Source organism: Nocardia sp. NPDC004573 (assembly GCF_053602135.1).
On sequence record NZ_JBSGDA010000014.1, the window covers coordinates 113225 to 168865 of the forward strand.

General features: G+C 69.2%; 55 protein-coding genes and 2 pseudogenes (2 of these 57 only partly in view). 24 read left to right on the top strand and 33 right to left on the bottom strand.

What is annotated here, in order from left to right:
- From ACWEKR_RS22045 to ACWEKR_RS22055, 3 genes are all read right to left on the bottom strand, one after another.
- Positions 1–558, bottom strand: partial view of an enoyl-CoA hydratase/isomerase family protein gene (locus tag ACWEKR_RS22045; RefSeq protein ID WP_452356054.1) — the 5' portion only. The gene continues 249 nt to the left of window position 1, outside the view; the window shows 558 of its 807 coding nt (coding positions 1–558); its start codon is at positions 556–558; the stop codon falls past the left edge of the window.
- Between the two features lie 55 nt (positions 559–613).
- A complete protein-coding gene (locus ACWEKR_RS22050; protein WP_452356055.1) occupies positions 614–1786 on the bottom strand; it encodes an acyl-CoA dehydrogenase family protein in 1173 nt (390 codons plus the stop codon).
- Between the two features lie 274 nt (positions 1787–2060).
- Complete coding sequence (locus tag ACWEKR_RS22055; RefSeq protein ID WP_452356056.1) at positions 2061–3035, bottom strand: helix-turn-helix transcriptional regulator; 975 nt, start codon at positions 3033–3035, stop codon at positions 2061–2063.
- Between the two features lie 78 nt (positions 3036–3113).
- Here ACWEKR_RS22055 and ACWEKR_RS22060 point away from each other — a divergent pair, with 78 nt between their 5' ends.
- Positions 3114–3527 (top strand): RidA family protein, encoded by a 414-nt coding sequence (locus tag ACWEKR_RS22060; protein ID WP_452356057.1) that lies wholly within the window; start codon positions 3114–3116, stop codon positions 3525–3527.
- A 162-nt stretch (positions 3528–3689) separates the two neighbouring features.
- Here the strand turns inward: ACWEKR_RS22060 and ACWEKR_RS22065 are convergent, their stop codons facing one another.
- The 5 genes and pseudogenes from ACWEKR_RS22065 to kstR form a co-directional block, all read right to left on the bottom strand.
- Positions 3690–4559, bottom strand: coding sequence for a metal ABC transporter permease (locus tag ACWEKR_RS22065; RefSeq protein WP_452356058.1), 870 nt, complete (start codon positions 4557–4559; stop codon positions 3690–3692).
- Between the two features lie 647 nt (positions 4560–5206).
- Positions 5207–6070 (bottom strand): annotated as a pseudogene (locus ACWEKR_RS22070) (metal ABC transporter ATP-binding protein); the annotation flags it as partial.
- A gap of 4 nt (positions 6071–6074) precedes the next feature.
- On the bottom strand, positions 6075–6953 hold the full coding sequence (locus ACWEKR_RS22075; RefSeq protein WP_452356059.1) for a metal ABC transporter solute-binding protein, Zn/Mn family: 879 nt from the start codon (positions 6951–6953) through the stop codon (positions 6075–6077).
- A 163-nt stretch (positions 6954–7116) separates the two neighbouring features.
- Positions 7117–9690: a trehalose-phosphatase gene (gene otsB / locus ACWEKR_RS22080; protein ID WP_195088570.1), complete on the bottom strand. Its 2574-nt coding sequence runs from the start codon at positions 9688–9690 to the stop codon at positions 7117–7119.
- 256 nt (positions 9691–9946) lie between these two features.
- A complete protein-coding gene (kstR, locus tag ACWEKR_RS22085; RefSeq protein ID WP_043686038.1) occupies positions 9947–10597 on the bottom strand; it encodes a cholesterol catabolism transcriptional regulator KstR in 651 nt (216 codons plus the stop codon).
- 145 nt (positions 10598–10742) lie between these two features.
- Between kstR and ACWEKR_RS22090 the strand changes: the two genes are divergently transcribed.
- The 7 genes from ACWEKR_RS22090 to ACWEKR_RS22120 all read left to right on the top strand — a co-directional run bounded on the left by ACWEKR_RS22090 (position 10743) and on the right by ACWEKR_RS22120 (position 18251).
- Positions 10743–12896, top strand: coding sequence for an acyl-CoA dehydrogenase family protein (locus tag ACWEKR_RS22090; protein WP_452356060.1), 2154 nt, complete (start codon positions 10743–10745; stop codon positions 12894–12896).
- Positions 12897–12921: 25 nt separating this feature from the next.
- Positions 12922–13986 carry an acyl-CoA dehydrogenase family protein gene (locus tag ACWEKR_RS22095; RefSeq protein ID WP_452356061.1) on the top strand — a complete coding sequence of 355 codons (1065 nt, stop codon included), beginning with the start codon at positions 12922–12924 and terminating at the stop codon, positions 13984–13986.
- Positions 13971–15209, top strand: a complete 1239-nt coding sequence (locus ACWEKR_RS22100; RefSeq protein WP_452356062.1) for an acyl-CoA dehydrogenase family protein — start codon at positions 13971–13973, stop codon at positions 15207–15209. Before ACWEKR_RS22095 ends, ACWEKR_RS22100 begins: the two co-directional genes overlap by 16 nt.
- Before the next feature lie 3 nt (positions 15210–15212).
- Positions 15213–16163, top strand: coding sequence for a bifunctional MaoC family dehydratase N-terminal/OB-fold nucleic acid binding domain-containing protein (locus ACWEKR_RS22105; RefSeq protein WP_452356063.1), 951 nt, complete (start codon positions 15213–15215; stop codon positions 16161–16163).
- Positions 16160–16579: a MaoC family dehydratase gene (locus ACWEKR_RS22110; protein WP_195088546.1), complete on the top strand. Its 420-nt coding sequence runs from the start codon at positions 16160–16162 to the stop codon at positions 16577–16579. The genes ACWEKR_RS22105 and ACWEKR_RS22110 overlap by 4 nt, the downstream gene beginning before the upstream one ends.
- Entirely contained in the window at positions 16572–17750 is a 1179-nt protein-coding gene (locus ACWEKR_RS22115; protein WP_452356064.1) for a lipid-transfer protein, read from the top strand. Before ACWEKR_RS22110 ends, ACWEKR_RS22115 begins: the two co-directional genes overlap by 8 nt.
- Positions 17751–17813: 63 nt before the next feature.
- Positions 17814–18251 (top strand): NUDIX hydrolase, encoded by a 438-nt coding sequence (locus ACWEKR_RS22120; protein ID WP_195088542.1) that lies wholly within the window; start codon positions 17814–17816, stop codon positions 18249–18251.
- A gap of 9 nt (positions 18252–18260) precedes the next feature.
- Here ACWEKR_RS22120 and ACWEKR_RS22125 read toward each other — a convergent pair whose 3' ends face one another.
- Complete coding sequence (locus ACWEKR_RS22125) at positions 18261–18839, bottom strand: TetR/AcrR family transcriptional regulator (RefSeq protein ID WP_452356065.1); 579 nt, start codon at positions 18837–18839, stop codon at positions 18261–18263.
- Positions 18840–18902: 63 nt separating this feature from the next.
- Here ACWEKR_RS22125 and zapE point away from each other — a divergent pair, with 63 nt between their 5' ends.
- From zapE to ACWEKR_RS22155, 6 genes are all read left to right on the top strand, one after another.
- Positions 18903–19901, top strand: coding sequence for a cell division protein ZapE (gene zapE / locus ACWEKR_RS22130; RefSeq protein ID WP_452356066.1), 999 nt, complete (start codon positions 18903–18905; stop codon positions 19899–19901).
- A gap of 178 nt (positions 19902–20079) precedes the next feature.
- Positions 20080–20997, top strand: a complete 918-nt coding sequence (locus ACWEKR_RS22135; RefSeq protein WP_452356067.1) for a DUF4129 domain-containing protein — start codon at positions 20080–20082, stop codon at positions 20995–20997.
- Between the two features lie 34 nt (positions 20998–21031).
- On the top strand, positions 21032–21517 hold the full coding sequence (locus tag ACWEKR_RS22140; protein WP_452356125.1) for a hypothetical protein: 486 nt from the start codon (positions 21032–21034) through the stop codon (positions 21515–21517).
- Positions 21518–21546: 29 nt separating this feature from the next.
- A complete protein-coding gene (locus ACWEKR_RS22145; RefSeq protein ID WP_195088527.1) occupies positions 21547–22509 on the top strand; it encodes an AAA family ATPase in 963 nt (320 codons plus the stop codon).
- Positions 22506–23780 (top strand): DUF58 domain-containing protein, encoded by a 1275-nt coding sequence (locus ACWEKR_RS22150; protein WP_452356068.1) that lies wholly within the window; start codon positions 22506–22508, stop codon positions 23778–23780. Before ACWEKR_RS22145 ends, ACWEKR_RS22150 begins: the two co-directional genes overlap by 4 nt.
- Positions 23777–24247, top strand: a complete 471-nt coding sequence (locus ACWEKR_RS22155; RefSeq protein WP_452356069.1) for a hypothetical protein — start codon at positions 23777–23779, stop codon at positions 24245–24247. Before ACWEKR_RS22150 ends, ACWEKR_RS22155 begins: the two co-directional genes overlap by 4 nt.
- A 156-nt stretch (positions 24248–24403) precedes the next feature.
- On the opposite strand, the gene ACWEKR_RS22160 is transcribed toward ACWEKR_RS22155, so the two are convergent.
- The 4 genes from ACWEKR_RS22160 to kstD all read right to left on the bottom strand — a co-directional run bounded on the left by ACWEKR_RS22160 (position 24404) and on the right by kstD (position 29049).
- Entirely contained in the window at positions 24404–24877 is a 474-nt protein-coding gene (locus ACWEKR_RS22160) for an NUDIX domain-containing protein (RefSeq protein WP_452356070.1), read from the bottom strand.
- Positions 24861–25628 (bottom strand): hypothetical protein, encoded by a 768-nt coding sequence (locus ACWEKR_RS22165; protein ID WP_452356071.1) that lies wholly within the window; start codon positions 25626–25628, stop codon positions 24861–24863. The genes ACWEKR_RS22160 and ACWEKR_RS22165 overlap by 17 nt, the downstream gene beginning before the upstream one ends.
- A gap of 625 nt (positions 25629–26253) precedes the next feature.
- Positions 26254–27120: a MaoC/PaaZ C-terminal domain-containing protein gene (locus tag ACWEKR_RS22170; RefSeq protein ID WP_452356072.1), complete on the bottom strand. Its 867-nt coding sequence runs from the start codon at positions 27118–27120 to the stop codon at positions 26254–26256.
- 219 nt (positions 27121–27339) lie between these two features.
- Entirely contained in the window at positions 27340–29049 is a 1710-nt protein-coding gene (kstD, locus tag ACWEKR_RS22175; protein ID WP_452356073.1) for a 3-oxosteroid 1-dehydrogenase, read from the bottom strand.
- 105 nt (positions 29050–29154) lie between these two features.
- Between kstD and ACWEKR_RS22180 the strand changes: the two genes are divergently transcribed.
- From ACWEKR_RS22180 to dmpG, 4 genes are read left to right on the top strand one after another with little or no spacing between them, the layout of a single operon-like run.
- A complete protein-coding gene (locus tag ACWEKR_RS22180) occupies positions 29155–30780 on the top strand; it encodes an FAD-binding protein (RefSeq protein ID WP_452356074.1) in 1626 nt (541 codons plus the stop codon).
- Position 30781: 1 nt separating this feature from the next.
- A complete protein-coding gene (locus ACWEKR_RS22185; protein ID WP_452356075.1) occupies positions 30782–31567 on the top strand; it encodes a 2-keto-4-pentenoate hydratase in 786 nt (261 codons plus the stop codon).
- A gap of 10 nt (positions 31568–31577) precedes the next feature.
- Positions 31578–32486 (top strand): acetaldehyde dehydrogenase (acetylating), encoded by a 909-nt coding sequence (locus tag ACWEKR_RS22190; protein WP_063022250.1) that lies wholly within the window; start codon positions 31578–31580, stop codon positions 32484–32486.
- A 12-nt stretch (positions 32487–32498) separates the two neighbouring features.
- The gene (gene dmpG / locus ACWEKR_RS22195) at positions 32499–33536 is read left to right on the top strand and encodes a 4-hydroxy-2-oxovalerate aldolase (protein WP_195088505.1); all 1038 of its coding nucleotides are present in this window, start codon (positions 32499–32501) and stop codon (positions 33534–33536) included.
- A 202-nt stretch (positions 33537–33738) separates the two neighbouring features.
- Here the strand turns inward: dmpG and ACWEKR_RS22200 are convergent, their stop codons facing one another.
- From ACWEKR_RS22200 to ACWEKR_RS22210, 3 genes are all read right to left on the bottom strand, one after another.
- Positions 33739–34878: a baeRF10 domain-containing protein gene (locus ACWEKR_RS22200; RefSeq protein WP_452356076.1), complete on the bottom strand. Its 1140-nt coding sequence runs from the start codon at positions 34876–34878 to the stop codon at positions 33739–33741.
- 272 nt (positions 34879–35150) lie between these two features.
- The gene (locus ACWEKR_RS22205; RefSeq protein ID WP_452356077.1) at positions 35151–35996 is read right to left on the bottom strand and encodes an ATP-grasp domain-containing protein; all 846 of its coding nucleotides are present in this window, start codon (positions 35994–35996) and stop codon (positions 35151–35153) included.
- 111 nt (positions 35997–36107) lie between these two features.
- Positions 36108–36665 carry a YdeI/OmpD-associated family protein gene (locus ACWEKR_RS22210; RefSeq protein WP_452356078.1) on the bottom strand — a complete coding sequence of 186 codons (558 nt, stop codon included), beginning with the start codon at positions 36663–36665 and terminating at the stop codon, positions 36108–36110.
- Between the two features lie 100 nt (positions 36666–36765).
- On the opposite strand from ACWEKR_RS22210, the pseudogene ACWEKR_RS22215 reads away from it, so the two are divergent.
- A pseudogene (locus ACWEKR_RS22215) lies at positions 36766–36864 on the top strand (3-hydroxyacyl-CoA dehydrogenase); the annotation flags it as partial.
- Between the two features lie 88 nt (positions 36865–36952).
- Here ACWEKR_RS22215 and ACWEKR_RS22220 read toward each other — a convergent pair.
- The 6 genes from ACWEKR_RS22220 to hsaA are packed head-to-tail and all read right to left on the bottom strand — an operon-like array spanning position 36953 to position 41231.
- Positions 36953–37372 (bottom strand): hypothetical protein, encoded by a 420-nt coding sequence (locus ACWEKR_RS22220; RefSeq protein ID WP_452356079.1) that lies wholly within the window; start codon positions 37370–37372, stop codon positions 36953–36955.
- A complete protein-coding gene (locus tag ACWEKR_RS22225; protein WP_195088497.1) occupies positions 37354–37629 on the bottom strand; it encodes a type II toxin-antitoxin system Phd/YefM family antitoxin in 276 nt (91 codons plus the stop codon). The genes ACWEKR_RS22220 and ACWEKR_RS22225 overlap by 19 nt, the downstream gene beginning before the upstream one ends.
- Before the next feature lie 51 nt (positions 37630–37680).
- Positions 37681–38253, bottom strand: coding sequence for a 3-hydroxy-9,10-secoandrosta-1,3,5(10)-triene-9,17-dione monooxygenase reductase subunit (gene hsaB, locus ACWEKR_RS22230; RefSeq protein ID WP_195088495.1), 573 nt, complete (start codon positions 38251–38253; stop codon positions 37681–37683).
- A gap of 20 nt (positions 38254–38273) precedes the next feature.
- Positions 38274–39179, bottom strand: coding sequence for an iron-dependent extradiol dioxygenase HsaC (gene hsaC / locus ACWEKR_RS22235; RefSeq protein ID WP_452356080.1), 906 nt, complete (start codon positions 39177–39179; stop codon positions 38274–38276).
- A complete protein-coding gene (hsaD, locus tag ACWEKR_RS22240) occupies positions 39179–40057 on the bottom strand; it encodes a 4,5:9,10-diseco-3-hydroxy-5,9,17-trioxoandrosta-1(10),2-diene-4-oate hydrolase (protein WP_452356081.1) in 879 nt (292 codons plus the stop codon). The genes hsaC and hsaD overlap by 1 nt, the downstream gene beginning before the upstream one ends.
- 10 nt (positions 40058–40067) lie before the next feature.
- Positions 40068–41231 carry a 3-hydroxy-9,10-secoandrosta-1,3,5(10)-triene-9,17-dione monooxygenase oxygenase subunit gene (gene hsaA, locus ACWEKR_RS22245; RefSeq protein ID WP_452356082.1) on the bottom strand — a complete coding sequence of 388 codons (1164 nt, stop codon included), beginning with the start codon at positions 41229–41231 and terminating at the stop codon, positions 40068–40070.
- 198 nt (positions 41232–41429) lie between these two features.
- On the opposite strand from hsaA, the gene ACWEKR_RS22250 reads away from it, so the two are divergent.
- The 3 genes from ACWEKR_RS22250 (at position 41430) to ACWEKR_RS22260 (ending at position 43946) form a co-directional block, all read left to right on the top strand.
- The gene (locus tag ACWEKR_RS22250; protein ID WP_452356083.1) at positions 41430–42626 is read left to right on the top strand and encodes a Rieske 2Fe-2S domain-containing protein; all 1197 of its coding nucleotides are present in this window, start codon (positions 41430–41432) and stop codon (positions 42624–42626) included.
- Positions 42626–42958 (top strand): hypothetical protein, encoded by a 333-nt coding sequence (locus ACWEKR_RS22255; RefSeq protein ID WP_452356084.1) that lies wholly within the window; start codon positions 42626–42628, stop codon positions 42956–42958. The genes ACWEKR_RS22250 and ACWEKR_RS22255 overlap by 1 nt, the downstream gene beginning before the upstream one ends.
- Positions 42959–43076: 118 nt before the next feature.
- Complete coding sequence (locus ACWEKR_RS22260; protein ID WP_452356085.1) at positions 43077–43946, top strand: MBL fold metallo-hydrolase; 870 nt, start codon at positions 43077–43079, stop codon at positions 43944–43946.
- 6 nt (positions 43947–43952) lie between these two features.
- Here the strand turns inward: ACWEKR_RS22260 and ACWEKR_RS22265 are convergent, their stop codons facing one another.
- Entirely contained in the window at positions 43953–44363 is a 411-nt protein-coding gene (locus tag ACWEKR_RS22265) for a cupin domain-containing protein (protein WP_452356086.1), read from the bottom strand.
- Between the two features lie 30 nt (positions 44364–44393).
- The gene (locus tag ACWEKR_RS22270; protein WP_452356087.1) at positions 44394–45443 is read right to left on the bottom strand and encodes a saccharopine dehydrogenase NADP-binding domain-containing protein; all 1050 of its coding nucleotides are present in this window, start codon (positions 45441–45443) and stop codon (positions 44394–44396) included.
- A gap of 96 nt (positions 45444–45539) precedes the next feature.
- On the opposite strand from ACWEKR_RS22270, the gene ACWEKR_RS22275 reads away from it, so the two are divergent.
- Entirely contained in the window at positions 45540–46457 is a 918-nt protein-coding gene (locus tag ACWEKR_RS22275; RefSeq protein WP_452356088.1) for an AraC family transcriptional regulator, read from the top strand.
- An 11-nt stretch (positions 46458–46468) separates the two neighbouring features.
- Here the strand turns inward: ACWEKR_RS22275 and ACWEKR_RS22280 are convergent, their stop codons facing one another.
- The 4 genes from ACWEKR_RS22280 to ACWEKR_RS22295 all read right to left on the bottom strand — a co-directional run bounded on the left by ACWEKR_RS22280 (position 46469) and on the right by ACWEKR_RS22295 (position 49601).
- On the bottom strand, positions 46469–47221 hold the full coding sequence (locus ACWEKR_RS22280; protein ID WP_452356089.1) for a DUF427 domain-containing protein: 753 nt from the start codon (positions 47219–47221) through the stop codon (positions 46469–46471).
- Positions 47222–47279: 58 nt separating this feature from the next.
- The gene (locus ACWEKR_RS22285; RefSeq protein WP_452356090.1) at positions 47280–48518 is read right to left on the bottom strand and encodes an MFS transporter; all 1239 of its coding nucleotides are present in this window, start codon (positions 48516–48518) and stop codon (positions 47280–47282) included.
- The gene (locus ACWEKR_RS22290) at positions 48518–48988 is read right to left on the bottom strand and encodes a MarR family winged helix-turn-helix transcriptional regulator (RefSeq protein WP_195088477.1); all 471 of its coding nucleotides are present in this window, start codon (positions 48986–48988) and stop codon (positions 48518–48520) included. Before ACWEKR_RS22290 ends, ACWEKR_RS22285 begins: the two co-directional genes overlap by 1 nt.
- 115 nt (positions 48989–49103) lie before the next feature.
- Complete coding sequence (locus tag ACWEKR_RS22295) at positions 49104–49601, bottom strand: cupin domain-containing protein (RefSeq protein ID WP_452356091.1); 498 nt, start codon at positions 49599–49601, stop codon at positions 49104–49106.
- Positions 49602–49678: 77 nt separating this feature from the next.
- Here ACWEKR_RS22295 and ACWEKR_RS22300 point away from each other — a divergent pair, with 77 nt between their 5' ends.
- A complete protein-coding gene (locus ACWEKR_RS22300) occupies positions 49679–50257 on the top strand; it encodes a TetR/AcrR family transcriptional regulator (RefSeq protein WP_452356092.1) in 579 nt (192 codons plus the stop codon).
- A 1-nt stretch (position 50258) separates the two neighbouring features.
- Here ACWEKR_RS22300 and ACWEKR_RS22305 read toward each other — a convergent pair whose 3' ends face one another.
- The 5 genes from ACWEKR_RS22305 to ACWEKR_RS22325 all read right to left on the bottom strand — a co-directional run.
- Positions 50259–51656: an FAD-binding oxidoreductase gene (locus ACWEKR_RS22305; protein ID WP_452356093.1), complete on the bottom strand. Its 1398-nt coding sequence runs from the start codon at positions 51654–51656 to the stop codon at positions 50259–50261.
- Between the two features lie 217 nt (positions 51657–51873).
- Complete coding sequence (locus ACWEKR_RS22310; protein WP_452356094.1) at positions 51874–52929, bottom strand: acyl-CoA dehydrogenase family protein; 1056 nt, start codon at positions 52927–52929, stop codon at positions 51874–51876.
- Between the two features lie 124 nt (positions 52930–53053).
- Positions 53054–54085 carry an acyl-CoA dehydrogenase family protein gene (locus ACWEKR_RS22315; RefSeq protein ID WP_452356095.1) on the bottom strand — a complete coding sequence of 344 codons (1032 nt, stop codon included), beginning with the start codon at positions 54083–54085 and terminating at the stop codon, positions 53054–53056.
- Positions 54082–55224: an acyl-CoA dehydrogenase family protein gene (locus ACWEKR_RS22320; protein ID WP_452356096.1), complete on the bottom strand. Its 1143-nt coding sequence runs from the start codon at positions 55222–55224 to the stop codon at positions 54082–54084. The genes ACWEKR_RS22315 and ACWEKR_RS22320 overlap by 4 nt, the downstream gene beginning before the upstream one ends.
- On the bottom strand, positions 55224–55641 hold the 3' end of the coding sequence (locus ACWEKR_RS22325; RefSeq protein WP_452356097.1) for an enoyl-CoA hydratase. 488 nt of this gene lie beyond the right edge of the window; only the last 418 of its 906 coding nucleotides appear in the window; the start codon falls outside the window, past its right edge — the gene reads right to left on this strand; the stop codon is at positions 55224–55226. Before ACWEKR_RS22325 ends, ACWEKR_RS22320 begins: the two co-directional genes overlap by 1 nt.

The following is a 55641-nucleotide window of genomic DNA, read 5'->3' on the forward strand; positions in this document are numbered from 1 at the left end:
GTCGTGCGCCACGGCCAGCGCGGTGGGTAGCACCTCGCCCGCGGGTAGCGAGCTGTTGGCCAGGCCCATCGCCTTCGCCTCGTCACCGTCGAACGTGCGGCCGGTGAGCATGATGTCGGCGGCGTTGGCCATGCCGACGAGCCTGGGTAGCGTCCAGTGCGCGTAGCCGTCGGCGAGGACGCCGCGACGCACCTGGTTCAGCCCGTACACCGCGTCGCGGGCGAGGTACCGCAGGTCGCACTGCAGGGCCAGGGCGAGGCCGATGCCGACCGCATGGCCGTTCACGGCCGCGATCACCGGCTTGCGCACCCGCCACGGCGGCGGATCGATGGTGGCGCTGACCTCGCCCACCCGGTTGGACAGATCCGCGCCCGCGCAGAACGCGGGCGGGGTTCCGGTGACGACCACGGCACGAATGGCGTCTTCCGCATCGCAGCGCTGCAACGCAGCGCCCAATTCGGCGGCCATCGTGGGGGTGAAGGCGTTCTGCTGGGCGGGCCGGTTGAGCGTGAGCACGGCGACGCCTCGCGAGACGTCGACGTGCAGTTCCGAACTCATGCCACAGGATGTTAGCCGACGGACGCGCAGCTGACCCGGGGCCGAAAGTCCTCCGCTATCCGCGCAGCACCTTCCGCCCGATGGCGTACTTGTGCACCTCGGTCGGCCCGTCGTAGAGCCGGAAGGCGCGCATGTCCCGGAAGATCATCTCGACCACCGTCTCGTCGCTGATCCCGATCCCGCCGAGCACCTGCACGCAGCGGTCGGCGACCTTGAACAGTTCCTCGGAGACGAACGACTTGGCGATCGAACTCTCGTGCCGCGCTTTCTGGCCGTTGTCCATCAGCCAGCACGCGTGCCAGATGGTCAGCCTGCACTGGTGCAGCGCGATCTCGTTGTCGGCGAGCATGAACGACACGCCCTCGTGTTCTCCGATCGGTTTGCCGAACGCGGTGCGGGTGCGGGCGTGCTCGATCGCGATGCTCTGGGCGCGTTCCGCGGCGCCGAGCCAGCGCATGCAGTGGGTCAGGCGAGCCGGGGCGAGCCGGAGTTGGGCGTAGCGCAGCGCCTGGCCCGCCTCGCCGAGCAGTGCCTCGCGCGGCAGCACCAGATCGTCGAAGCGGACCACACCGTGCCCGGCGACGTAGTTGCGGTCCATCGTGTTCATCGTGCGCTCGATGACGATGCCGGGCCGGTCGCCGTCGGCCAGGAACAGCGTGGGGCCCTCGGGCAGGTGCGGGTTGGCGGCCAGGCGCGCCATGATGATCCAGGTCTTCGCGCCGTTCGCGCCGGTGATCAGCCATTTACGGCCGTTGATGGTGAAGTTCTCGCCGTCGAAGGTCGCGGTGGTGGCCAGCTGGGCCGGGTCGGAGCCGGCGCCGTCGGGCTCGGTCATGGCGAAGACCGAGCGCTGGTGCCCCGCGACCACGGGGGCCAGGTAGCGCTGGACCTGGTCGGGGTCGGCCACCTTGGACAGCAGGAACATGTTGCCCTCGTCGGGCGCCGCGCAGTTCATCGCGACCGGGCCGAGCGTGGACCAGCCCGCGGCCTCGTAGATCACCGCCTGCTCGATGTGGGTCAGGCCGCGCCCGCCGAGCGACTCCGGCGCCTGCACGGTGAGCAGTTTCTCGGCGCGGGCGAGCTCGACGAGTTCCTGCCGCAGTTCGTCGGTGGGGCCGTGCGCGGTCAGGCGCGGATCCCGCTCGTAGGGGACGATCTTGTCGACGACGAATCGGCGTACTCGGTCGCGTTCGGTGGCGAGGTCGGCGGGAATCGCGAAGTCGATCATCGTTGGTCACCATTCGTTCGGGGGCGCGACGTGTCGAGCATACGAAAGCATCCGGCAATGACTGAAGGCGGCTGCCATCAATGGTGTCCTGCTTTCTCTGGACACGTCCTGAGCTGCGCCGACAATGGCTGAATCGCGGCCTCGCGTCGCCGAAAAGCTACCCCGATCGCGCGGGCCTCCCTCGAGCAGCCGAGCTCGAACTCGGTGCGCGGCTGCCGGAGTCGGTACGGCGATCAGCCTGCGGCGACGTGTGGCCGACGGCGAGCGACGACCCTCAGGGCGACGCTCCATAGCAGGCGGCGATCGCGGCGGCGCGGTCGCGCAGGGAAGTGCGCAACCACTCCGGGGCCAAGGCTTCCGCGTCCGTGGCGAGCTGCCACAGCGCCCATTCGGCATGCCGGGAATCCTGGAAGGTCACCTCCAGCCGCAACCGGCCGTCGGTCTCGGCTTCTTCGGCGCGGACGGTGAGTGCGGTGCTCACCAGGTCCTCCCGCCGGCCCGGGGCCACGCGAACCAGGACGGTGACGCGGTCGCCGCCCATCCGGAACCGTGTGCTGCGTTCCTGCCAGGCCCGGTCCAGATCGACCCGGTCCGGTCGCTGTGCCGGTTCGGGAAGTTCCTCGGCGGCCAGCACTCGCGACAACCGGTAGGTGCGGTCCGCGCCGGACCTCGTGGCCAGCAAGTAGCCCTGGCCGCGGGCGGTGACCAAGCCGATCGGGTCCACCGTGCGCCACGTCGGGGTCTGGTCCACGGCCGCGTAATGGATGCGCAACTTGTGTCCGGCGAATACCGCGCGGCGGATCTCGGTCACTATGCCGTCGGGCACCTCTTCGGCGACCAGCCGCCGGGAGAGGAGGTCGGTCTCCGGGTCGATGAGCAATCGCTGGGCCGCGTCACCGGCGGTGGCCCGATAACTTTCGGGCAGCGCGTCGACCACCTTGAGCATGGCCGAAGCGAGCGCCGAGCCCAGGCCGAATGCTTGCGCGCCGCGCCGGGTTCCGGCGACCAGCAGGGCGAGCGCCTCGTCGTGGTTCAGACCGGTGAGTTCGGTCTGGAACCCCGGTAACAACGCGAAACCGCCGTGCCGCCCGCGTTCTGCGTAGACCGGGACGCCGGCCGCGGACAGGGCTTCGATGTCGCGCAGCACCGTGCGGGTGGATACCTCCAGCTCGCGGGCGAGCGCGTCCGCGGTCAACCGACCGCGCTGACGCAGCAGCAGCACCAGCGAGACCAATCGGTCGGCGCGCATCCGAAAAACCTACCGGAATACACGACGGAGGATGTCGTGATTTGTTGGGAGGCTGTTGCGTGTACGGATTCTCGATGGATGGGAGCTGATGTGGGAGCGCAACGAACGGCGGTCAACCCGGTGACGTGGGCGGCGGAAATGGGTTTCAACCAGGGCGAGCTGGTGTCCGGGCACACCCGGACCCTGTACTGCTCCGGACAGACCGCGATGAGCGGCGACGGCAAGCCCCAGCATGACGGTGATATGGCGGCGCAGTTGGCGCTGAGCCTCGACAACCTGGAGGCCGTGCTCGGCGAGGCCGGCATGTCTCTCGCCAACCTCGTTCGGCTGAACGTCTACACCACCGACGTCGATCTGCTGTTCCCGCACTACGGTGTGCTGGCGTCGCGGTTGGGCGCCGCCGGGGTGGCGCCGGCCACCACGATGCTCGGGGTCACACGGCTGGCTGTCCCCGGCCAGATGGTCGAGCTCGAGGGCACCGCCGTCGCGTGATGCGGCGCCGCTCCTCGTGCCGGTCGAACCTGCACGAGGAGCGGGAAGGTGGTGGTTTCCCACTCCTCAGCGGCTCTGGAGCGCGTGCCGAACATCCGGGCGAACGTCGAGCCGCGCGACCGGCGCGACGCCGGCAGCGGTAGGCCGGACCGGTGCGGTGGCTCAGCGGGCGCGGGCGAGTCGGCGGTTACGGCCGCCGAGCACGCGGCAGGCGAGATAGATCAGGAACGAGATGGTGGTGACGAATGTCGAGACGGGAACGCCCGGCGCGAGCGACAGCAGGATGCCGCCGACGGCGGCGACTTCCGCGAACACCACGGCGAGCAGCGTCGCGCGGATCGGGTCCGCGGTGAGCTGGGCGGCCGCGGCGGCCGGGGTGATCAGCAAGGCGAGGACCAGCAGCGCGCCGACGATCTGCACGCCGAACGCCGCGGTGATGCCGAGCAGCACGGCGAACACGATGGACAGCGCGCGCACCGGAACACCGCGCGCCACCGCCACCTCCGGGTCGGAGCTGGCGAACAGCAGCGGCCGGTAGACGAACGCGAGCACCGCGATCACCCCGGCGGTGCAGACGGCGAGCAGGCCGAGACCGTTGTTGCCGACGCTGACCACCTGGCCGGTCAGCAGCGAGAATTTCGATCCCGCGCGGTCGGGCCCCAGCCACAGGAACAGCACCGACAGACCCAGACCGAACGAGAGCACCACCGCGATCACCGAATCGCGTTCGCGCGCACGGGTGCCGAGCAGGCCGAACAACACCGCCGCGACCACCGATCCCGCGATGGCCCCTAGCCCGACGCCGACTCCCGCCAGCAGCGCGGCGGCGGCGCCGGTCAGGGACAGCTCGCTGGTGCCGTGCACGGCGAACGACATCTGCCTGCTGATGATGAGCGGGCCGATTACTCCCGACAGCAGCCCGAGCAGCGCCGCGGCGAGCAGTGCCTGCTGGACGAAGCCGTAGGACAGCAGATTCGCCGTGGTGCCGAAGTCGAGCATCTTGCCGAGGACGCCGGAGAGCTTGTCGGTCACGACTGTGCTCCGCTCTGTTCCGGATCCGTGGGCCGGGCGGGACGGTCGCCGTTGCCATCCGGAGAGTCCGCCGAAGCCTGAGATGCCGACGGCGCGCCGTTGCCGTGTAACGAGCCGATCGCCCCGTCAGCCGCACGGTCATCCGGGAATTCGGGCGCTGTCGCCACCGCGGTGACCAGGCTCGGCGGCGACGCGTCGTCTGCCGCTCCGGTGCTCGCCGACCAGTTCGAGTTCGCGCGGTCGGCGGTGGGTGGAACCGCCGATGTTCGGGCGCCGTTGGTTGCCGGGCGGGTCGCTTGGTCGGTTCGTGCGCTGGTCTGGAAATCTGCCGAAGTTGCGGTGGCGGTTGTTTCGTTGTCGGTCGACGGTGCTCGTGGAATCGGGCGGGCGGACGCCCGGGCCGTAGCCGTTTGGTCGCCCGCGGCGGCGGCGCTGGTTACCGAGTGGGTTGTGGACAGGCCGCCCCGCGCGCTGGTTCCGGAGTCGGCCGGTATCGCGGGGGCAGCCTCGGCGTCGGTGATCGCCGGGGTCTGTGTGGTGGGTATCGGCTCTGCTGCGGACGCCCCCGTCGCGGCATCGTCCGCCGGTGCCCAGGCGGAGGCCGAGTCGCCGTGCGGGAATTCGTCACCGGCCGGGCCGTGACAGTGACCGCCCGCGGTGCCGAGCGCGTCCATGGTGTCGCCGGTGCCGACGACCACCAGACGCCCGCGTACCCGCAGGACGTCCACCTGGGTGCGGTACAGCTCCGACAGCACCGCCGAAGTCATCACCTGCTCCGGCGTCCCGATCCGGAACCTGCCGTCGACCAGGTAGAGCACCCGATCCACCAGCGGCAGAATCGGATTGATCTCGTGCGTCACGAACAGCACCGCGGTGTCGTGGGTGCGCCTTCGGCGATCGATCAGTTCGGCGACCAATCGCTGATTCGCCAGGTCCAGGCTGAGCAACGGTTCGTCGCACAGCAGCACCTTCGGATCGCCGACCAGCGCCTGCGCCACCCGCAGGCGCTGCTGCTCGCCGCCGGACATCGATTCCAGCGGCGCGTGGGCGAAGTGTTCCGCTCCGACGTCGGCGATGGCCGCGGCCACCTTGCGCTTGCGCTCGGCGCGCGAGCGCAGGCCCAGCCCCCAGCGATGCCCGTCGACGCCGAGCCCGACGAGGTCGACGCCGCGCAACTGCACCCCGGCGTCGATCGTCTTCTGCTGCGGCACATAACCGATGTCGTGATTGCCCGCGCGCGCGGGCGATCCCGCGATCCGCGCCGTGCCGGAACTCAAGCCGACTTGGCCGAGCAGCACCTTCAGCAGCGAGGTCTTGCCCGACCCGTTCGGGCCGAGTACGGCGACGAATTCGCCCGGCGCGACGGTGAGATCCAGCCCGTCCCACAATGTTCGGTCCCCGAACGAGAGGCGGGCCGCCTCCAGCCGCACTGCGGCCGAGTCGCCGCCGCTGTTCGATTGCCGCCGGTCCACCCCGTCGGTGTGCTCGGTCAGCGCGGCTCCCTCGGTCATCTGCTCAGCCCAGCGCGGCGGCCAGCGCCTGCGCGTTCTTCGTCTGCCACTGAATGTAATCCACGCCTTCGGGCAGGGTCTCGGTCACCTCGACGATGGTGACGCCCGTGTTCTGCGCGGTGCCGCGCAGGTCCTTGGTGATCTTGTCCTCGGTCTGCACGTTGTAGATCAGCGCGCGGACCCGTTTGCCCGTGAGCAGATCCTGGGTCGCCGCGACGGCCGCGGGCGCCGGGTCGGTCTCCTGCTCGACGGCTTCCTGGAACTCGTGGGGAGTCAGGTCCTCGGCGCCGGTGGCGGCCACCAGGTAGTGCGCGAGCGGTTCGGTCTGCAGCACCGGCGTCTTCGGGTGTTCGGCGGCGAGCTTGCCGGTGATGGCGGCGACCGCGGCGAGCCGGTGTTTGAAGGTCGCGGCGCGCTCGGCGTAGGCCGCGGCCTTGTCCGGGTCCAGTTCGCCGAGCTGGGCGGCGATCCGGTCGGCGACCACGTCGACGGTGCGCACGTCGTACCAGACGTGCTCGTTGTCGTCGCTCTGGTCGACGCGCACGGAGAACGCGTCCACGGTGCGCTTGTTCGTGCCCGCCACCGCTTTCTCCGCGAACTCGTCGTAGCCGCCGCCGTTGTAGACCACGAGGTCGGCATCGCTGAGCGCGGCCGACTCGACGGCGGAGGTCTCGTGGGAGTGCGGGTCGGCGGACGGATCGGTGATCAGCGACCGGACGGCGGCGTCGGGGCCTGCGACGGCGGCGGCGATGTCGCCCCATACGTCGGTGGAGGCTACGACGGTGGGCCGTCCGTCGTCGTTCGATCCGCCGCAGGCGGTCAGCGTCAGGGCGGAGGCGACCCCCACAGCGATGCCTGCGCAGATGGCAAATCCGGTTCTCACGTGGGGGTACTCCTGGCAGTGCTCTAGATCATAATGGAAATCGTTCCCGTTTAACTCTAGCAGGGGACGTCGAGGCGCGAGCCGCGAAGCCCCGCGAAAGAACGGAATGCGAAGGGCCCGGGAACGATTCCTCGTTCGCGGGCCCTCGGCTCGATACGCGCTGTCAGACCAGCGCGGCCTCCACCGGTTGTCCGAGCAACTGCGCGCAGCGCAACAGACCCAGATGGCTGTAGGCCTGCGGGTGGTTGCCCAGCGAGCGCTCGGCCACCGGGTCGTACTCCTCGCTGAGCAGCCCGGTCGGGCCGGCCACGTCGACCAGCTGCGCGAACAGCGCTTCGGCGTCGGAGCGCTTCCCGATCAGCAGGTACGCCTCGACCAGCCAGGCGGCGCACAGATGGAATCCGCCTTCGCCGCCGGGCAGACCGTCGTCGTGGTGGTAGCGGTACACCGTCGACCCGCTGCGCAGCTCGGCCTCGGTCGCCACGACAGTCGCCGCGAAGCGCGGGTCGGACGGGTCGATCAGGCCGCTCAACCCGATGTGCAGCGTCGCCGCGTCCAGGTCGGTGCCGTCGTAGGCCGCGGTGTAGGACTGGACCTCGTCGTTCCAGCCCTTCGCCTTCACCTCGTCGGCGATGGTGTCGCGCAGCACCGACCAGGCCGGATCGACCTCACGGTCGAACTTCTGCGCCAGGGTCAGCGCCCGGTCGACGGTCAGCCAGCCCATCACCTTCGAGTACACGTGGTGGCGCGGGTTGCCGCGGATCTCCCAGATGCCGTGGTCGGGCTCCTGCCAGCGCCGCTGCACGGCCGCGACCATGGCGCAGACCAGCTCCCAGTCGGCGTCGGGGAGCACGCCCGCCGGATCGGTGACGCCGCGCAGCTCCCTGGCGTGCGCCAGGGTGGCGATGAGGTCGACGATCGGACCGAAGACGTCCAGCTGCACCTGCATGTTCGCCGCGTTGCCGACGCGCACCGGGCGCGAGCCCGCGTAGCCGGGCAGCTGGTCGATCGAGGCCTCCGGCGGCAGCGTCTCGCCGTACAGCGTGTACAGCGGGTGCAGGCGCTCGGGGCCGGGCAACGTCTCCAGCACCCGGTGCACCCAGCCGAGGTAGTCCTCGGCCTCGGCGAGCGAGCCCAGCGAGACCAGCGCCTGCGCGGTCAGCGCCGCGTCGCGCAGCCAGCAGTAGCGGTAGTCCCAGTTGCGCACGCCGCCGATGTCCTCCGGCAGCGAGGTGGTCGCGGCCGCGAGGATCGAACCGGACGGCGCGTGCACCAGGCCGCGCAGGGTGAGCGCGGAGCGCTTCATCAGGTCGGGCTTGAGCGGGGGCAGCGTGAGCGTCGCGGCCCACTCCGACCAGTACCGCTCCGCCGCCCGCCGCCGCTCCGTCTCACCGGTCGCGGCGGGATCGAGATCGGCCGTGCCGCAGCGTAGTTCGAGCACGACGGGGCCCTTGGACGGGTCCACCACGGCCCGGGCCGATTCGTGGGTGCCGTCCGAGACGATCTCCCAATGCACGCCGGGGGAGCGCAGCACGATCGGGTCGTTGGTGCCGTACACGCGCAGCCCGCCCTCCTGCGCTTCGAGGTTCACCGGCACCTGGCCGAACTCCGGCCGGGGAGCGAAGGTGATCACGGCCTTCGCGTCACCGGTGATCACCCTGGTGAGATCGGTGCGGGTGGGCGCCACGTCGTGCGGCAGGTAATCGGTGACCTGCAACTTGGCCCAGCGGGTCTCCACGGTCATCGTGCCGTCGACGTAGCGTTGCGAGAGCGGCAGGCCCGGCCGTTCGGGCTCGATGGTGAAGTGACCGCCCTGCGGGCCGCCGAGCAGGTGCGCGAACACCGCGGCGGAGTCCGGTTCGGGGTGGCAGAACCACGTCACCGTGGCGTCCGGGGTGAGCAGCGCGACCGAGCGCGGGCTGGCCAGCATGGTCAGCCGCTCGATGCGCGGCGCGCTCGCGCCTGCCAGCCAGGTCCGGCGCTCCTCCAGCAGGTAGGCCAGCGCGCGGGCCACGGCCTCGGTGCTGTCCACCCGGAACTTGGCCAGGCTCTCGCCGTCGCCGACCTTGATGCCGACATCGGGCCCCGACAGCACGCGGAACGCCTTCTCGTCGGTGACGTCGTCACCGAAGAACACCGCGGCCGACGCCCCCGCCTGATGCCGGACGGTGTCCAGAGCCGTGCCCTTGTCGGTCTGCACCACGGCCAGTTCGATGACCGCCTTGCCCTCGGTGACCTGCACGCCGAACCAGCAGGCCGGGCCGAGCCGGACCTGCGACAGCGCGCGATGACCGATCTCCGGGCTGGCGTTGCGCACGTGCAGCGCGACGCTGGCCGGCTTGATCTCGACGGTGACGCCCGGATTGTCCGAGGCGATCTGGTTCAGGGCGGTCTGCACCTCTTGGAGCAGATGCTTGGCGTCGTTGTCGATCGCGTGCACGAAGCCGACGTCGAATTCCGAGCCGTGGCTGCCGATGAGTTGCACCTCGACGGGCAGGCGCGACAGCGCCGCGAGATCTCGCAGCGCGCGGCCGGAGATCACGGCGGCGGTGGTCCCGGTCAGGCCGGCAAGGGCTCGTAACGCGCTCACCGATTCCCGATGGGGGAAGGCTTTGGCCGGGTCGGACACGATGGGCGCGAGTGTCCCGTCGTAGTCCGATGCGACCAGCAGCCGTGGCACGCGCGCGACCGTCGACAGTGCACGGCGAAGTTCCAGTGGCAGATCCTGTGCGCTCACGCATCCAACCTAGTGATCGGAGGAGTTTTTTCAGGGGCGGGCAAAACAATACTGGGTTGAATTTGCCGCACAGCAACACACCGGTCCGCGTGCGCACCATAACGCACGAGCTGAACCGGTGTCCGCTGGATCTGCCCAGCTGACGCCAACGGGATCCGGGTAGGTGAGCTTCGTCGCAGCACGCGAGCCCTTCGGGCCCGGCGCGGTGACCGGGCGCCGAAATCACTCGATGTGCGCTGAGAGATCCGCCTAGAGCTTACTGGTTGCGCTCGCCCAGTAGCAGGTCGACGGTCAGTTCCAGGCGTTCGGTGACATCGGTGGCCGAGGCGCGCCGGGTGAGCCAGGCGACCAGATTCGACAGCCACACGTCGCTGATCACCCGGGCGATGGCCAGTTGGCGCTCGGTCGGCTCGCCGTCGTTCATGGCGCGGGCGAAGACGCGGTCCATGACCTTGCCGACGCGGTCCACCTCGGCGGCGGCCGAGGCGTCGGCGAACATGAACGCCCTGGTCATGGCCTCGGTGAGCAGCGGATCGCGCTGCATCATCCGGGTGATCTGGGTGAGCAGCAGGTGCATGCGCTCCTGCGGAGACTGTCCGGCAAGCGGCTTGCGTTTGCCCTCGATCTGCTCGAACTCGCGCGACAGCGCCGAGACCAGCAGGTGCACCTTCGACGGAAAGTAGCGGTACAGCGTGCCGACGGCGACGTCGGCGCGTTCGGCCACCGCGCGCATCTGGACCGCGTCGTAGCCGCCCTTGGACGCGAGCGCCAAGGTCGCGTCCAGGATCCGCTTGCGCCGTTCGCGCTGCGCCGCCGAGCTCAGCTCGTCCTCGCTGAGCGTGGTGACCGTGGCCGCGGGCCGGGCCGCGCTCGGGTCGGCTGGCTGCGATCGGGACGGACTGGCCATTGATGAAAGTCCTTTCCGGAAACGTCGTTTCGTCGGCTGCGTGCGCGGTGTGGCCGCGGCGGCGATGGTCTCTTGACTTCCGCCCGGCTAGGATATTAGAACATGTTCTAGGTGTGGGAGTCACGCCGGAAAGGCGGTATGGAGTGTGACCATCGCCACCACTGACGAGCATAAAGCCGTCCAGGAGTCGATGCGCGGATGGGCTGCGTCGGTCCGTCCAATTGCAACAATGCGGACCGGTGCGGCCGACTTCTGGCGCGCCTACTGGCCCGCGCTGGCCGAGATCGGGATCTTCCGGGTCGCGGTCGCCGAGGACGCGGGCGGTGCGGGCGGGTCGGTCGCCGATCTGGCCGTGCTGGTGGAGCAGGCGGCGCACGACTTGGTCGGCGGCCCGGTGCTCGCAACGGCTTTGGCCAATCTGATCACCGCCGGGCAACTCGACGAGGACCTGCCGTGCGGTGTCGCACTCGACTTCGTCGTCGGTTCGACGGTGAGCGTACCCGCCGCAAGCGATGGGGTGTTGCTCGCGGGTACCTGGGATTCCGTGCTTGGCGCCGCGCCGGGGACCGCCGTGCTGCTGCCGATCGACCAACCTCAGGGGCAGCGCTGGTGCCTGGTGCCGCCAGACGCCGCAGGCCTACGGGTGGAGGCGCTCTCGCCGCTGGACCAGAGCACGCCGCTGGCGCGGGTGCACTGCGCCGACCTGCGCGTGCCCGCCGAACGCGTGTTCGTCGCGCCGCACGCCGCCGGGGATCTGCTCATCGCGCTGGTCGCCGCCGAACTGTCCGGTCTCGCGGGCTGGTGCCTGGAGACCGCGGTCGAGTACGCCAAGGTGCGCGAGCAGTTCGGCCGCAAGATCGGTTCGTTCCAGGCGGTCAAACACATCTGCGCCTGGATGCTGTGCCGCACCGAGCTCATCCGCGCCGTGGCGGCCGACACCGCGGCCGCCGTGGACGACGGCGGCGCCGAGCTGCCGATCGCCGCCGCCATCGCGGCAGCGATCGCTCTGGACGCCGCGGTCGAGACCGCCAAGGACTGCATCCAGGTGCTCGGCGGTATCGGCTTCACCTGGGAACACGACGCGCACCTGTATCTGCGCCGGGCGGCGGCGCTGCGCCAGCTGCTCGGCGGTTCGGCGCGCTGGCGAGCCCGGGTCACCGAGCTGACCCGCCGGGGGCTGCGGCGCACCACCGGCGCCGACCGGGTCTTCGCCGAAGAAGGCGTGGCCGCCGTGGACGGCGATCGCGCGCACGAACTGGCGGCCGACGTCGCACGGATCGCGGCGCTGCCCGCCGACCGGCAGCGCGCCGCGCTGGTCGAAGCCGGCCTGGTCATGCCGCATTGGCCGCGCCCGTACGGGCGCGCCGCGGACCCGATGACCGGCCTGGTGATCTCCGAGGAACTGCGCCGCGCCGGGCTCACCGCGCCCGACCTGGCCATCGGAGGCTGGGCGATTCCGACGTTGTTGCAGCACGGGACGCCGGCGCAGATCGAGCGCTTCGCTTGGCCGACCTTGCGCGGCGAGGTGGTCTGGTGCCAGCTGTTCAGCGAGCCGGAAGCGGGCTCCGACCTGGCGGCGTTGCGCACCACCGCGAAGAAAGTGGACGGCGGCTGGGTGCTGCGCGGTCAGAAGGTGTGGACTTCGCTGGGCGACAAGGCGAATTGGGCGATCTGCCTGGCGCGCACCGACCCGGACGCGGCCAAGCACCGGGGCATCACGTACTTCTTGGTCGACATGCACAGCGCCGGGCTCGAAGTGCGCCCGCTGGTGCAGATCACCGGGGAAGCGCGTTTCAGCGAGGTCTTCCTCGACGACGTGTTCGTGCCGGACGACTGCGTGGTCGGCGCGCTCAACAACGGATGGAAGATCGCCCGCTCCACCCTCTCCACGGAGCGGGTGGCCATGGGCGGCAACGGAATCGGGCCCGTGCTCGAAGAGCTGATCGCGAAGTCGCCCGCCACCGGCCCCGGCGCGGAGCTGGTGAACGACCGGCTGGGCGGTTTCGTCGCGGAGGCGATCGCGGGCCTGCTGCTCGAACAGCGCGCCGCGGTGAAGATGCTGGCGGGCGGGGACCCCGGCGCGCAGAGCAGCGTTCGCAAGCTGGTCGGCGTGCGCCACCGCCAAGCGGTCGCCGAATTCGCCGCGGAGGCGGCGGGCCCGCTGGGCGCGCAGGACTCCGAGGTGACCAAGGAGTTCCTGCTCACGCGCTGTCTGTCGATCGCGGGCGGAACCGAGCAGATCCTGCTCACCGTGGCCGGTGAGCGGATTCTGGGGCTGCCCCGTGACGCGGACAGCTAGCCCTACAGTCGATCGGGAGACAAGCGTGGACTTCACCAGGGACGAGGGCCAGGACGCCGTGGCCGAGGTCGTCGTGAGCTTGCTGGAACGTGAACCGGCGCGCGACATGCGGTTGTGGCCGAAGCTGGCCGACTCCGGCTTGCTCGTGGTCGCGCTGCCGGAGCGGTACGGCGGGGACGGCATGGGGCTGCTGGAGGTGTCGGCGCTGCTCACCGAGCTGGCCACCGACGCGGTGGCGGTGCCCGCGTTGCCGACGCTGGGCTTCGGCGTGTTGCCCGTGGTGGCCTGCGCGCCGGAGCGCGTGCAGGAGCTCGTGTTGCCCGGGGTCGCCGAAGGCGCCGTGCTCACCGCGGCGCTGAGCGAACCGGCGGCACCTTTCACCGTCAAGCCGGAGACGACCGCGATCGTCGACGGCGGCACGGTGCGCGTCACGGGCCACAAGGTCGCCGTGCCGTACGCCGAGGAGGCGAGCTGGTTGCTCGTGCCGACCAACGCGGGCATCGCCGTCGTGGACGCTCAGGCCGACGGGCTCACCCGGACGCCGACGCCGGTCTCCGGCGGCATCCCCGAGTGCACGGTGCGCCTGGAGGAGGTGGAGATCCCTGCCGACCAGCTGTGGCCGGTCGGGCTCGCCGACCTGCACCGGCTGGCGGTCGCCTCGATCGGCTCGGTTGCCGATGGCTTGCTCAAGGGGGCGATAACGCTCACCGCCGAGCATCTGCGCACCCGTCATCAGTTCGGCAGGCCGCTGGCGGAGTTCCAGGCGGTAGCCCAGCAGATCGCGGATCTGTACGTCGTGTCGCGCACCCTGCACGTCGCCGCCATCTCCGCCAATTGGGCTCTGGCGCAGGAGGATGCGAGCCAGGAGCATCGCGAGCGCACCGACGACGACCTGGAGATCCTGGCCTACACGGTCGCCGGGGAATTGCCCGCGGCCATGCAGAAGTGTCACCACCTGCACGGCGGCCTCGGCGTCGACGTGACCCACCCGATGCACCGCTACTACTCACAAGCCAAGGACATCGCTCGCTGGCTCGGCGGCGCGTCGTTCCGGCTCGACCGATTGGGGGCCAGATGTTCATCGACCTGACCATCGAGCAACGCCGGCTGCGCGACGAACTGCGCTCCTACTTCGCCGATCTCGTGACTCCCGACGAGGAGGCGGAGATGGCGGTGAACCGGCACGGCGACGCCTACCGCGCCGTGGTGCGCCGGATGGGCCGCGACGGCTGGCTCGGCGTCGGCTGGCCCAAGGAATACGGCGGCCAGGGCTTCGGGCCGGTCGAGCAGCAGATCTTCTTCAACGAGGCGGTCCGCGCCGACGTTCCGCTGCCGCTGGTGACGCTGTTGACTGTCGGACCCACGTTGCAGCAGTTCGGCACGGACGAGCAGAAGCAGCGGTTCCTGCCCGGAATCCTCGCCGGAGACATCCATTTCGCGATCGGCTATTCCGAACCGGAGGCGGGCACCGACCTGGCCGCGCTGCGCACCTCGGCGGTGCGCGACGAGTCAGGGGACTGGATCGTCAACGGCCAGAAGATCTTCACCACGGGCGCGCACGAAGCCGACTTCATCTGGCTGGCCTGCCGCACCGGCTCCACCGAGTCGCGCCACCGCGGCATCACGATCCTGATCGTGGACACCACCGATCCCGGTTACTCCTGGACGCCGATCATCACCTGCGACGGGGCCCACCACACCAACGCCACCTATTTCGACGACGTGCGCGTCCCGGCGAGCATGCTGGTCGGCGAGGAGAACCGGGGCTGGAAGCTGATCACGACGCAGCTCAACCACGAGCGGGTGAGCCTCGGTCCGTCGGGCAAGATCGAACAGCTCTACGACCGGGTGCGCGACTGGGCGCAACCGCGCGGCGTGCTCGCCGAACTGGACGTGCGGCGCGCGCTGGGCCGCATCCACGCCATGGTCCGGTTGAACGAACTGCTGAACTGGCAGGTCGCGGCGTCTGATGGGCGGCGGTCGCAGGGCCCTGCGTGGTCACGCTCCGCTACCGCCTCCGGGCCCGGCGCTCCCGCCGCCGGGACGGTGGACGGCGACCAGGCCCAGGTGATCGCCGACGCGTCCGCCACCAAGGTCTACTCCACCGAATCGCTCCAGGAGGCGGGCAGACTCGCCGAGGAGATCGTCGGCCGCTACGGCGACCCGGCCGACCCGGCCACCGGCGAGCTGCTGACCTGGCTGGACCGCAGGACCAAGCAGAACCTCGTGGTCACCTTCGGCGGTGGCGTCAACGAAGTGATGCGCGAGCTGGTCGCCTCGTCCGGACTGCGGCTGCCGCGAGTACCCCGATAACCGATGAAGGAGCCGCGCGTGCCGGAAACCACTACTCCGGAAGCGATTCTCGACGCAGCCCGGGCGATCCAGGCGGCGGGTGAGTGCGCGCCCCGTGTCGGGCGCGATCCGGTGAACCAGCCGATGATCAACAACTGGGTCGAGGCGCTGGGCGATGCCAACCCGATCTACGTCGACGAGCAGGCGGCGCGTGCGGCGGGACATCCCGGCATCGTCGCGCCACCCGCCATGGCTCAGGTGTGGACCATGTTCGGGCTCGGGGGCTCCCGGCCCGCCGACGACCCGATGGGGGCGGCCACCGAGCTGCTCGACGCCGCGGGGTACACCTCCGTGGTAGCCACGGACTGTCAGCAGACTTACCACCGCTATCTCAACGTCGGCGAGCAGGTCTCGGTCACCAGCACGCTGTCGGATATCCGCGGCCCGAAGCGCACCGCGCTGGGCGAGGGATGGTTCGTCACCTTCCAGACCAGCTGGCGGGTCGGTGACGAGGTGGTCGCCGAGATGCTGTTCCGGCTGCTGAAATTCGCTCCCGGCACCGCGGCGCCGAAACCCGAAGCAGGCGAGCGGGTCAAGCCGCTGGTCTCCTGGGACACCGAATTCTTCTGGGACGGAACCAAGGCCGGTGAGCTGCGTATCCAGCGGCTGCCGGACGGATCGCTGCGGCATCCGCCGATTCCCGCCATCTGGCAGGACAAGTCGAAACCGACCGACTACATCGTCGCCTCCGGGCGCGGCACCGTGTTCAGTTACGTCGTGCATCACGCGCCGAAGGTGCCGGGACGGCAGCTGCCGTTCGTGGTGGCGCTGGTCGAATTGGAGGAGGGCGTGCGCATGCTCGGTGAACTGCGCGGCATCGACCCCGCCGAGGTGCGGGTCGGCCTGCCGGTGGAGGTGGGCTTCGAGAAGCTCGACGACGAGGCGGTCCTGCCGGTCTGGCAGGTGGTCGCATGACCGCGGCCGTCGAACCGGACGCCGTGCGCGTCGGCACGGTGCTGCCGGAGCTGGTGATCCACGCCGATCCCACTTTCGTGATCAGTACCGCCCTGGCCACCAGGGACTTCCAGGACGTGCATCACGATCGGGACAAGGCCGTCGCCCGCGGCTCGAAGGACATCTTCGTCAACATCCTCACCGACACCGGTTTGGTGCAGCGGTTCGTCACCGATTGGGCGGGCCCGCGCGCGATCGTCAAGTCGATCGCGCTGCGCTTGGGCGTGCCGCTGTACGCAGGCGACACGCTGACGCTCACCGGCACGGTGACCGCGCTGGAGGGCGACGACATCCACATCGCCGTGGTCGGTACGGACAGCCTCGGCGACCACATCACGGCCACGGCCGTCATCGCGTTGCGGAGGGCTGATGTCTGATCAGCGGATCTCCGGCCGGGCCGCCGTCGTCGGCATCGGCGCCACGGACTTCTCCAAGGACTCAGGGCGCAGCGAACTGCGTTTGGCCGCCGAGGCGGTCACGGCCGCGTTGGCCGACGCGGGCCTGACGCCCGCCGACGTGGACGGCCTGACCACCTTCACCATGGACACCAACACCCAGGCCGCGGTCGCCAGGGCGGTCGGCATTCCGCAGTTGAAGTTCTTCAGCCACATCGGGTACGGCGGCGGCGCGGCGTGCGCCACCATCCAGCAGGCCGCCATGGCGGTGGCCACCGGCATCGCCGACGTGGTCGTGGCCTATCGCGCGTTCAACGAGCGGTCGGTGTCGCGGTTCGGGCAGTTCTCCACGGCGCTGGCCACCGCGCCCACGTCGTCGGGCATCGACGCGGGCTGGTCCTACCCCCAGGGGCTGGGGACGCCGGCCGCGCAGGTCGCGATGGTCGCCCGCCGCTACATGCATGTCTACGGCGCCACCAGCGAAGACTTCGGCCGGGTGGCCGTGGCCGACCGCAAACACGCCGCGGTGAACCCGGCCGCCTTCTTCTACGGCAAGCCGATCACTCTGGAGGATCACCAGAACTCCCGCTGGATCGCCGAGCCGCTGCATCTGCTGGACTGCTGCCAGGAGTCCGACGGCGGCGTCGCGATCGTGGTCACCAGCGTGCAGCGGGCCCGCGATCTGCCGCAGCGTCCCGCCGTGATCGCCGCGGCCGCGCAGGGTTCCGGGGCCGACCAGTACGTGATGACCAGCTACTACCGCGACGCCATGACCGGTCTTCCGGAGATGGGGCTGGTCGGCGAGCAGCTGTGGGCGCAGAGCGGATTGCGTCCGCAGGACATGCAGGCCGCCATCCTCTACGACCACTTCACCCCGTTCGTCCTCATGCAACTGGAGGAACTCGGGTTCTGTGGCCGGGGCGAGGCGAAGGACTTCATCGCCGGGGGCGCCATCGAGGTCGGCGGCCGGCTGCCGCTCAACACCCACGGCGGCCAACTCGGTGAGGCGTACATCCACGGGATGAACGGCATCGCCGAGGCTGTGCGCCAGATCCGGGGTACCTCGGTCAATCCGGTCTCCGACCTGACCAACATCCTGGTCACGGCGGGCACCGGCGTCCCAACCTCCGGCTTGGTGCTCACCACCGGCTGATCGGTTCGGTGTCGCCCGCGCGCGGACGATGGGTGGGAGTCGCCGAGGCGTAGGTTGGGGTCGGTGGTGGACCGGCATCTGGTGGACGTGCACGTGCTGTTGCTGCGCGGCGCGGAGGTGTTGCTGAGCAGGCGGCGCAGTGCGGACGAGTTCGACGGGCTGTGGCACCTGCCGGCCGGAAAGCTGGAGGCGGGGGAGTCGGCGCTCGCCGCGGCCGCCCGCGAAGCCTGCGAGGAGGTCGGTGTGGTGATCGCCCCGGCGGATCTGCGGCACGTCCACTCCGCGCACGTGGTCGATACCGGGCGGGAGGCGCGGATCGGGTTGTTCTTCGAGACCCGCCGCTGGTCGGGCGAGCCGGTCAACCGCGAGCCCGACAAGTCGTACGAATTGCGCTGGTTCCCCCTGGCGAACCTGCCGGAAACACTCATCCCGTACCCGGCCGCGGGCATCCGCGGCTTTCTCGACGGCGTGACCTACAGCCAGCGCGGCTGGCCGGACTGAGCGCGGCGGTCACGCGTTCAGGTGTGCGGTGAGGATGCGGGCCAATTGCCGCACACTCTCCGGCGTGCCGGGGCGCAAGGCGGTGCGGATGCCCGCGAAGCGGTCGAAGACGGCTCCCTCGACGACGGCGACGAAGTCCTCCGCCCGGGTCCGCGGGTCGGATGCGCCCATGGCGTGGAAGAGCTCCCGGGCGCGGTCGACCGAGAACAGACTGTGCGCCAGCCGGGGATGCAGGTCGCGATCGTCGAGCAGATCGACCAGCAGGGCATGGCGGGCGATCAGATGCGCGCGCCGGTCGGCCAGCAGCCGGTCGAGCCGGGCGGCGATGGCCTCAGCGGCCGATTCCGGCGCGGTGGCGGAGGAGGGCGCGAGCGCGGCGGCGGCGAAATCCGCCCGGGATCGGTCGGTGATCCGGTCCACGACGGCCTCGATGAGCGCGCGTTTGGTGCGGAAGTAGTACGAGGTCGATCCCAGGGGCAGGGCCAGTTCGGTGTCCAGCGCGCGGTGGGTGAGCGCGCGCAGGCCCTTGGTCGCGATCAGTTCGATGGCCGTGTCGATGAGGAGCACGCGCCGGTCGCCTGTGGACATCATCACCCTTCCTGGCGGCCGGGTGGCCGGTCCTCTACAAATGTAGAGGACTCAGGAGGTGTCATGGAACCCGATGTCATCCGGTGGGATTCCGATCAGGCGCGGGCGGCGGCGCGGTTGCGCGAGTTGGTCGATCGGCGCGGTCGCCCGGTCCGGCGTCATCGGGGCGTCTATCTGCACGGCAGACCCGGACGCGGCAAAACGATGCTCATGAACCGGTTCTTCGCCTCGGTGGCGTCCGAACGCAAGCGGCGCTACCACTTCCATCCATTCTTCGCCGAATTACACGCCACGGCACACGCGTCCGGCTCCATCGATGCCGCGGTGGACGCGCTGCTCGGCGATGCCGTGCTGATCTGCTTCGACGAATTCCACGTGCACGACATCGGCGACGCGATGCTGCTCGCACGGCTGCTCGACGCGCTGTTCGCCCGCCGCGTCACGCTCGTGGTGACCTCGAACTACCCGCCGGAAGGCCTGCTGCCGAATCCGCTGTTCCACGACCGGTTCCTGCCGACGATAGACCGGATTCTCGCGCACATGGACGTGGTGCCGGTCGACGGCGCGATCGACTATCGCTCCCTCGGCGCGTGCGCCGTCCGCTCCGGATTCGCCGCCGGACGATACGTCGTGGCGCGCTCGGCGGCCGCTGTCGGCACGGGAAAAATCGCTGCGTCCCAACGCGACAACGAAGCGTCGGCCGAGATTTTCCTCGGTGCCCGTAGATTGCACGCCATTGCCGGAGACGACGGTGCTCTCGTCATCGACTTCGCCGCATTGTGTGGAGTCCCAACTTCCGCACCGGATTATGTTGCGCTGGCCCAACGATTTCCGCGCTGGGAAATCCGGGAAGTGCCACGGCTGTATGAAGTTCCGCCCGACTGGGCGATGCGTTTCGTGAACGTGGTCGATGTTCTCTACGACAGCGATCGGGAGCTCACCGTCGTCGCGTCCGCGCCGCTCGCCGCGCTCGTGCGAGACGTCGCGGAAGTGCCGGATATCTCACGTTTGGCGAGCCGGCTTTGTGAATTGTCCCAGTCCTCGTCCGATATCACCGGCTAGTCGCCGCCATGATGGACGGCCGGTCGACTTCCCGCACAGCTGCGCTTTAAGAGGAGAGACTCCGAAGTATTCCATTCCATCCCGAGCGGACCGCCCGGCATGTAACTATGTGGCTGTTTTGTGCAGTACTCAGATTTGGTGGTAACCAGTGGCCCGGGCGCGAGCGCCGATATCGCGCGTGATCGTCCTGATCACGCTGCTGGCTTTTGCCGCCATCGCCCTGCACGGATACATCCCAGGAATTACCGAAACCGAGTCGCGCAGGCACGCACCGTCCGCCCTGTCGGTCGCGCTCATGCCGGTGCTGCTCACCGTGTCCATCGTGATCCTGCTGGCCGGGGTGATCGCCAGTCAGCACCGTTTGCCACTGGCCATGCCGGAGCCGGAGCGGGAGGAGGAGCGCACGCAGTGGCGTCTCGGGCGTGTCGGCCTCGCGCTGCTGGGCGCGCTCGCGCTGCTCGGCGTGCTGTTCGCGGCCGCGGCGGCGATCTACTTCCTCGGCGCGAGCAGGTCGAGCGAGCCCGCGCGCCCTGCGGCGCCCGCCACCACCACGGGCACGCCGCCAGAGCACGGGACGCCACCGTCCGCCGAATCCGACCCGAGGTCGGCGGAGTTGACCGGGACAGCGCTGGTCCTCGCCGGAATCGCGGCCGCGGGCTTGGTGACGGTGGCGATGAGCGGTCTGGTCGTGGTCGCGGTGTCGACCCGGCGCAAGCCCGCTCCCGTGCCCGCGCAGACGGTCGCGGCGGCGCCCACCGTGGCGGATTCGCTGGCCCGCGCGGCCGAGATGGGTCTGGCCGCGATGAACGCTCCGGGTCAGGACCCGCGCACCGCGATCATCGCCTGCTACGTCGCGATGGAGCGCGGTCTCGCCTCCGACCGCGCCGCCGCACCACTCGTCTCGGACACCCCGATGGAAGTGCTTGCCCGCGCGTTCGAACGCGGCGCGCTGCACGACGCGTCCGCCCGCGAGCTGGTCGCTCTCTTCGAGGAGGCCAGGTTCAGCCCGCACGCCATGCTCGAATGGCAACGGATGCGGGCCGAGCAACTGTTGCGCATCGTGCTCGCCGATCTGCAAGGGGAGGTGCCCGCGTGACCGGACGGGCGAGAGAGGACCTCGCGTGAATCGGATGGGGGTGGTGATCATCGCCGTGATCGTCATCGCGCTGGTCGAGCTGGTCGCCGTCGAGCGCGCCCGCGGATTGCTGCTGGTCGTCGCCGGGATCCCGGTGGCGGTGGCACTGGTCTGGCTGGTCTGGTCGCTGTTCGAGCGCTCGGAGGCCGCGGACGACGAGGTCGAGGACATGGAGAACGGGCCGGCGGAGATGCTGCAACGCTGGCACGCCAGGGCGCAGATGCTCGCGGACCGCGCGGACGGCAGCCGTGCCGATTGGGACCGGCACCTGCGTCCGCTGCTGGCCAAGGAGTTCGAGCTGTCCAGCGGACAGCGGGTGGCGAAGAACCGCAGAGCGGTCGAGGCAGCGGGTATCCACCAGTTCGGGCCCGAGCTGTGGCGCTGGGTGGACCCGGCCAACTCGGCCCTGCGTGATCAGACCGGCAGGGCACCGGGACGTGCGGCGCTGGACGAGATCCTGAGCCGCCTGCAGAGAATGTGAAATGGGTTGAGGCAAGTGCGGGTACACACATGACCATGCCGATGGACGTGACCATCCAGCGCAGTGAGGCCGTGCTCCGGGAGCTGTCCCGGGTCGTGGTCGGCAAGCAGGACGAGTTGCAGTTGATCATGATCGCCGTGCTGTCCGGTGGGCACGTGCTGATCGAGGACTTACCCGGCCTCGGCAAGACGCTGATCGCGAGATCGTTCGCGGCCGCGCTCGGGCTGCAGTTCACCCGGGTGCAGTTCACGCCCGATCTACTGCCCGCCGACCTGCTGGGGTCGACGATCTACGACATGTCCTCCGGCCGGTTCACCTTCCGGCGCGGGCCGGTGTTCACCAACGTGCTGCTGGCCGACGAGGTGAACCGCACCCCGCCGAAGACGCAGGCCGCGCTGCTGGAGGCGATGGCGGAGGGGCAGGTCAGCATCGACGGCGAGACGTTGCTGCTGCCGCAACCGTTCATCGTGCTGGCCACCGACAACCCGATCGAGTACGAGGGCACCTATCCGCTGCCGGAAGCCCAGCTCGACCGGTTCGCCATCCAGCTGCGGCTGGGGTACCTGTCCGAGCGCGACGAGACGCAGATGATCCGCCGCAGGCTGGAACGCGGCGCGCAACAGCCGCAGGTCAACCAGGTCGTGGACGCGAACGGGCTGCTGGAGATGCGGCAATCCGTCGAATACGTGACCGTGCACCCAGACGTGGTGAGCTACGTCGTCGCGCTGGCGTCGGCCACCAGGGGGCACCCCCAGGTCGAGGTCGGCGCGAGCCCGCGCGCGGAACTCGACCTGGTGCAGATGTCCCGGGCTCGGGCGCTGCTGCTCGGCCGCGACTACGTGATCCCCGAGGACGTGAAGGCGCTGGCGATCCCGGCCATGGCGCACCGGATCACGCTGCGGCCGGAGATGTGGGTGCGCCGCATCCGCGGCGAGGACGTCATCACCGAACTGCTGCGCCGTCTGCCGGTCCCGCGCGCCACCATGACATGAGGCACCGCGACGCCAGCTCGGCGGTCGACGCCGAATTGCGGTGGCGGCCCGCCCCGCTGGTCTTCATGCTCGCGGGGTGCGCCGCGGCGGCCCTGGTGCTCGCGGTGGTCCTCGGCAGGTGGCAGCTGCTGGTCTTCGCCGCGCCGCTGCTCGGCGTGCTGGCCACCGCGCCGTGGCAGCAGTCCTCCACCCGGATCCAGGTCGACGGCGGCGGCACGCTGCGCTGTTTCGAGACCGAGGAGGTGACGCTCACCGTCGCCGCCTTCGTCGAGAAGGGGCACGCGCTGCTGCGCCTGAAACCGCAGAGCTCGGCGGGGCTGGGGATGCAGGTCGAAGAGGCCAGCGATTCCGGAGTCGCGCCCGCCGGGTTGCGCCTGGCCCTCTCAGCGGGCCGGTGGGGGCGCTACCCGGTGTCGGTACGGGTTTCCGCGCTGAGCCCCGCCGGGCTCGCGGTCGCCACCGCGATACTGCCCGCGGGCCAGTTGTTCGTGTATCCGATCACCGATCCGCAACGCATGCGCTTGCCGCGCACGGAACTCCCCGAGCGGCTCGGCACCCACCTGACCCGCAGGCACGGCCCCGGCGTCGAATACGCCGACATCCGCGCCTACGCGCCCGGCGATCAGTTGCGCATCGTGAACTGGCCGGTGAGCGCGCGGCGGGGACGGTTGTATGTCACCGAGCGGCTGACCAACCGTTCCGCCGACGTCGTGGTGCTGGTGGACACCTCCCAGCAGGCGCCGGGACCGGCCACCGATTCACTGGAGCTGTCGGTGCGCGGCGCGGCGCAGGTGGTGCAGTCGACCCTGCAGGCGGGCGACCGGACCGCCGTGGTCTGCCTCGGCCAGGCGCCGCGCTGGCTGCGGCCGGACATCGGACGCCGCCAGTTCTACCGCATCGTGGACACCGTGCTCGACGTCGGCGACGAGCACATCCCCACCACCGGCACGCTCGCGCCGCACGCGGCGGTGCCGCTCGGCGCGATCGTGGTGGCGTTCTCCACGCTGCTGGACACGCAATTCGCGCTCGCGTTGATCGACCTGCGCAAGCGCGGGCACGTAGTGGTCGTGGTGGACGTCCTGCGCGGCACGCCGTTCCGGGAGGACCTCGACCCGATTCTGGCCAAGATGTGGCAGCTCGAGCGCGCGGCCATGTACCGGGACATGGGCACCGTCGGCGTCGACATCGTGGCGTGGCCGGAGGACGCGCGCCTGGACCAGATCATGCGGGCGCTGCCCGAGCACCGCAGGGCCGTACGGGTGCGCCGATGACCAGATTCCTCGCCGTTCTCTCCGGGGTGCTGCTGGCGGCGTCGGTGGCGCTGTTGGAGCCGTGGATCGGCATTCCGGCCCTGGTCTTCGTCGCGCTCGGCTGGTGGCTGCGGCCGCTCGCGGTCTGCGCGGTACTGCTCGCGGTGGCCGTGCTGGCGATTGCCGACGCGGGTGTGCTCGCCTCGGCCGCAACGGGATTGGTCGCCACTACCTATCTGCTCAACGCGGCGACGGTGACCGCCCCGCACGGCGTGGTGCCGACCACGATCCCGTCGGTGACCGGTGCGGTCGGCTTCGCGGCGGTCGCCGTCGCCGCCGCTCTGCTCCCACTGCGCTTGGCCTGGGCGCCGCTGGCCGCGCCGGTGCTCGTGCTGGTGCTGTACGCCTTGGTGATCCAGGGCGCCGCCGCCCGGCGCGGGCATCGCGATCGGGAACTGGACCGTCGGGCGGAGCCTGAGACGCCGTAGCCCGGTAGGCGTTCGTCCGTCTAGGGGCTATCCAGCCCGTGTTTCCAAACGTGCTGCGGATCAGACTCCCGGCCGCTTCCCCCGTAGGGGCCGCTTCGCGAGGGCATAGAACGCGCGTCCGCAGAAAGCGATCTCTCTCGGCTGCACGTTTCGCGGTCAACCCAGATACGGACTCGTGCGCTGTTCGGCGTGGTGCTGCAACCGGAGCCGGACAGTCGCGTGCACGGGCAGCGTCTCGAGTTCGTCGAGTCGTAGGAATTCGACAGAGGTCGATTCATTGGACACGGAGATTTCCCCACCGGTCACTCTGCCGTAGTAGACCACTGCGAACTCTTGCCGAACCTCACCGTCCGCGTGTTCGATCACGTGCTCAGGATCGGTGTAGATACCGAGCAAACCGGTGATCTCTATGTCCAGTCCGGTCTCTTCGCGGGTCTCCCGAACCGCGCAATCCTCCAGAGTCTCGCCTACTTCCATGATTCCACCGGGCAGAGACCAGTTACCCGAGTCGCCACGGCGCTGCATCAGTACACGCCCGTGCTCGTCGGTCACCAACGCGGAAGCTCCCGGCTTCAGCGAGTTCGGCCGTGGCGCGTTCGGATCTCGGTAGTAGTCACGCCGTGAGCCCATTGGCGAATCCTTGCGTCGTTGTGTACGGGGTGACAGTGCCCCATATCTGTTCGAACTGGTCGGCGAACGACTCGAATATCCCGTGCTGCGACAACCGGCGCAGATGCAGCGCCGTGTGCTGGTAGCCACGGGCCCGGAACAGGTACGGCGTGACGATCATTTCGGAGTCGAACCGGAACACAGAGTTATACAGATGGGTCGAGTGACGTCCCACGGTGCAGCCAGGGGTATCCGCAAGTGGTCCCAGCATCGACAGCGCGTTACGTATCCGGCCAGGGAGCGTCCCGCCCATCTGCTCTAGCGCGTCACGTTCCAGGACGTGAGCGCAATCCGGATCGGCGAAGCCTAGCCGGACCTCGCATCCTGCGCGGCACTTGGCGGCGATGATCTCGGCTGCCCTCGGCAGCAGTTCGAACACGAACGGGTACGCATACCCGATAATGTCAATTCGCTCGGTTGCCTTGTGTACCAAAGAAATCCATAGATCGCTGGGAATGTCTGCCCGGTGCGCATATGCGCTGATGACCTCTGCGGTGGCCGGTGCGCCGGATTGCAGGTCCGGTCGCGTCGCAGGCCATAGGGTCTGTTCGGTCTCCTGGAGTGCTTCAGCTATCCGAATCCTGGTTCGGCGGTGCGGTACCCGACCGGCAAGCCAGCGGTTGACGGTCTTCACGTCCACGCTGGCGAGTGCTGCCAGCGCTGCTGAGTCGAGTCCGGCCCTCAGCATCGCGGACTCGAGCCGAGATGTCATACGCACATCTTCCCAAAGGTCGCGTACCCGGGTGAGAACCAAGCACCGGGACGAATGTGACTCTGTTATCGGACGATCGGGTCGTTGCCAAACATGTGCCGTTGTCTCGGTGCCGCTGGTGGAAGACGGCCGACGGCCCATCGAACGGATGGGGAACACTGACCGATGTCCGTTGCCCCGATCGGCTGTTCTGTCTCCACCTCGTTCCGGTCGTAGACGGCCGGATCGGACGGCACGAACGCAGCGACGGTCGCCCGTGCCGGTGGTCCGGTTCCCGGATCGAAGACGGCCGGCCGGAGGGTATGCGATGAAGCCGAACCCGTCGCACATCACGACGTCCCCGGATGGCTCAGCATCGGTCGAATGGAAGCTGATTGGACGCGTAGCGCGTATCGCCCACCTGACGACCGAGACCTCCACTGTGTCGTTCAAGCCGTGGCCGGATCTGTCGGAGGCTCGGGAACGCTACCCGCGTCTTGCTGGACTCTGGGACCGGGTTCGACACGACTACTGGGCCGAGATGCTTAACGCTGGAATGCTTCCAGGAGAAGAGCCCACGGCCACACAAGACGCCTTACGGATGCGCTCACCCACATCTGGCGCGCCGTCATGCGAGGGAGACTGCTCAGGCGGGGCGGAACCGTAGCGAGACGTCGCCGAGGACCGATGCGTCGTCGCGTTCGACCACGGTCGCGGCGATGACGAGCTGGTCGTCCTGGCGCCAGATCCGGGTGCGGATCGTCTCGCCCGGGTAGAGCACACCCGCGAAGCGGGCGCGGAAACCGGTGACGCGGCTCGCGTCGGAGTCGAGCACGGTATCGGTCACGGTCTTGCAGACGATGCCGTAGGTGCACAACCCGTGCAGGATGGGCGCGGGAAACCCGGCCGCGCGGGCGAATTCGGGGTCCGAGTGCAGCGGGTTGCGATCACCGGACATCCGGTAGAGCAACGCCTGCTGCGGCAGCGTCGGCGTGGTGACGTCGAAATCCGGTGCGCGATCCGGCAGTTCGGCCTTGGTGCGCGGTCCGCGCTCGCCGCCGAAGCCGCCCTCGCCCTTGGCGAAGATCGAAGAGCGCTCGGTCCACAGCGGCGCTCCGTCGGAGCCGGTGACGGTGTGCTCCTGGACGATGACCGCGGCCGAGCCCTTGTCCCAGATCTCGGCGATCCGGCTGGTCTTGGTCGCCTTGCCCGCCGCCGGGATCGGCCGGTGCACTTCGACCTCCTGGTGACCGTGCACCACCTTCGCCAAGTCGATCTCGACCCCGGGGAAGCTCACCTTCGGCGGCTCGGTCTCGTGCACCGTCGCCGCCACGGTGGCGAAGGTCGGCAGCACCTGCGGTTCGCGGTCGTCGAGGTAGCGCAACTCGGCCGGGTCGGTCCAGCGCGTGCCCGCGCCGAGGCCCAGCTGGTAGAGCTGCACGTCCGAGGGGGTCCAGGCGAACTCCCGGCTCGGCAGTTGCGCGCCGAGCGCGATCTTCGGGTCGATGGGCATCAGTTCTCCTTGTGCATGATTGTGGATCGATCCGGCCCGTGCGCGCCGCGCGTGCGGTCGTGCCGGAACTCGGCAGCGCCCGGGTTCGATCCTGCGCGTCCGGACACCGGCTCGCCAGTGTGTCGTCCGCTCCGCGGGATCGTTCCACGGCTGCTCATCGGCCTGGGGATGGATCGCGGTGTCCCGCCCGCGAGCCGTAGCCCGCACCGCGATCCCTGCTCACGCTTCCGCGGTGGCGGTGGCGGGCTGCTCCTTCTTCCGCTTGACGATGTCCAGCACCGCGAGGTATCCGAAGGTGATCGCGGGGCCGATGGTGGCTCCGGGCCCGGCGTAGGTGTGGCCCATCACCGGTGTGGAGCAGTTGCCGGAGGCGTACAACCCCTCGATGGCGCTGCCGTCCTCGCGCAGCACCCGCCCTGCGGTGTCGGCTACCAGCCCGCCTTTGGTGCCCAGATCGCCCGGCACGATCTTGGCGGCGTAGTACGGGCCCTGCACCAGCGCGGCCAGGCACGGATTGGGCCGCACGGTCGGATCGCCGTAATACCGGTCGTAGTGGCTGTCGCCGCGGCCGAAGTCCTCGTCCTTGCCGGTCTCGGCGAAGCCGTTGAACCGGGCCACGGTCGCGGCCAGCTCGCCGGCGGGCACGCCGATCTTGCTTGCCAATTCCGCGATGCTGTCGGCCTTGACGATGAAGTCGTTTTCCATCCACCGGGACGGAAACCGCTGACCGGGCTGTAGTCCGGCGAAGATGTAGCGGTTCCGGTAGCGCTGGTCGAACACCAGCCACGCGGGGATGTTCTCGCCCGGCCCCTCACCCTGCCCGTACTCGCCGCCGTACATGGTGTGCACTGCCTCGACGTAAGGAGCGGACTCATTTCCGAATCGCTTCCCGTCGGCGTTCACCATGATGCTGCCGGGCAGGTTCCGTTCGGCCAGCGCGAACCATGGTCTGCCGCCTTTGAAGATGGTCGGCCCCCACCAAGCGTCCTCCATGAAACCGATGGCCGCGCCCGCCGCCATGCCCGCTTGGATGCCGTCGCCGGTATTGGCGGCCGCGCCGGTGGTCCACTCGGTGGTGATGGGCTGGCGCTGGTATTTGGTGCGCATCTCCGCGTTGTGCTCGAAACCGCCGCTGCCGAGGACGACGCCGTAGCGGGCGGTGAACGTGACCGGCTCGCCCTCGTGCAGCGCACGGACGCCGGTGACGACGCCGTCGGTCACGACGAGGTCGGTCATCGGGGTGTTCAGCAACAGCGGCACGTTCGCGTCCATGAGCCCCTTGCGCATGCCCGCGATGATGGCCTGCCCCATGCCGACGATGTGTTTGCGGGTGAACTTGGCCCAGTAGGTGCGCGCGCCCACGCGCATCGCCCGGAGCATGCCCTTCGGATGACGCCGGATCAGATTGAGCCGGACGAAGTCGGCCTGCATGACCACGACGTTCAGCGGAGCCTTCGCGTACGGCGGCTCCAGGTGGAACCGCTCCTCGCCCAGGATCTTCGTGTCGAACGGCTTGGGCTCGCACGAGCGGCCCTCGGGCCGACCGCCCGGCGCCTCCGGATGGTAGTCGGAGTAGCCCGGCACCCAGGTCATCTTCAGCGGCGAATGATCGAGCACGAAGTCCATCGCCTCGGCCCCACGATCGATGAAGGCGTCGATCCGTTCGGAGGGCACGACGTCGCCGATGATGCTGTGCAGATAGGTCCGCGCGTCCTCGCGGTCGTCGGGCCGACCGGACGCACGCAGCGCCTTGTTGCCCGGGATCCATACGCCGCCGCCGGAGCGCGCGGTCGACCCGCCGTAGTGCGCGGCCTTCTCGATGACCACCACGCTCAGGCCGTTGTGGGCCGCGGTGAGGGCGGCGGTCATGCCGGCGGCGCCGCTGCCGACCACCACCACGTCGTATTCCCGATCAGTCATGTAGAACACGTTATAGAATGGACGCGCCATTGGTCTATGTTGTGTGGCAGAAGACTTGCTCGACGTTCCGTTTGTCGAGGAAACTTGTTTCAGTTTCAGACCGGAGTTAAGAACATGGGCCTCGAATGGGACCTGGCCACCGACGTTGTCGTGGTCGGATACGGCGCCGCGGGTGCGGCGGCCGCGCTGGAAGCGACCGCGGCGGGCGCGCAGGTGCTCGTGCTGGAACGTTTCGCCGGAGGCGGGACGTCGGCGCTGTCCGGCGGGATCATCTACGCGGGCGGCGGCACGTCGGTGCAGCGCGAGGCGGGAGTCGAGGACACCCCCGAGGCCATGTACGCCTACCTCGAGCGGGAGGTCGGCGACGCGGTCGCCCCCGAGACGCTGCGCCGGTTCGTCGACGAGAGCCCGGAACTGATCGAGTGGCTGAAGGCGCACGGAGTCCCCTTCGAAGCCTCGCTGTGCCCGTACAAGACCTCCTACCCCAACGACCGCTACTACCTGTACTACTCCGGCAGCGAGATCTCCGGCGCGTTCCGCGACATCCCGGCCGCCCAGCGCGGGCATCGGGTGAAGGGCAGGGGCACCTCGGGAAAGAAACTCACCGGCCCGCTCGCCGCGGCCGCGTCCAGGGCGGGTGTGCGCGTGGAGACCCTCACCCGAGTCACCCGGCTGCTCACCGACGGCGCGGGCGCCGTGATCGGCGTCGAATGCCACACGCTGCGCGACGCGCCCGGCCGGGTCCGGGACCGCTACACCCGCATGGCAAAGGCCGCGGCCAAACCCGGCATCTACTACCCGCCGCTGCGGCGGGCGCTCGAACAACGGCTGGAGGCGCTGGAACGTCGCTACGGCAGCACGATTCGCGTTCTCGCGCGGCGTGGGGTGGTGCTCGGCGCGGGCGGGTTCATCGCCAATCGCGACATGGTGCGGCAGTACGCGCCGGCGTTCCAGGGTGGTCTCGCCCTCGGCACCACCGCCGACGACGGCAGCGGCATCCTGATGGCGCAGCAGGTCGGCGCGGCGGTGGACCACATGGACAACGTCTCCGCGTGGCGATTCCTGCTCCCGCCCAGCGCGTTCACCGGGGCGCTGCTGGTGGACGCCGAAGGTCGCCGGGTGATCGACGAGACGCGCTACGGCGCCGCGGTCGGCAACAAGCTGATCACCGAACACGGCGGCAAGGGCTGGCTGCTGGCCGACGAGCCGCTGATGCGCACCGCCATCGGGCAGATCGGCAAACAGGGCGCCTGGTTTCAGCGCGGGCAGTTCGAGACGATGCGGCGCACCGCCGTTCGCGGCGCGACGCTGGAGCAAGCCGCCGCCGAGGCGGGCATCGACCCGGCCGGACTGCGCGCGACGGTCGACGCGCACAACACCGCGATCGAGACCGGCGCCCCCGATCCGGTCGGCAAGCCCCCGGAGTTCACCGGACCGATCCGCACCGGCCCGTTCTGGTTGTTGGATGTGGGCATCAAACCGAGCCTGACCAACCCGTGCCCCATGCTCACCCTCGGCGGCGTCGTCGTGGACGAGCGCACCGGTGCGGTCAAGACGACCGAGGGGGCCGACATCCCGGGGCTCTTCGCCGCCGGGCGCACCGCGGTCGGCGTCTGCTCCGAGTCCTATGTCAGCGGGCTGTCGCTGGCCGATTGCATCTTCTCCGGCCGCAGGGCAGGCCGGTCCGCCGCGGGCGAGCAGGTCTCGGCGCTGGAAAAAGCAACTGTGGAAGGGAAATAGCGTGCTGTCCGACGCGGTACGAACCGAACTGGCCGACGAACTCGAGTGCGCGGAGCGCGACCGGGTGGCGATCGATCCGCTGATCGCCCGTCACCCGGACATCGACGTGGTCGACGCCTACGAGATCCAGCTGATCAACATCCGGCGCAGGCTGGACGCGGGCGCGCGCGTGGTCGGGCACAAAGTGGGCCTGTCCTCGAAGGCCATGCAGCAGATGATGGGCGTGGACGAGCCCGACTACGGGCATCTGCTCGCGGAAATGGAAGCCTACGAAGACGTTCCGGTCGAAGCGGGCCGCTACCTGTTCCCCCGGGTGGAGGTGGAGGTCGGGTTCGTGCTCGGCGCCGACCTGCCCGGCGCGGAATGCACCGAAGCGGACGTGCTCGCGGCCACCGTCGCGTTCGCGCCCGCGATCGAATTGATCGACTCGCGGATCAAGGACTGGAACATCGGCCTGGCCGACACCATCTCCGACAACGCGTCCTCCGCCGGTTTCGTGCTCGGCGCCCAGCGCGTCGCGCCGAAGGACATCGACGTCAAGGCCATCGACGCGGTGCTCACCCGCAACGGCGAGGTGGTCGCCGAGGGCCGCAGCGACGCCGTGCTCGGTGATCCGGTGATCGCGGTGGCCTGGCTGGCGCGCAAGGTCGCGAGCTTCGGGGTCCGGTTGAAGGCAGGCGACATCGTGCTGCCCGGCTCGTGCACCCGCGCCATCGACGCCCGTCCGGGCGATGAGTTCCACGCCGAGTTCGCCGGACTCGGCTCCGTCCGTCTGCAATTCACCTAGGGAGGCTGTCGTGTCCAACGGGACCGTCACCGCCGCGATCGTCGGGTCCGGCAACATCAGCACCGATCTGCTCTACAAACTGCTGCGGTCGCAGAAGATCCAGCCGCGTTGGATGATCGGGATCGACCCGGACAGCGAGGGCCTGAAGCGGGCGCGCGGGCTCGGACTGGAAACCTCGCACGAGGGCGTGGACTGGCTGCTCGGGCAGTCCGAACTGCCCGACCTGATCTTCGAGGCGACCTCGGCGTACGTGCACCGCGCCGCCGCGCCGCGCTACGCCGAAGCGGGCATCCGCGCCGTCGACCTCACCCCTGCCGCCGTCGGCCCCGCCGTCGTGCCGCCGGTGAACCTGGGCGCGAATATCGACGCGCCGAACGTCAACATGATCACCTGCGGCGGTCAGGCGACGATCCCGATCGTCGCCGCGGTGTCGCGGGTCGTCCCGGTGCCGTACGCGGAGATCGTCGCGTCGGTGTCCTCGGTCTCCGCGGGACCCGGCACGCGAGCGAACATCGACGAGTTCACCAAGACCACCAGTCGCGGCGTCGAGACCATCGGTGGAGCGCAGCGCGGCAAGGCCATCATCATCCTGAACCCGGCCGAGCCGCCGATGATCATGCGCGACACGATCTTCTGCGCCATCCCCGACGACGCCGACACCGACGCGATCGCCGACTCCATCCACCGGATGGTCGCCGACATCCAGCAATACGTCCCCGGCTACCGGCTGCTCAACGAGCCGCAGTTCGACGAGCCCTCGGTGGTTTCCGGCGGCATGGCCAAGGTGTCGGTGTTCGTCGAGGTGGAGGGCGCGGGCGACTTCCTGCCCCCGTACGCGGGCAACCTCGACATCATGACCGCCGCCGCGACACAGGTCGGCGAGGTCATCGCCGAACAGATCGTCACGGCCCGGGTGTAAGGAGCTTTCGTCATGGCCTACTCAGCAGAACTCGACATCCGCGTCACCGACACCTCGCTGCGCGACGGATCCCACCACAAGCGCCACCAGTTCACCGCCACCGAGGTGCGCGATATCGTGGCCGCGCTCGACGGCGCGGGCGTGCCGGTGATCGAGGTCACCCACGGCGACGGCCTCGGCGGCTCGTCGTTCAACTACGGCTTCTCCAAGACCCCCGAGCAGGAACTGGTCACCATCGCGGCCGAGACGGCCAAGCGGGCGAAGATCGCCGTGCTCATGCTGCCCGGCGTCGGGGTGAAGGAAGACATCAAGATCTCGCAGGACAACGGTGCGTCGATCTGCCGCATCGCGACGCACTGCACCGAGGCCGACGTGTCGATCCAGCACTTCGGTCTCGCACGGGAACTCGGGCTGGAGACGGTCGGATTCCTGATGATGTCGCACACCCAGCCGCCGGAGGTGCTGGCCAAGCAGGCGCGCATCATGGCGGACGCGGGCTGCCAGTGCGTCTACATCGTCGACTCGGCCGGCGCGCTGGTGCTGGAACAAGTCTCCGATCGGGTCGCGGCACTGGTGGCCGAACTCGGCGACGACGCGCAGGTCGGCTTCCACGGGCACGAGAACCTCGACTTGGCCGTCGCCAACTCGGTCTACGCCATCCGCGCGGGTGCTACGCAGATCGACGGCAGCGCACGGCGTTTCGGCGCCGGCGCGGGCAACACGCCCGTCGAGGCGTTGGTCGGTGTGTGCGACAAGCTGGGCGTGCGGACGGGCATCGATTTCTTCGCCATCGCCGACGCCGCCGAAGACGTCGTCCGCCCGGCGATGCCGCAGGAATGCCTGCTCGACCGCCAGGCCCTGATGATGGGCTACGCGGGCGTGTATTCCAGTTTCCTCAAGCACGCCGAACGCCAAGCCGAGCGCTACGGCGTCTCGGCCGCCGAGATGCTGGTCCGCGCGGGCAAGCGCAAACTCGTCGGCGGCCAGGAAGACCAGCTCATCGACATCGCGCTGGAGTTGCAGCGGGAGAAGGCGACCGTCTCCGCCTGACCGGCGGCCGAAGGGTGACGCGCCCGGTCCAGGGCGGGCTCCGGCCGGGGTCTCGAGGGTTCCGGCCGGTCCGGCCCGTGGTCGCGGAACACGCACCGCCCCTGGCGGATCGGCGGAGTCCCGTGACGGCCGCGGTGTCGAGTGTGCGGGTTCTGGATAGTCGCACAGGCGCGGCTGTGGACGACTGTGCACAATCTCGCGTCTACGGCAACGACGGGAGCGGGAAGCGCAGTAGCGCCGCGGCCTGGTGTTCCTTCAGTTCGGTGTCGGCCTTGACGTGCCGGACGGAGCCGCTCTCGTCGATGACGCTCTGGGCGAGTTCGTCCAGGATGTCCTCGGTCGGGCGGGGCCGGTCGCCCGAGACCGGGCACTCGTCGCCGGACAGGCCCAGCCAGCCGCAGCTGTCGCAGACCACCCCGTGGACCATCGCGCCGTCCTGGATCAGCAGGGTGTCCACCGCCTTGGCGGTGGCGGCCCGCAGGCAGTTCGCGACGTCCACGACGGCCGGGTTGCCGGTGGCGATCCGCTCCAGCACCTCGCCTACCCGGCGGACATCGATATCCCGCTCGTAGTGCGTCACGATCTCGGTCGCGTTCTGTTTCACCTCACCGACCGTCGCCGAGCCGGTGTCGATGGTGAACGTGCCCGCGACACGCTCCCGGAGTTCGCGCGGCAGGGTGTCCACGAAGTGCGGTATCTCGTCGCGATGGCCGCCCACGGCGAGCAGGTCGTAGTCGTCCTCGGCGAACATCTCGGCGATTTCGGCCGCCGTGTGCCGGTAATGCTTCTTGAGCAGCTCCTCGGCCTTGTGGTGCACCTTGTTCTCTTGCCGGTTCGCCGCGTAGTTGGAATCGCGCAGCGCGGGATCCCGGATCTGGCGCGCCTCCTCGATCTCGTCGGCGAACAGCTCCCACACCGCCGCGCTCGCCCGGTCCACCACCGCCACGCAGCAGCGGGCGTATTCCTCCAGCACGGCCAGCAGCGGCCGGGTCCAGGCCACCGCGTCCACCACGACGCGGTCGTGGACGGCGTGCGGGAGTTGCACCGCCTCGAACATGTTCTTGCCGCCGCAGGCGAACATCGCGACCGCGCCGGGCTGCCAGATGTCCGACCGGACGGTCTCGCGCATGCGGTCCAGGTCGTCGCGGACCGACAGCCTGGCTTCGTGGTCGGACGACTTGTCCTTCACCATCGGGTTGACCTCGTCCGCCATGCTGTTCACCCGGCTCACCAGCCCCGAGCGTTCGCCCGGATCCACCGGAACGTGCGCGTACATCGATACGACGGGAATGCCGTCACCTTGCATCCGGCGTATCCGTCCGATCGTCTCGGCTGTGATCATCGCTCCTCGCTTCCACCGTGGTTCGCGTCCACCGTGTTCGCGCGGGCCTTGGTCTGCGGCGCTTCGTACACCACGGTGTCGAGTTCGGCGCGGTTGCCTCCGTCCGCCCGGACGACTCGCTCGACCTGATTGTTCTCCCTGTCCTGGTGGACGCGCCTCGACCTACTGGGTCCAGTGCCGGGGCGTGCGTTCACCCGCTTGGGCCGGGAGCGGGTGGCGATTGTCGGCGAAGGGGACCGCGGACAAGTGGCGGTCGATGTGCCGGCTTTCTGTCAACCAGTGCGGAGCGCGGTGATCAGCTCCTCGGGCGGGATCGTCCGGGGGCGGTCGCTGACCTGGCCGTCACCGAGTTCGACGAGACGCCAGACCCGGTCCTCGCGCAGCACGAAGTCGGCCGTGACGAAGCGAAGGCCGAGTGCGGCGATGGCATGCTCGGCGGCGCCCGGATCGAATTCGACGCCGGGCAGTTCGTCGGGAGTGTCCGGGTGCGGGCCGACCAACCGGCACTTGCCGTCCACCCACCAGGTGCGGACTTCGGGCGACCGGAAACGCTCGAAGCGGCGCAGGACGAAACCACCGGTCAGGTCATCGCCACGAAGTTCGTGGAATCTGTTCGCCACGCGCCAGGCCGCATCCGCATCCGTGACGTCCGGGATGAACGCCGCTTCGTGCCAGTGGTGCTTCATCGACTTCGTGTAGTCGCGCAGGACGGCGGGACCCGTCCCCAGTTCCTGACATGCGTGATCGAATGCGGCGCGGTCCTTTCCGGTGGTCCACACCGATCGCGGAGTCATCCCGGCCAGTGCGGGATACCACCCTGGCAACTCGTGAGCGCGCCGGTACTGTTCCGCGTCGGTGCGTAGCGTGACGCCCCGCTGCCGCAAACTCCGGTCGAACGCGGCGTACTGATCACTACGCAGCATCCAGCCGCGATAGACAGCCGTGCCGCCCGCGCGAACACGGCGAACGGCCCCGTCCGCGCCGCCGGTGCGGGTCAGCGCGTCGTGATCGACCACAGCGACTTCGAGCCCGGCGTCGCGCGCCGCATCCGCTTCCGCGGCGAAATGGTCGTCGACACTGTGGGGGCGAAGCACATCGGCGGGCACAAGCAGCAGCACAGCCCATATCATCGCGGTCGGCCGCGCGATTCCCCACCGATTTCCACGCGCGTCGCGGCGAGATCATCGTGGCCACGGTGCCGTTGAGTCACCTGCCCTCGACCGAGACAGTTATCCGCTCAACTCCGCGACGATGCGGCGCAGTTGGGTGGCGCGCTCGGCAGGCTTCCGCGACTTCATCAGTCGCAGCAACAGCGCGTACCGCGCGGTGCGGTCGAGCTGATTGAAAGCGTCTCGCGCGCGGCGACTTTCGCTGAGGGCGGCGGTCAAATCGTCGGGACAGGTAGCGGTGCGCTGAGGCGCGTAGGCGGCCTGCCAGCGGCCGTCGGAGCGGGCGGCGGCGATCGCCGCGAGGCCCGGTGTACGCATGCGGCCCGCCGCGATCAGCGTTTCGGCTTTGTCGACGTTGATCTGCGACCACGGACTCTCCGGCCGGCGCGGCGAGTACCGCTGCAGGTAGTGGTCGGCGTCGAGACCGCGGCGGTGGCTGTCGATCCACCCGAAGCAGAGTGCGCCGTCGAGCGCCTCACCGTTGCTGATCGTCCTGCCTGCCGCGCCCTTCTTCGCGATCTTCAACCACACGTCGGCCGCGCGGCCGTGATTGGCGGCGAGCCACTCCTCCCACTGCGCGACGTCGGCGCATGTGAGGATTCCTGTTTTCTGATCCACGGTGCCTCCCGAGATGCGATGCCGTCTTCTTGCCCCATCCTCCGTCCCAAAGTGCTCATCAACTGAGCACTTCTTGTCGGTAGCAAGCGTCAGCAACGAGGATGAGGACGCCCAACGGCCGGCCCGGTGGTTGAAGGAGAACTACATCGATAAGGGCAAGCTCGGCCTCGCCACCGGCGAGAACTTCTACAAGTACTGACCGGCGAGCGCGGTGAGTTCGGGTTTCGCCGCGCTCATACACCACTCGTGGAGCAAAGGCGGCTGATCGAGGTCGAGCACTTCATGCGCTACACCGCGACGATCTCGAGCATGCTTTCCAGCCCGCGGAAATCCGCGCTGTTACGGGTGTACAGCGGTAGCCCGCGTGCTGATGCGATTGCCGCGATGAGCAAATCCATCCGGCGGGGCCGCGGGTCGCGCTTCGCCGCCAGGGTGAGTGCTACCAGGGTGCCGTAGCGTGTCGCGGCGTCCTCGTCGAAGGGCAACGGGTCGAAATCCACGATGGCGGCACCGAGTTGCTCGGATCGTGCGGCTCGGGTGACAGTGTCCTTCGCCATGGCGACGCCTTGGTGCAATTCGGCTAACGTGATCGCCGTTATCTCACACAACTCCGGCAAAGAAGCGGGATCCAGCGTGCCCAGGTCGATGTAGGCGCAGGTGGCCAATACGCCTGATGCATGCCGCTCGGTCATGAACGCGATCCCCATGCATCGTCGTCGCCGACTCGATCTTCCGTTCCGAAGAATTCGTCGGCCTCTTGCCGCATGCGGGCGAAGTCGACACGCGGGAGTTTGCGGTGCCGTTCAACGAGTTCTTCCGTCGGCAGGCGGCGCTTGCGGCTGACCGGCCGCACTTCGGCGACTTCGACCCCGTTTCGGGTTACGCGGAAGGTCTCCCCGGCCTCGACCGCATCCATGACCGCCGCTGAGTGGTTGCGGAACTCGCGCTGCGTGATCACCTTCATGGCGCTATTGTAGCCCGCTGTAGCGCGCAGAGCTACGCGCTGCTCGCACCGCTACAACCAGGTGTCCAGGGTGGTTGTGGTGAGGAAGTGCTCCAGGTCGGCGCGCCAGGGGGCCGGGGTGGTCTTCTCCGGTTCGATGGCGGTGTATTGGCCGCGGTAGAACAGCAGCGGGCGGCCGGTGGTCGTGGTCTCGGAGAGGGTCTCGACCCGGCCGATGACGATGTAGTGGTCGCCGCCGTCGACGACGCTGTCGACGGTGCATTGAATGGTGGCCAGCGCCTCGTCCAGGACGGGGAGTTCCTGGTCGGAGGTGTGCCAGGCGGCACCGGCGAACTTGTCGGGTTCGCGGGAGCCGAAGCGGGCGCACAGCTCGCGCTGCTGTTCGGCGAGAACGTTCACGCAGAAGCGCCCGGACTTCTCGATGGCCGCCCAGGATCGGGACGCCTTGGTGGGACAGAACAGCACCAGTGGCGGTTCGAGGGAGAGGGCGGCGAAGGACTGGCACGCGAAGCCGATCGGCGCCCCGTCATCATCGAAGGTGGTGATCACGGTGATGCCGGTGCAGAACTGCCCCAGCACGTTCCGGAACTGCCGTGGATCGATCTCGGATCCGTCCGCGGTCATCGTTTCGCTCGCCCTCTCGGTCACTGCTGCCGTTGTCCGACGGTGAAGTCGTGCCCCCACAGGCTCACCGCGGTGGATTCCCGCGCGATCCAATCGTGGTCGTCGACTTCCAGCCCCTCACAACCGAATTCGACGTCGAATCCACCCGGCGTCTTCATGTAGAAGGAGAGCATCTTGTCGTTGACGTGCCGTCCCAGCGTCGCCGACATCTTGACCTTCTTGCGCAGCGCGCGGTCCAGGGCCAGCCCGACGTCGTCGGCGTTCTCCACCTCGATCATCAGGTGCACGATGCCGCTGGGCGTCGGCATGGGCAGGAATGCCAGCGAGTGGTGGCGCGGATTGCAGCCGAAGAACCGCAGCCACGCGGGCTCGCCGTCGGCGGGACGGCCGACCATCTGCGGTGGCAGCCGCATCGAGTCGCGCAACCGGAAGCCGAGCACGTCGCGGTAGAACTCCAGCGCCGCCTTGTCGTCCTTGGTGGAGAGCACCACGTGGCCGAGCCCTTGCTCCTCGGTGACGAACTTGTGCCCGTACGGGCTGACCACCCGGCGATGCTCCAGTGCCACACCGTGGAACGCCTCGAGCGTGTTGCCGGAGGGGTCGTCGAACCGGATCAGCTCGTACACCCGGCGATCGGCCAGTTCGGCGGCGGTGCCCTCCTTGAAGGGCACGCCCGCCGCGTCCAACCGGTTGCGAATGTCCTGTAGTTCTTCGGCGTTCGCGGTTTCCCAGCCCGAGATCTGGAGCCGGTCCTGCTCGCCGGGGACGATCACGAGCCGGGCCGGGAACTCGTCCATGCGCAAGTACAGCGCTTCGGGATCGGTGCCCTTGCCCTCGACCATGCCGAGGACTTTGAGCCCGTACTCCCGCCAGGCGGCCATGTCGGTCGCCTCGATACGCAGATATCCCAGTGATCGGATGCCCATCACTTCTCCTTGACGCCCGCGAGGAAATCGATCGCGAGCCGGTTGAATTCGTGGAACTTCTCCAGCTGCGCCCAGTGTCCACATCCACCGAAGACGTGCAACTGCGCGCGCGGGATCAGCTTGGTCGCCACCAGGGCGCCGTCGAGCGGGTTGACCCGGTCCTCGCGGCCCCAGATCAGCAGTACCGGCTGACGCAGCTTGTAGGCGTCGCGCCAGAGCATGCCCTTCTCGAAGTCCGCGCTCGCGAACGACTTGCCCATCGCCCGGGTCGCGGCCAGCGCCTCGGGCGTGCTCGCGGAAGCGAACCGCTCGTCGATCAGCTCGTCAGTGACCAACGACTGGTCGAAGACCATGATGCGCAGGAACGCCGCCAGGTTCTCCCTGGTGGGCTCGTAGTTGAACTTGGAGAGCAGTTTGACGCCCTCGGTCGGGTCGGGCGCGAACAGGTTGGTGCTCAGTCCGCCCGGGCCCATCAGGATCAGCTTCCCGGCGCGATCCGGGTAGTCCAGCGCGAACCGGACGGCCGCGCCGCCGCCGAGCGAGTTGCCCAGCAGGTGCACCCGGGAGGTGATCTCCAGGTGGTCGAGCAGGTCCTTCAGCGCCGAGGCGCTGTGCACGAAATATTGCGGGTGCTCGGTGGGCTTGTCCGAGCGGCCGTAGCCCGGCTGATCCACCGCGAGCACGTGGAAGTGCTCGGCCAGCACCGGGATGTTGCGCGCGAAGTTCGACCATGAGGACGCGCCCGGTCCGCCGCCGTGCAGCAGGACGATTGTCGGCCCGTTTCCGACGCCCGCCTCGTGGTAGTGCAGCCGCAGGTCGGGCCGCACCTGGGCGTAACGCGAGGTCGATTCGGCGGTGAGTTCCGCGGTCGAGGTCACGGGCACCCCCCTACACCATGCCGTCGGTGACGGGAAGGCCGAACTCGTGCGTGCCGTACATCAAGTAGGCGCGCTCGGGATCGTTGGCCGCGTGCACCCGGCCGGCGTGCGCGTCGCGCCAGAAGCGTTGCAGCGGGGTGCCGTTGGCGAGCGCGGTAGCGCCGGAGCTCTCGAACAGCTTGTCGATCGCGGCGATCGAGCGGCCGGTCGCGCGCACCTGGTCGCGGCGGGCCCGCACGCGCAGGTCGAACGGGATCTCCTGGCCCGCCACCAGCAGCGCGTATTCGTCGGCGACGTTGCCCGACAGCTGTCGCCACGCGGCGTCGATGTCGCTGGCGGCCTCCGCGATACGCACTTTGGCGAACGGATCCTCCTTGGCCTTCTCGCCCGCATAGGCCGCGCGCACCCGCTTGCCCTGGTGCTCGACGTGCGCCGCGTAGGCGCCGTAGGCCATGCCGACGATGGGGGTGGAGATCGTGGTGGGATGGATGGTGCCCCACGGCATTTTGTAGACCGGATCGGTGTTCTGCTCCAGACCGGGCGACTTCAGTTCGCTCATGGCGCGGAAGCTGAGGAATCGGTGCGACGGCACGAAGACGTCTTTCACCACGACCGTGTTGGAGCCGGTGCCGCGCAGGCCGACCACGTTCCACACGTCGTCGATGCGGTAGTCGTCGCGCGGGATGAGGAAGCTGCCGAAGTCGACCGGCTTGCCGTCCTTGATCACCGGGCCGCCCAGGACCGCCCAGGTGGCGTGATCGCAGCCGGACGACCAGGCCCACGCGCCGTTGACGAGGTAGCCGCCGTCGACGACCGTGCCCGCGCCCATCGGCGCGTAGGAGGAGGAGATCCGCACTTCGGTGTCCTCGCCCCAGACGTCTTCCTGCGCCTGCTGCGCGAACAGCGCCAGGTGCCAGTTGTGCACGCCCACAATGCCTGCCACCCAGCCGGTGGACCCGCAGGCGCCGGCGATCTTGCGCACGGTGTCGTAGAAGACCACCGGATCGGCGGCGTGACCGCCCCACTGCCTGGGCTGGAGCAGCCGGAAGAAGCCGGTCTCCTGCAACGCCTTCATGCTTTCGTCGGGGATGCGCCGCAGGTCCTCGGCCTCCTGTGCGCGTTCGCGCAACGTCGGCAACAGCGCTTCGACCCGTTCGGTCACTTCTTGCGTCATCTCGGGACCTGCTCCTGCCTGGTCGGTTGATGTCCGGAATCTCATTTGCCTCTGAGACTAGAACAGGTTCCTATTTCTGTCGAGAACCGGTGTCCACCCCTGCCTGGACATGCGCTCATGCAGGAAGTGGGGCGAATCGCTGGCATCAAGAGCGCCAGTTTTGTAACGTGTTCTAGTACAGATGGAGGAGGAAACGCGATGGCAGTTACGCCACAGGGCGGTGCGAAGGTCCGGGAGCTGGATGTCGGCGCCGCACCGACTCGCTATGCGCGGGGATGGCATTGCCTGGGTCTGGCCAAGACGTTCCGGGACGGCAAGCCGCACGCGGTGAACGTCTTCGGCACCAAGCTCGTCGTCTGGGCCGACAGTAACGGTGAACTGCGGGTGCTGGACGCCTACTGCAGGCACATGGGCGGCGACCTGAGCATGGGCGAGGTCAAGGGCGACGACATCGCCTGTCCGTTCCACGACTGGCGCTGGTCGGGCACCAACGGCAAGTGCACCGCGATTCCGTACGCGCGCCGGGTGCCGCCGTTGGCGCGCACCAGGAAGTGGACCACGCTGGAGCGCAACGGTCAGCTGTTCATCTGGCACGACCACGAGGGCAGCCAGCCGCCGCTCGAGGTCACCATCCCGCACATCAAGGGCCCTTACACCGACGCCGACGGCAACCCCAGCGAGCAGCTCGACAGCGGGTGGACCGACTGGACCTGGAATTCGATGCTGATCGAGGGCGCCAACTGCCGCGAGATCATCGACAACGTGGTCGACATGGCCCACTTCTTCTACATCCATTTCGCCTTCCCGACGTACTTCAAGAACGTCTTCGAGGGACATATCGCCACCCAGTTCCTGGAGACCAAGGGCAGGCCGGACATCGGAATGGCCTCCAAATACGGCGGTGACACGCTGCTCAAGTCCGAGGCCTCGTACTTCGGCCCCTCATACATGATCAACCCGCTGATCAACATCTACAGCGGTTACGAGGTCAAGAGCGTCCTGATCAACTGCCACTACCCGGTCACGCAGGACTCCTTCGTCCTGCAATGGGGCATCACGCTGGAGAAGCCCAAGGGCGTCGAGGGCGAGATGGCGACCAAGCTGGCGGAGAAGATGACCGAGGGCATCAGCGTCGGCTTCCTGCAGGACGTCGAGATCTGGAAGCACAAGTCCAAGGTCGAGAACCCGCTGCTGTGCGAGGAGGACGGGCCGGTCTACCAGCTGCGCCGCTGGTACGAGCAGTTCTACGTCGACCTGGCCGACGTCACCGAGAAGATGACCCAGCGCTTCGAGTTCGAGGTGGACACCACCAAGGCCAATGAGGCGTGGGAGGCCGAAGTCGCGGAGAACCTGCGGCGCAAGCGCGAGTCCGAGGAAGCCGAGGCCGGCGTCTGATGGCGGCCACCTGGGCGAAGGCACCCGATTTCGCCGACCAGCCCGCTCGGCGAGCCGAAGTGCGCGCCCAGACGGTGGTCGACAAACAGCGCTACCTGGAGGACGGCCTGACCCCGCTGCGGTGTCAGGCCTGCCAGAGCCAGGTGCTGGTGCGCAAGAGCAGCACGCACCAGACCTCGGTGCAGTGGACCGGCGATCCGGCCGAGCGCTGCCCGGTCTTCGCCGAACTGAGTGCGCACGGCCACGGGCCCGGCCGCCCCGACTCCTGTCCGAATCTCGAGCGCACCATCGCCTGGGCCGTGGACGAGGGCGTGCTCGAAATCCCGGAGTGATCCGGCTACGCGGCGCGGTAGGCACCGATCGGGTTGCCCGCCGATCGCCGCGGCGGCGACCGCGCTGTCGCCGCCGAGCCGTGCTCCGGCTACGTTGACGGGAACAAAAAGGACCTTCGTGCCGGAACGGATACCGTCCGATCCGGCGCCGCAGGAGGGAGTTTCCGCGATGCTGGTGCGGCATCTGGACTGCGCGACCATGTGCCCGGTCGGCGGGCGCGCGCTGCTGGGCAGCGGTGGGCTGCTGACCGGTGGGCTGGTCGGTCATTGCCTGCTCGTCGAGTCCGAGGACGGACTGGTGCTGGTGGACACCGGATTCGGCATGGCCGATGTGCTCGACCGCGGCAGGCTGGGCGCAGGCAGCGCGCGGCTGCTGCGTCCCCGGTTGCGTCCGGAACTCACCGCGCTGCACCAGATCCGCGGGCTCGGCTATCGGCGCGAGGACATCCGGCACATCGTGCTCACCCACCTCGACCTCGATCACGCCGGCGGGCTGTCGGATTTCCCCGACGCCACGGTGCACGTCTTCGCGGACGAACTCGACGCGGCGACCCAGCGCCCCACCATCGGCGAGAAGCTGCGCTATCAGCCGCGCCAGTGGGAGCACGGGCCCCGCTGGCTGGCGCACGAGACCGGCGCGGACACCTGGTTCGGTTTCACCGCCGTCCCGGTGCTCGAGGACATCATGCTGATCCCGCTGGTCGGACACACCCGCGGGCACAGCGGCGTCGCGGTCCGGCAGAGCGACGGATGGTTGTTGCACTGCGGTGACGCCTACTTCCACCACCGGCAGCTGACGGAGGGGAGGGCTCATCCGCCGATCGGCCTGGGTGTCTTCGAGGTGCTCGCGAGCACGCTGGGGCGCGCGCGGGTGGAGAATCTGGAGCGCCTGCGCACGCTGCACGCCGATCACGGCGACCGGGTGCGGATGTTCTGCGCGCACGATCCGCACGAACTCGCGCAGTTCGCCACGGTGCCGGCGCGCTGAACCCGGTCAGTCCAGCCGGAAGTCGGCGAAGTCGAAACCCGGTGCGACGATACAGCTGACCAGCACATATTCCGCGCCTGCTGGCCGCGCCGACTGGCTGACGCCGCCGGGCACCACGGCTTGCAGCAGGTGACCGCGCTCCACGTCGGGACCCAGGGTCACCACTTCGCCGCCGATGTCGAGCGCGAGCGGCCCGCCGCGATGCCAGAGCCATAGCTCGTCGGAGCGCACCGTGTGCGGCGCGGACCGCTCGCCCGGCAGCAGCAGGAAATGGATCGCCGTCGCCGCGGCGCGCGGGGCCGGGTAACCCTCGGGCGTGAATTCCACCGGGCTGCGCCAGGTTTCGCGGTACCAACCGCCTTCCGGATGCGGCGCGAGATCGAGTGCGGCGGCGAGCGGCGGTCGAGTGTCGGTCATCGTTCGACTATGCCCGATCGGCGCCGCCGCTCAGCTCTCCTCGATCCGCCAGGTGATGCCGAACGGTGCGAGCGCGTCGAGGAAATCGGCGGGGTCGAACGCTTCGGCGGGCGCGAGCGCACCCGGTGCGGCGGCGTTCCCGGCCAGCCGGACGGCCGTCTCCACGGCCATCAGCGCGGAATCGCGGTAGGAGTCGACGCCGCTGAGCACGCCGCGGGCGTGCCGTCCGTCGGCGCCGAACGCGTCCACCACGAGGTCGTAGCGCAGGTCTGCGCTGGGCGCGTCGGGCAGTGTGTCGATGAGTTCGGCGGTGAACCCGCTGAGCGTGTCGAGAATCGACGTGGCGAGGACGCCCTCGACGTACGAAACGTTCGAGTGACGGGGAATGGTCAGCACCGGGGGCTGGGGAAACTTCGCGACGGTGGTCGGCTCGGTGTCGCCGGGGAAGGTCACCTTGTCGTGCCGTGCCCCCGCGCCCGTGCGCAGTTCACCGTCGGCGTAGTGCCAGCCGCCGCCGCGGAACCAGTCGAGGCTCGCGAAGACCGTCTTCGCACTGCCTTTGGAACCGTTGCCGCCACTCTTGCTCAGGTGGCTCAGCACCACCTCGGCCGGACCGGTCACGCGGCGCGTGGCGAGGTGAGCGAGCAGGTCGCCGGGGAGATTGCTGTCGGTGACGCCGGAGACGAGGGTGACGCCCGCCGCCGTGGCGCGCGAACCGAACTCGTCGAAGACCCGTTTCAGGAACAGTTGCTCGCCGGACATGTCGGTGTAGTGGGCACCGGCGTCGATCGCCGCGGCGAGCACCGCCGCGCCGTGCTCGACGTAGGCGGGCAGGCTGCTGATCACCACGTCCGCACCGCTGAACGCGGTGACGAGGGACGCGTGGTCGGACAGCTCGGCAACCCGTACGACGGCGTCGGGCAGGTCGGCGGCGTCGGCGGCGGCACGGATGCGATCGGCGTCGCGGCCCACCACGATCGGTGTGAGGCCGCGGCGGCGCAGTTCGGTGAGCAGGTAGCCGCCGGTGTGTCCGGTGGCGCCGTAGACGGCGATGGTGCGGGGGTCTTCGGTGGATGTCATGCGAAGAAATCTATTGTCTTTCGATAAGTCATCCAATGCTTATAGAGCTCGATAACTTATCCCAAACGCTCAGAAGTAGAGTGCTACGGTGAGCGAGTGGACATTCTGAGCGAGGCCATCGCGGCGATCCGCACCGGCAGCCCCACCTCCGGCCTGTTCATTCGGCACGCCCCGTGGGGTCGGCGGTATCCCGTGGTTCCCGGCGCCGGGTTCCACGTGGTCCTGCAGGGCTCTTGCTGGGTGGTGCCGCCCGACGGCGAACCCATGGCGCTCGGCATGGGGGATGTCTTGTTCATGCCGCGCGGGGCCGACCACGATCTGCTGGACAGCCTGGACAGCCTGGTCACCGAGACCGCGCTGCCCGGCGAGCCCAGGGAGATCACGGGGCCCGGCGTTCGCACCGCCTTGCTCTGCGGCGCTTACGAACTCGGCCGTGGTCGCAGCCATCCGATCCTCGACGAGCTGCCCGAGTTCATTCATCTGCCCGCGCGCCCGGGGCGTCATCCCGCGCTGCGCGGCGCCGTCGACCTGCTGGCCGCGGAGATCGCCGAGCCGCGCCCGGGTAGCGACGCGGCCGTGCCCGCGATTCTCGAGACGTTGCTGTTGTTCATCCTGCGCGCTTGGTTCGACGAGCAAGCCGATGCGCGATCGACCGGCTGGGCAGGCGCTTTCGCCGATTCCGCGGTCGCGGCGGTGCTGCGCGCCGTGCACGAGGAACCCGCGCGCGCGTGGACGGTCGCCGATCTCGGCGATATCGCGGGCGTCTCCCGCGCGACTCTCGCCCGCCGCTTCCTCGCGACGGTCGGCGAACCACCCTTGGCCTACGTGACCCGCTGGCGCATGCTGACCGCCGCCCGCCTGCTGCGCGATACCGACGCCGGCCTCGGCGCCGTGGCCCGCCGGGTCGGTTACGCCTCGGAGTTCGCTTTCGCGAAAGCGTTCAAACGCGAATACGGCATGGCTCCGGGGCAATACCGCCGCGCGGCCGACAGCCCGCCGTTGGTCGCGGTCTGAGATCGCCGAACTCAGCTGAACGGCGAGCTGGGCCGTTCCTGGAGTTCGTCGTCCACGTAGATGTCGACTTTCTCGTTGTAGAAGCAGACCAGCCCGGCGACCTTCTGGCTCTCCGGAAGCGGCGTGCGGTAGCCCCACACATAGTCGGGATACTCCTTGCCCTCGACGCGGACCGTCCAGTAGTCGGCGGTGCCCTTGTACGGGCAGCTGGTGTGGGTGGCCGACGGGTACAGCAGATCCATGCGGACGTCTGTCATCGGCAGGTAGTACCGCGGCGGCAAACCGGTCTCGAACAGAATGCGCGGCGTGCGCGAATCGGCGACGGTGACGCCGTCGATCTCCACTCGCACGTGTCGCGAGCTGGCCAGGATGTCGACGCGCGAGTAGGGATTGCGCGGGTGCACGTAAATCGGTTCGTCCTCCTCGAACCACTCGTCCATCGCGCCCCACTCCAGCCGGACGAGGTCGCGCAATTCGGTGAGCGGCGAGTCGTGGTACCGCAGCGCCGCCCCGCCCGCCGTGGTGCCGTCGACCATGACGTCGTAGACGGTCGCGTCGCCACGGCTGGCGGAATGCCGGGTCTGCCCGCTCGGTTCGAGCTTCGCGCGCAGATCCGCGACCGGCAGATAGTAGGTCGGGTAGTGCGGGTTCTCCCAGACGAGCACCGGCCGCGCACTGTCGGCCACCAAGTGACCGCCCAGGTAGACGCGCACGCGCTTCCGGCTGATCTCGACGCTGACGCGGCCTCGCTTCGCTTCGGTCATATCACTCGACCGTACTCCTCGCGCTGCCCGCGCCGGAGTGGAAGAACGACGAAGGCAGTCAGTCGCCGACCGTGATGGCCTGGGCTTCCTCGACGCTGTGTGGTGCGGGATCGTGGTCGTCGAGGTGGGCCAAGGCGGCGCGCCCGGCCAGCAGGACGACGACCGCGGCGGCGGTGCACGCCGCGCCCACCCAGAACGGCAGCGAGACGCTGTGCTCGCCGAGCTTGCCCGCGAGGTAGGGAGCCGCGGCGCCGCCCGCGAAGCGGACGAAGCTGTACGCCGCCGACGCCGTGGACCGCTCCACCGGCGCGGAGATCATCACGGCCTCGGTGATCAGCGTGTTGTTCACGCCGAGGAACAGGCCCGCCAGCACGGTACCGACGATCAGCACGGGCTTGTGCTCGGCGAAGACGGCCATCATCGCCAGGTCCGCCGCGAACAGCGCCAGCGACAGTCCCATCATCGGCAGCGAACCGAACCGGCGCTGCAACCGGGGAGCCAGGAACACCGACGCGATCGCCAGCAGCACACCCCAGCCGCAGAAGATGAAGCCGATCGCGTAGGTGCCCATGTCCAGCGGGAACGGGGTGTAGGCGAGCAGGGTGAAGAAGCCGAAGTTGTACAGCAGGGCGGTAAGGCTCACGATCAGCAGCCCCCGGTGGCGCAACGCGCGGAACGGCGCGGTGATCGACGTGCGGTGCGCCGGCTTGGGGCCCTCCGGCAGCAGGACGACGATGCTGATCAGCGCGACGGCCATCAGCGCGGAGACGCCGAAGAACGGCCCGCGCCAGCTGATTCCGCCGAGCACGCCGCCGACCAGCGGCCCGGCCGCGATGCCGATGCCGAGCGCCGCCTCGTAGAGGATGATCGCGCGCGAAACGCCGCCGCTGGCCGCGCCGACGATGGTGGCCAGCGCGGTGGCGATGAACAGCGCGTTGCCCAGGCCCCAGCCCGCTCGGAAGCCGACGATCTGCGCCACCGTGTCGGACACGCCTGCCAGCGCCGCGAACACGATGATGATCGCCAACCCGGCCAGCAGCGTCTTCTTGGCGCCGAAGCGGCTGGAGACCACCCCGGTGACCAGCATGGCCACCCCCGTGACCAGCATGTAGCTGGTGAACAGCAGCGACACCTGGGACGGCGAGGCGTGCAGTTGTTCGCCGATGGGTTTGAGAATGGGATCGACCAGACCGATGCCCATGAACGCGATCACGCTGGCGAACGCGACCGCCCACACGGCTTTCGGTTGTTCGGTGTCGTCCGCGACCGGGACGCGGGTGGGAGCCAAAGTGCTCATCAGTGTTCCCTCGAGATCGGATCGTGCTGTCGCGTAGCCGTTTTCAGGGCCTCCAGCAGGTCGTGCAATTCGGTGTCCAGCCGCGCCAGGCGTTCGGCGTCGAAACCGGGCAGGTGTCCGCCGATCGCGGCGGCGAATGCTCGGCGGAACTCGGTCAGCCGGGTCCGCCCGGCCGGGGTGAGTTCGACGATCACGGCCCGGAAGTCCTCCGGGTCCTTGTGCCGGGTCGCGAAGCCTTCCGCGACCAGCTTGCCGATCAGCGCCGTTGCCGCCGGCTGTGAACATCGGTCGATCCTGGCGAATTCGCTGACCCGCAGCGCGCCGTGTTCGTCGAGCACCGCCAGTGCCCGCAACACGGCCCGTGGCAGGTCGTCGCCGCTGATCACCCCGGCCAGCCGAGTGAGCTTGCCCGCGGTGACGAGAAGGTCGACGACGAGGTCGTCCGCTACGTTCACCTGAGCTTGCTGCACAGGAAATATTATTACATAGGCTAACTATTTATCTGTCGTGAAGTCGGCCACAGGCCAGGAACGCGCGGGCAGTCCCGTGTGATGGCGGGTTCGCGGGGCCCGTCGATCCCCGCGATCAATCCTGCTGTGCGGCAGCTCGGTCCGTGGCATGTTCCGGCACCTCGTAGCGGATGTCGTAGGCTGCCGCGATCGGATTGATCTTCACCGGGTCGAGTGCTCCATCGGTCAGCACCGACGCGCCGGCTTCGAAGAGGTCCTCCAGATAGCACTCCCAGCCGCCGGGTGAGGAGATCTGCAGCACCCGCGGTGGCGGTTGCGATCCGCAGCGCAGGGCGTGCGGGACGCCGTGCGGCAGCAGGACGAACATGCCTTTCGTCGCGGAGAGGGTCCGGTCGTCGAACTCGACCTCGAGCGTGCCTTCGAGCACGTAGATGCATTCGTCCGCCACCTGGTGGGTGTGCCGCGGAATATCGCGTGCGAGCGTCACTTCCAGCAGCGAGAACCTGCCCTCGGTGTCGGCGGTGGTCGCCTTCACCGCGAACGCGGGCGGCAAGGGCACCCGGCCGGGCCGTGCCTCGCCTGCGTCCAGGAGGTGGAAACGATTGTGGGACATGAAGTGCTACCCTTCGAAGCAGTTGAACGGAACCGGAATCCGATTCCGTTTGAAGCGTAAACATGGAGGGAGCGCCAGTGTCAAGGCCAACGCCCCGCAAGCCGCGCGCGGACGCCGCGCTCAACCGCGCCCGCATCGTGGCCGTGGCCCGCACGCTGTTCGCCGAGCGCGGCGGCGCGGTGCAACTGCCCGAGATCGCCCGCGCCGCCGGCGTCGGCATCGGCACGGTCTACCGCCATTTCCCCACCCATGCCGACCTCATCGAAGCCGCGGCCGAGCAGCGCTTCGCCGAAATCGAGGAGTTCGCCCGCACCGAATGTCTGCGGGCCGAGCCAGGGCAGGGGCTCGCCCGCTACTTACGTCATGTCGGTGCGGTGCTGGCGGCCGACCGCGGCTTGTCGGCGGCGATCGAGGCGGCTCGGCAGTCGACGGGCAGCGCGCCGCGGGGCGAATCCCGCGACAGGCTCGAGGGGGCGATCGCCGAACTCGTCGAGCGGGACCGGGCCGCGGGGACCCTGCGCGACGACTGCACGGTGGCCGACGTGTACATGATCGTCGGCGCGGTGTCGGCGACGATCGGCAGCGGAAGCGGTGATTGGCGCCGGTTTGTGGAGATCGTTCTCGACGGCCTGCGTCGCGGACGTCAGGACGAGTGAGTCAGCCGGGGGCTATGTTGGCGTTGCGGTGGAAGACGTTGCCCGGGTCGTAGTCGGCTTTGATGTGGGCCAGCTTCGCGTATTTGGCGCTTCCGTAGGATTCGCGGACCCGGTCGTGATTCGGGTCCGCCATGAAATTCACGTACCCGCCGCGATTGGAAGCCATCGGGCGCAACGCTTCCCACGTCGTGCGCACCCATTCCCGGTCGCGGGCGAGCGTTTCGGCGTCGGGAGCGATCGCGGTGATATTGCACCCGTAATGCGGGGTGCGCGCGCCGCCGAAGGCCGTGTCGTCCTCGCCGACGGTGGTGAACGCGCCGCTGAGCGGGAAGATCGGCATGAAGGACAACGGCGCGGTCTTCGCCGCGGCGTGCGCGGTGAGCACGGCGATGACGTCGTTGGAGAAGTCGTCCAGATCGAGCCCCTTCTCGTAGCCCCGCATCCCCCAGGGCGCGGCGGCGTCGAGCATCCGTTGCAATCCGGCGTACGGGATCGGGCCGAGGAACTCGAACAGCGGCGGGAGGGCGCTCCGGATCGGCGCTACCGCGGCGGCGTGCTCCTCGGCCGTGCCGAAACCGGCGACGATCAAGGCGTGACCCGCTCGGCCGTGGTACCGCTCCGGAACGAACGGCGCGGGCGGCGCGGTCATCGCCAGCGCTATCAACGCTCCCGACCGGCGCGGCAGGGTGGGAAGGAACTCCCGGATCAAGCGCAGAGCGTCGGTGCCGTCCGGCATATCCCAGAAGAACAGGCCGAGGTGCACTTCCGGCCCGACGTGATGCAGGCGGTATTCGAATTCGGTGACCACACCGAAGTTTCCGCCGCCTCCGCGCAACGCCCAGAACAGATCAGCGTTCTCCGTCTCACCGGCCCGTACCACCCGGCCGTCGGCGAGCACCACCTGTGCGGAGACGAGATTGTCGACAGCCAGCCCGGCCATGCGGGTCAGCCACCCCATACCGCCGCCGAGGGTGAGGCCGCCGACGCCGGTGTCGCTGATCACCCCGCCGGTCACCGCCAGGCCGTAGGCCTGGGTCGCGGCGTCCATGTCCGCCATCGTCGCTCCGCCGCCGACCCGGGCGCGTTCGGTCTCCGGATTCACCACGACGCCCGTCAGCGCGCTGAGGTTGATCATCAGGCCGCCCTCGCCGACCGCGGTCCCGCTGTAGGAGTGGCCGCCACCGCGCACGGAGATCTCCAGCCCGCGCTCCCTGGCGAAGGCCAATGCCGCGGCCACGTCGCGAGACGACAGGCACTGGGCTATCACGGCGGGTCGCCGGTCGATATCGGCGTTCCAGATGGCGCGGGCGCGGTCGTACCCGGCGTCCGTGGGGCCGAACACCGGCCCGTCCATGGTGGACCGTAGAACCTGGAGATCGGAATTCACTGTTTGCGTCATGGCATCCTCCCGGATGGTGGCCCCGACGACTTGTTGGGCGGCGAGTCGGCAACTCGACTCGCTACGGCACCGATCCCGACCTTGCGGTGCCACTCGAAAACGCATCCCCCGACCATGCGCGTGTGGCGCTTGTCACATCTTAGTTGATCGTGTCCAGGCCCGACAGCCTCCGGGACGGGGCGCGCCGTCGGAAGGGCCGGTGCGCCGCCGCCCGGACTCAGGCGGGCTGCCCCGCCGGACGGTGCGCGGCGCCGAACAGCTGAGCGTCGCCATGGGCGCGCTTGAAGAACAAATGCGCGTCGTGCTCCCAGGTAATCGCGATGCCGCCGTGCAACTGGACGGTCTCGGCCGCGATGGCGGTGAGCGCCTCCGAGCAGTGCACGCGGGCGACCCAGACGTCCTCGGCGGCCGACGGATTGTGCGCCGCCACCGCCGCGGTGGCGGCGACGGACGCGGAACGGGCCGATTCCAGCAGCACGTACATATCGGCCATCCGGTGCTTGAGCGCCTGGAAGCTGCCGATCACCCGGCCGAACTGCACGCGGGACTTGGCGTAGTCCACCGTCATCTCGAGGCAGCGGTCGGCGGCCCCCACCTGCTCGGCGGCCAACGCGGCCCAGGCGATCTCCCGCAGCCGGGCGACGGTCGCCGCCGGATCGTCCGACCCGAGCCGCCGCGCGGGCGCCTCGGTGAAGGCGACCTCGGCCAGCTTGCGGGTGGGGTCCATGGTGGGCGCGGACCGCCGGGTGACGCCCGCAGCGGTGGGCTCGACTTCGAACAGGCCGGTCGCGGTGACGACCACGAGAGTGTCCGCCGACATTCCGTCGAGCACGTAGTGCGCCGTCCCGGTCAGGGCGCCGTCCGTCTCGTGGACGCCCGGCTCGTCCCAGCCGCGCTCGCTCGCCCAGCAGACCGCGATCGTCCGCGTGCCCTCCGCCACCTCGGGCAGCAGCCGCTCGCAGGCTTCGGTATCGCCCGACAGCAGGACGGCCTGCGCGCCCAGGACGGCCGAGCCGAGCATCGGCACCCCGGCCAGCGTGCGGCCCAATTCCCCCACTACTAGCAGGGATTCGACCAGGCTCGCACCGAAGCCGCCGTACTCCTCGGGAATCGCGAGAGCGGCGACGCCGATCTGCTCGCACAGCAGCCGCCACAGGGCCTGGTCGTAGCCGAGTTCGGTGTCCTTCGCGGCACGCACCGCCGCGGACCCCGCGTGCTTGGTCAGCAGCGCCCGCACCGAGGCGAGGAACTCCTGGTGTTCGGCGGTGCTCATCGATGTCCTTTCGTGGTGACGCTGCGCTGCCTCCTGCGGGGCTGGCCGCTCATGCTGTGTTCGTTGTTCGCATGAGCGGGGCCCTGCGTGGTGACGCTGCGCTGCCTCCTCCGGGCCTGACCGCTCATGCGATGCCTCGCGCGGCGCGATCGGAGTCGGAGTCCTCCCGCAGCGCTCGTGCGATCCGGGCGCGATGCAGATCCGGTGTGCCCCATGCCGAGCGCAGCGCGGTGACCTTGGTCAGCCACAGCGAAAGGTCGTACTCGGCGGTGTAGCCGATCGCGCCGTGCACCTGCAGCGCCGTGCGAGCCGCGCGGTAGGCGGCGTCGCCGCAGGCGATCACGGCGGCCGAGACGTCGCGGCTCCGGGTGGTTTCGGTCATCGTCAGCGCGGCCCGCAAGAGCAGCGGCTCGGCCAGATCCAGCGCGATGAGCACGTCGGCGAGCTTCTGCTTCACGGCTTGGAACTCGCCGATCGGCTTGCCGAACTGCTTGCGCTGCTTGGCGTACTCGGTGGAGGCGTGCAGCAGGGCTTTGCCCGCGCCGAGCAGCTGCGCCGCGCAGGCCAGCGCGCCGGTATCGAAACCGGCGGCCGCGGCCGCGCGCGCCCCATCGCCCTCGGCGACGGTCTCGGCCGCCGCGACGGTGAACAGGCGCCGGGCGGGATCCACCGAGCGCACCAGGCCGGTGCGATGCCCGGTGGACAGCTGATTCTCCCCGGCCAGCAGGACCACCTCGGCGGTGTCGGCGTCCAGCGCGAGACCGCCGGGACCGGCTGACGCGAACACGACGGTACCCAGCGCCGTGCCCTCCACGAAGCCGGGCAGCCAACGCGCGGCGAGGTCCTGGTCCGGCAGCGCTTGCAGCAGAGCCGGAATCGCCGCGGCGGTTTCCACCAGCGGGCCGGGCACGGCCGCCCGGCCGATCTCCTGGAACGCCACGACCAGGTCGATCGGTTCGGCGCCGATGCCGCCGTGCTCCTCCGCGACGGCCAAACCCAGCACACCGGCCTCCGCCAGTTGCCGGGTCAGCGCGCGCCCGGGTCCGCTGTCGCCGGAGGCCCACGCGCGCACGGCGGCGGGCGCGCGGCCCGCCTCCAGCAGTTTGCGCAGGCTGACGCCGAAATCGAGTTGTTCGGGGCTGAGCGCGAATCTCATCGGCTGCTTCCTCTCGGTAGTCCGAGCAGCCGCTCGGCGATGATGTTGCGCTGAATCTCGTTGGTTCCCGCGTAGATCGGGCCGGACAGGGCGAACAGGTATCCGTCGGTCCACGGCCCGGAGCGCTCGGCCGCCGCACCGAGCACCTCGAGCGCGGTCTCGTGCATGGCGATGTCGAGTTCGGACCAGAACACCTTCGTGATCGACGATTCCGCGCCCAGCTTGCCGCCCTCGTTGAGCCGGGTCACCGTGCCGAACGTGTGCAGCCGGTAGGCCTCGCTGCCGATCCAGGCGTCCACCACCGCGTCGCGCTGCGCGGTGTTGTCCTCGTCGCCGGTCTCGCGCCACAGACCGATCAGCCGCTGCGCGGTGGCGCTGAACCGGCCGGGGCTGCGCAGAGAGAGGCCGCGCTCGTTGCTGGAGGTGCTCATCGCCACGCGCCAGCCCTCGCCGGGCGCGCCGATCACGTCGCGGTCGGGCACGAACACGTCGTCGAGGAAGATCTCGGCGAAGCCGGGTTCGCCGTCCAGCTGCGGGATCGGACGCACCGAGACCCCGTCAGCGGTCAGCGGGAACATGACGTAGGTGAGGCCCTTGTGCCGCTCGGCCTCGGGGTCGCTGCGGAACAGCCCGAATGCCCAGTCGGCGAAGGCGGCGCGCGAACTCCACGTCTTCTGACCACTCAGCAGCCAGCCGCCGGTGGTGCGCCGGGCGGTCGAACGGATACCGGCCAAGTCGCTGCCCGCTTCGGGCTCCGACCACGCCTGCGCCCAGATGTCGTCGCCGCGCGCCATCCGCGGCATGATCCGCTCCAGCTGTTCCGGCGTGCCGTGTTCGAAAAGCGTGGGCGCCAGCAGGAATATGCCGTTCTGGCTGACCCGTCCCGGCGCGCCCGCCGCGTAGTACTCCTGCTCGAACAGCACCCACTCCAGCAGCGAGGCATCGCGCCCGCCGAATTCCTCCGGCCAGGCCACCACCGAGAGCCGGGCGTCGGCGAGGGTGCGCTCCCACGCGCGGTGCGCCTCGAATCCCGCTTTGGTGTCCATGGAGGGCAGCGGTTTCGCGGGTTTGTTCGCGGCCAGGAATTCGCGGACCTCCCGCTGGAATTCCTGGGTCGCCTGGTCGAGATCCAGATCCACTAGGTCGTTCCGTTCTGTTCTGCGGTGCTCGCGGAGGCCTTCATCGACTTGGCGTTCATGCCGCCCAGCGAGTCGGCGCCGACCTCGGCGTTGTGCGCGTGGGCGAAGTGGTGCAGGCCGAACACCGAGTCCATGCCCGACCGCATGCCCATCAGATCCTCGGCCTGGTTGACCGCCTTCTTGGTCAGCGCGAGGCCGAATTGCGGCATGGCGGAGATCTTCTCGGCCAGCGCCAAGGTCTCGGCCTCCAGGTCGGCGCGCGGCACCACCCGGTTGACCATGCCCCACTCCTTGGCCTGCGCTGCGCCGAACCGATCGCCGGTGAACAGGAACTCCTTCGCCGCGCGTGCACCCATCACCCACGGGTGGGCGAAGTACTCGACGCCCGGGATGCCCATGCGCACCACGGGATCGGAG

What these genes read in the sequence shown, in the direction of transcription:
- ACWEKR_RS22220 (WP_452356079.1), bottom strand. Translation starts at nt 37,372, where the DNA reads ATGGGGATCGCGTTCATGACCGAGCGGCATGCATCAGGCGTATTGGCC.
- ACWEKR_RS22305 (WP_452356093.1), bottom strand. Translation starts at nt 51,656, where the DNA reads ATGACGCAAACAGTGAATTCCGATCTCCAGGTTCTACGGTCCACCATG.
- ACWEKR_RS22165 (WP_452356071.1), bottom strand. Translation starts at nt 25,628, where the DNA reads ATGACATCTCGGCTCGAGTCCGCGATGCTGAGGGCCGGACTCGACTCA.
- ACWEKR_RS22110 (WP_195088546.1), top strand. Translation starts at nt 16,160, where the DNA reads ATGACCGCGGCCGTCGAACCGGACGCCGTGCGCGTCGGCACGGTGCTG.
- ACWEKR_RS22060 (WP_452356057.1), top strand. Translation starts at nt 3,114, where the DNA reads ATGGGAGCTGATGTGGGAGCGCAACGAACGGCGGTCAACCCGGTGACG.
- ACWEKR_RS22115 (WP_452356064.1), top strand. Translation starts at nt 16,572, where the DNA reads ATGTCTGATCAGCGGATCTCCGGCCGGGCCGCCGTCGTCGGCATCGGC.
- ACWEKR_RS22100 (WP_452356062.1), top strand. Translation starts at nt 13,971, where the DNA reads ATGTTCATCGACCTGACCATCGAGCAACGCCGGCTGCGCGACGAACTG.
- ACWEKR_RS22055 (WP_452356056.1), bottom strand. Translation starts at nt 3,035, where the DNA reads ATGCGCGCCGACCGATTGGTCTCGCTGGTGCTGCTGCTGCGTCAGCGC.
- ACWEKR_RS22270 (WP_452356087.1), bottom strand. Translation starts at nt 45,443, where the DNA reads ATGACATCCACCGAAGACCCCCGCACCATCGCCGTCTACGGCGCCACC.
- ACWEKR_RS22310 (WP_452356094.1), bottom strand. Translation starts at nt 52,929, where the DNA reads ATGAGCACCGCCGAACACCAGGAGTTCCTCGCCTCGGTGCGGGCGCTG.
- ACWEKR_RS22225 (WP_195088497.1), bottom strand. Translation starts at nt 37,629, where the DNA reads ATGAAGGTGATCACGCAGCGCGAGTTCCGCAACCACTCAGCGGCGGTC.
- ACWEKR_RS22105 (WP_452356063.1), top strand. Translation starts at nt 15,213, where the DNA reads ATGAAGGAGCCGCGCGTGCCGGAAACCACTACTCCGGAAGCGATTCTC.
- ACWEKR_RS22200 (WP_452356076.1), bottom strand. Translation starts at nt 34,878, where the DNA reads ATGATCACAGCCGAGACGATCGGACGGATACGCCGGATGCAAGGTGAC.
- ACWEKR_RS22250 (WP_452356083.1), top strand. Translation starts at nt 41,430, where the DNA reads ATGGCAGTTACGCCACAGGGCGGTGCGAAGGTCCGGGAGCTGGATGTC.
- kstR (WP_043686038.1), bottom strand. Translation starts at nt 10,597, where the DNA reads ATGGCCAGTCCGTCCCGATCGCAGCCAGCCGACCCGAGCGCGGCCCGG.
- ACWEKR_RS22265 (WP_452356086.1), bottom strand. Translation starts at nt 44,363, where the DNA reads ATGACCGACACTCGACCGCCGCTCGCCGCCGCACTCGATCTCGCGCCG.
- ACWEKR_RS22180 (WP_452356074.1), top strand. Translation starts at nt 29,155, where the DNA reads ATGGGCCTCGAATGGGACCTGGCCACCGACGTTGTCGTGGTCGGATAC.
- ACWEKR_RS22160 (WP_452356070.1), bottom strand. Translation starts at nt 24,877, where the DNA reads ATGGGCTCACGGCGTGACTACTACCGAGATCCGAACGCGCCACGGCCG.
- ACWEKR_RS22295 (WP_452356091.1), bottom strand. Translation starts at nt 49,601, where the DNA reads ATGTCCCACAATCGTTTCCACCTCCTGGACGCAGGCGAGGCACGGCCC.
- ACWEKR_RS22315 (WP_452356095.1), bottom strand. Translation starts at nt 54,085, where the DNA reads ATGAGATTCGCGCTCAGCCCCGAACAACTCGATTTCGGCGTCAGCCTG.
- ACWEKR_RS22140 (WP_452356125.1), top strand. Translation starts at nt 21,032, where the DNA reads ATGGGGGTGGTGATCATCGCCGTGATCGTCATCGCGCTGGTCGAGCTG.
- hsaA (WP_452356082.1), bottom strand. Translation starts at nt 41,231, where the DNA reads ATGACGCAAGAAGTGACCGAACGGGTCGAAGCGCTGTTGCCGACGTTG.
- ACWEKR_RS22145 (WP_195088527.1), top strand. Translation starts at nt 21,547, where the DNA reads ATGACCATGCCGATGGACGTGACCATCCAGCGCAGTGAGGCCGTGCTC.
- ACWEKR_RS22170 (WP_452356072.1), bottom strand. Translation starts at nt 27,120, where the DNA reads ATGCCCATCGACCCGAAGATCGCGCTCGGCGCGCAACTGCCGAGCCGG.
- ACWEKR_RS22050 (WP_452356055.1), bottom strand. Translation starts at nt 1,786, where the DNA reads ATGATCGACTTCGCGATTCCCGCCGACCTCGCCACCGAACGCGACCGA.
- ACWEKR_RS22150 (WP_452356068.1), top strand. Translation starts at nt 22,506, where the DNA reads ATGAGGCACCGCGACGCCAGCTCGGCGGTCGACGCCGAATTGCGGTGG.
- ACWEKR_RS22285 (WP_452356090.1), bottom strand. Translation starts at nt 48,518, where the DNA reads ATGAGCACTTTGGCTCCCACCCGCGTCCCGGTCGCGGACGACACCGAA.
- ACWEKR_RS22280 (WP_452356089.1), bottom strand. Translation starts at nt 47,221, where the DNA reads ATGACCGAAGCGAAGCGAGGCCGCGTCAGCGTCGAGATCAGCCGGAAG.
- ACWEKR_RS22255 (WP_452356084.1), top strand. Translation starts at nt 42,626, where the DNA reads ATGGCGGCCACCTGGGCGAAGGCACCCGATTTCGCCGACCAGCCCGCT.
- hsaB (WP_195088495.1), bottom strand. Translation starts at nt 38,253, where the DNA reads ATGACCGCGGACGGATCCGAGATCGATCCACGGCAGTTCCGGAACGTG.
- dmpG (WP_195088505.1), top strand. Translation starts at nt 32,499, where the DNA reads ATGGCCTACTCAGCAGAACTCGACATCCGCGTCACCGACACCTCGCTG.
- ACWEKR_RS22125 (WP_452356065.1), bottom strand. Translation starts at nt 18,839, where the DNA reads ATGTCCACAGGCGACCGGCGCGTGCTCCTCATCGACACGGCCATCGAA.
- hsaC (WP_452356080.1), bottom strand. Translation starts at nt 39,179, where the DNA reads ATGGGCATCCGATCACTGGGATATCTGCGTATCGAGGCGACCGACATG.
- zapE (WP_452356066.1), top strand. Translation starts at nt 18,903, where the DNA reads ATGGAACCCGATGTCATCCGGTGGGATTCCGATCAGGCGCGGGCGGCG.
- ACWEKR_RS22155 (WP_452356069.1), top strand. Translation starts at nt 23,777, where the DNA reads ATGACCAGATTCCTCGCCGTTCTCTCCGGGGTGCTGCTGGCGGCGTCG.